The 57,671-nt window shown below is 35.7% G+C and carries 47 protein-coding genes (1 of these 47 running past the window's edge); 35 read left to right on the top strand and 12 right to left on the bottom strand.

Going from position 1 to position 57,671, the window contains the following annotated elements:
- The 3 genes in view from O9307_RS11945 to O9307_RS11935 are tightly spaced (at most 6 nt apart) and all read right to left on the bottom strand, a layout consistent with a single transcriptional unit that may run on beyond the window.
- Nucleotides 1–636, bottom strand: the 5' portion of a protein-coding gene (locus O9307_RS11945) for a phenylacetate--CoA ligase family protein (RefSeq protein ID WP_298299577.1). 684 nt of this gene lie to the left of the window's left edge; the window shows 636 of its 1,320 coding nt (coding positions 1–636); it begins with the start codon at nucleotides 634–636; the stop codon falls past the left edge of the window.
- Entirely contained in the window at nucleotides 637–1,041 is a 405-nt protein-coding gene (locus tag O9307_RS11940; RefSeq protein ID WP_298299575.1) for a putative toxin-antitoxin system toxin component, PIN family, read from the bottom strand. It abuts the gene before it with no gap.
- Nucleotides 1,042–1,047: 6 nt separating this feature from the next.
- Entirely contained in the window at nucleotides 1,048–1,272 is a 225-nt protein-coding gene (locus tag O9307_RS11935) for a hypothetical protein (protein WP_298299572.1), read from the bottom strand.
- Nucleotides 1,273–1,419: 147 nt separating this feature from the next.
- Here O9307_RS11935 and purD point away from each other — a divergent pair, with 147 nt between their 5' ends.
- Entirely contained in the window at nucleotides 1,420–2,694 is a 1,275-nt protein-coding gene (purD, locus tag O9307_RS11930; protein WP_298299567.1) for a phosphoribosylamine--glycine ligase, read from the top strand.
- 77 nt (nucleotides 2,695–2,771) lie between these two features.
- On the opposite strand, the gene O9307_RS11925 is transcribed toward purD, so the two are convergent.
- The gene (locus O9307_RS11925; RefSeq protein WP_298299564.1) at nucleotides 2,772–3,002 is read right to left on the bottom strand and encodes a uracil phosphoribosyltransferase; all 231 of its coding nucleotides are present in this window, start codon (nucleotides 3,000–3,002) and stop codon (nucleotides 2,772–2,774) included.
- Between the two features lie 147 nt (nucleotides 3,003–3,149).
- Here O9307_RS11925 and O9307_RS11920 point away from each other — a divergent pair, with 147 nt between their 5' ends.
- A complete protein-coding gene (locus tag O9307_RS11920) occupies nucleotides 3,150–4,079 on the top strand; it encodes a DUF6427 family protein (protein ID WP_298299561.1) in 930 nt (309 codons plus the stop codon).
- A 282-nt stretch (nucleotides 4,080–4,361) separates the two neighbouring features.
- On the opposite strand, the gene upp is transcribed toward O9307_RS11920, so the two are convergent.
- A complete protein-coding gene (gene upp / locus O9307_RS11915) occupies nucleotides 4,362–5,015 on the bottom strand; it encodes a uracil phosphoribosyltransferase (RefSeq protein WP_298299558.1) in 654 nt (217 codons plus the stop codon).
- An 88-nt stretch (nucleotides 5,016–5,103) separates the two neighbouring features.
- On the opposite strand from upp, the gene O9307_RS11910 reads away from it, so the two are divergent.
- From O9307_RS11910 to O9307_RS11900, 3 genes are all read left to right on the top strand, one after another.
- The gene (locus tag O9307_RS11910; RefSeq protein ID WP_298299555.1) at nucleotides 5,104–5,709 is read left to right on the top strand and encodes a DUF4254 domain-containing protein; all 606 of its coding nucleotides are present in this window, start codon (nucleotides 5,104–5,106) and stop codon (nucleotides 5,707–5,709) included.
- Between the two features lie 122 nt (nucleotides 5,710–5,831).
- Nucleotides 5,832–6,839: a glycosyltransferase family 9 protein gene (locus O9307_RS11905; RefSeq protein WP_298299594.1), complete on the top strand. Its 1,008-nt coding sequence runs from the start codon at nucleotides 5,832–5,834 to the stop codon at nucleotides 6,837–6,839.
- 355 nt (nucleotides 6,840–7,194) lie between these two features.
- Entirely contained in the window at nucleotides 7,195–7,536 is a 342-nt protein-coding gene (locus tag O9307_RS11900) for a hypothetical protein (RefSeq protein WP_298299552.1), read from the top strand.
- Between the two features lie 370 nt (nucleotides 7,537–7,906).
- On the opposite strand, the gene O9307_RS11895 is transcribed toward O9307_RS11900, so the two are convergent.
- Nucleotides 7,907–8,215 (bottom strand): hypothetical protein, encoded by a 309-nt coding sequence (locus tag O9307_RS11895; RefSeq protein WP_159688993.1) that lies wholly within the window; start codon nucleotides 8,213–8,215, stop codon nucleotides 7,907–7,909.
- Nucleotides 8,216–8,261: 46 nt separating this feature from the next.
- On the bottom strand, nucleotides 8,262–9,314 hold the full coding sequence (locus tag O9307_RS11890) for a ferredoxin--NADP reductase (RefSeq protein ID WP_298299547.1): 1,053 nt from the start codon (nucleotides 9,312–9,314) through the stop codon (nucleotides 8,262–8,264).
- Nucleotides 9,315–9,454: 140 nt separating this feature from the next.
- Between O9307_RS11890 and O9307_RS11885 the strand changes: the two genes are divergently transcribed.
- The 16 genes from O9307_RS11885 (at nucleotide 9,455) to atpG (ending at nucleotide 23,891) form a co-directional block, all read left to right on the top strand.
- Nucleotides 9,455–9,790, top strand: coding sequence for a PadR family transcriptional regulator (locus O9307_RS11885; RefSeq protein ID WP_064716081.1), 336 nt, complete (start codon nucleotides 9,455–9,457; stop codon nucleotides 9,788–9,790).
- 11 nt (nucleotides 9,791–9,801) lie between these two features.
- The gene (locus tag O9307_RS11880) at nucleotides 9,802–10,440 is read left to right on the top strand and encodes a hypothetical protein (RefSeq protein WP_298299543.1); all 639 of its coding nucleotides are present in this window, start codon (nucleotides 9,802–9,804) and stop codon (nucleotides 10,438–10,440) included.
- Nucleotides 10,437–11,105, top strand: a complete 669-nt coding sequence (locus O9307_RS11875; protein ID WP_298299540.1) for a hypothetical protein — start codon at nucleotides 10,437–10,439, stop codon at nucleotides 11,103–11,105. The genes O9307_RS11880 and O9307_RS11875 overlap by 4 nt, the downstream gene beginning before the upstream one ends.
- Before the next feature lie 7 nt (nucleotides 11,106–11,112).
- Nucleotides 11,113–11,775 carry a hypothetical protein gene (locus O9307_RS11870; RefSeq protein ID WP_298299538.1) on the top strand — a complete coding sequence of 221 codons (663 nt, stop codon included), beginning with the start codon at nucleotides 11,113–11,115 and terminating at the stop codon, nucleotides 11,773–11,775.
- 7 nt (nucleotides 11,776–11,782) lie between these two features.
- Nucleotides 11,783–12,490, top strand: coding sequence for a hypothetical protein (locus O9307_RS11865; protein WP_298299535.1), 708 nt, complete (start codon nucleotides 11,783–11,785; stop codon nucleotides 12,488–12,490).
- A gap of 216 nt (nucleotides 12,491–12,706) precedes the next feature.
- Complete coding sequence (locus O9307_RS11860) at nucleotides 12,707–14,164, top strand: DUF5687 family protein (protein WP_298299532.1); 1,458 nt, start codon at nucleotides 12,707–12,709, stop codon at nucleotides 14,162–14,164.
- 93 nt (nucleotides 14,165–14,257) lie between these two features.
- Complete coding sequence (locus tag O9307_RS11855) at nucleotides 14,258–14,953, top strand: ABC transporter ATP-binding protein (RefSeq protein ID WP_298299529.1); 696 nt, start codon at nucleotides 14,258–14,260, stop codon at nucleotides 14,951–14,953.
- 86 nt (nucleotides 14,954–15,039) lie between these two features.
- Nucleotides 15,040–17,649 (top strand): gliding motility protein, encoded by a 2,610-nt coding sequence (locus O9307_RS11850; RefSeq protein WP_298299526.1) that lies wholly within the window; start codon nucleotides 15,040–15,042, stop codon nucleotides 17,647–17,649.
- Between the two features lie 3 nt (nucleotides 17,650–17,652).
- Complete coding sequence (locus O9307_RS11845; RefSeq protein WP_298299523.1) at nucleotides 17,653–18,045, top strand: polymer-forming cytoskeletal protein; 393 nt, start codon at nucleotides 17,653–17,655, stop codon at nucleotides 18,043–18,045.
- Nucleotides 18,026–18,253 carry an AtpZ/AtpI family protein gene (locus O9307_RS11840; protein WP_298299520.1) on the top strand — a complete coding sequence of 76 codons (228 nt, stop codon included), beginning with the start codon at nucleotides 18,026–18,028 and terminating at the stop codon, nucleotides 18,251–18,253. The genes O9307_RS11845 and O9307_RS11840 overlap by 20 nt, the downstream gene beginning before the upstream one ends.
- Nucleotides 18,254–18,766: 513 nt before the next feature.
- Entirely contained in the window at nucleotides 18,767–19,918 is a 1,152-nt protein-coding gene (gene atpB / locus O9307_RS11835; RefSeq protein ID WP_298299517.1) for a F0F1 ATP synthase subunit A, read from the top strand.
- Nucleotides 19,919–20,024: 106 nt separating this feature from the next.
- Nucleotides 20,025–20,216: an ATP synthase F0 subunit C gene (gene atpE, locus O9307_RS11830; protein ID WP_078212011.1), complete on the top strand. Its 192-nt coding sequence runs from the start codon at nucleotides 20,025–20,027 to the stop codon at nucleotides 20,214–20,216.
- 87 nt (nucleotides 20,217–20,303) lie between these two features.
- Entirely contained in the window at nucleotides 20,304–20,804 is a 501-nt protein-coding gene (locus O9307_RS11825) for a F0F1 ATP synthase subunit B (protein WP_298299510.1), read from the top strand.
- 2 nt (nucleotides 20,805–20,806) lie between these two features.
- Nucleotides 20,807–21,340 carry an ATP synthase F1 subunit delta gene (gene atpH, locus O9307_RS11820; RefSeq protein ID WP_298299508.1) on the top strand — a complete coding sequence of 178 codons (534 nt, stop codon included), beginning with the start codon at nucleotides 20,807–20,809 and terminating at the stop codon, nucleotides 21,338–21,340.
- A gap of 38 nt (nucleotides 21,341–21,378) precedes the next feature.
- Complete coding sequence (gene atpA / locus O9307_RS11815; protein ID WP_298299505.1) at nucleotides 21,379–22,956, top strand: F0F1 ATP synthase subunit alpha; 1,578 nt, start codon at nucleotides 21,379–21,381, stop codon at nucleotides 22,954–22,956.
- 74 nt (nucleotides 22,957–23,030) lie between these two features.
- Entirely contained in the window at nucleotides 23,031–23,891 is an 861-nt protein-coding gene (gene atpG, locus O9307_RS11810) for an ATP synthase F1 subunit gamma (RefSeq protein WP_298299503.1), read from the top strand.
- 55 nt (nucleotides 23,892–23,946) lie between these two features.
- On the opposite strand, the gene O9307_RS11805 is transcribed toward atpG, so the two are convergent.
- On the bottom strand, nucleotides 23,947–24,216 hold the full coding sequence (locus O9307_RS11805; protein WP_298299500.1) for a hypothetical protein: 270 nt from the start codon (nucleotides 24,214–24,216) through the stop codon (nucleotides 23,947–23,949).
- A gap of 231 nt (nucleotides 24,217–24,447) precedes the next feature.
- Between O9307_RS11805 and O9307_RS11800 the strand changes: the two genes are divergently transcribed.
- The 9 genes from O9307_RS11800 to O9307_RS11760 all read left to right on the top strand — a co-directional run bounded on the left by O9307_RS11800 (nucleotide 24,448) and on the right by O9307_RS11760 (nucleotide 34,042).
- Nucleotides 24,448–24,891 (top strand): GNAT family N-acetyltransferase, encoded by a 444-nt coding sequence (locus O9307_RS11800; protein WP_298299498.1) that lies wholly within the window; start codon nucleotides 24,448–24,450, stop codon nucleotides 24,889–24,891.
- A 288-nt stretch (nucleotides 24,892–25,179) separates the two neighbouring features.
- On the top strand, nucleotides 25,180–26,643 hold the full coding sequence (locus tag O9307_RS11795; protein WP_298299495.1) for an oligosaccharide flippase family protein: 1,464 nt from the start codon (nucleotides 25,180–25,182) through the stop codon (nucleotides 26,641–26,643).
- A gap of 115 nt (nucleotides 26,644–26,758) precedes the next feature.
- Complete coding sequence (dut, locus tag O9307_RS11790; RefSeq protein WP_298299493.1) at nucleotides 26,759–27,193, top strand: dUTP diphosphatase; 435 nt, start codon at nucleotides 26,759–26,761, stop codon at nucleotides 27,191–27,193.
- Between the two features lie 136 nt (nucleotides 27,194–27,329).
- Entirely contained in the window at nucleotides 27,330–28,346 is a 1,017-nt protein-coding gene (locus O9307_RS11785; RefSeq protein WP_298299489.1) for a sugar phosphate nucleotidyltransferase, read from the top strand.
- Between the two features lie 13 nt (nucleotides 28,347–28,359).
- On the top strand, nucleotides 28,360–29,709 hold the full coding sequence (locus O9307_RS11780) for a tetratricopeptide repeat protein (RefSeq protein ID WP_298299486.1): 1,350 nt from the start codon (nucleotides 28,360–28,362) through the stop codon (nucleotides 29,707–29,709).
- Nucleotides 29,709–30,482 carry a DUF4292 domain-containing protein gene (locus O9307_RS11775; protein WP_298299484.1) on the top strand — a complete coding sequence of 258 codons (774 nt, stop codon included), beginning with the start codon at nucleotides 29,709–29,711 and terminating at the stop codon, nucleotides 30,480–30,482. Before O9307_RS11780 ends, O9307_RS11775 begins: the two co-directional genes overlap by 1 nt.
- A 23-nt stretch (nucleotides 30,483–30,505) precedes the next feature.
- Nucleotides 30,506–31,729: a peptidoglycan DD-metalloendopeptidase family protein gene (locus O9307_RS11770; protein WP_298299481.1), complete on the top strand. Its 1,224-nt coding sequence runs from the start codon at nucleotides 30,506–30,508 to the stop codon at nucleotides 31,727–31,729.
- Nucleotides 31,730–31,835: 106 nt separating this feature from the next.
- Nucleotides 31,836–33,224: a peptidoglycan DD-metalloendopeptidase family protein gene (locus O9307_RS11765; protein WP_298299479.1), complete on the top strand. Its 1,389-nt coding sequence runs from the start codon at nucleotides 31,836–31,838 to the stop codon at nucleotides 33,222–33,224.
- A 68-nt stretch (nucleotides 33,225–33,292) separates the two neighbouring features.
- A complete protein-coding gene (locus O9307_RS11760; protein WP_298299477.1) occupies nucleotides 33,293–34,042 on the top strand; it encodes a lysophospholipid acyltransferase family protein in 750 nt (249 codons plus the stop codon).
- 197 nt (nucleotides 34,043–34,239) lie between these two features.
- On the opposite strand, the gene recA is transcribed toward O9307_RS11760, so the two are convergent.
- The 4 genes from recA to O9307_RS11740 all read right to left on the bottom strand — a co-directional run bounded on the left by recA (nucleotide 34,240) and on the right by O9307_RS11740 (nucleotide 37,490).
- Nucleotides 34,240–35,247, bottom strand: coding sequence for a recombinase RecA (recA, locus tag O9307_RS11755; protein WP_064716079.1), 1,008 nt, complete (start codon nucleotides 35,245–35,247; stop codon nucleotides 34,240–34,242).
- Nucleotides 35,248–35,419: 172 nt separating this feature from the next.
- A complete protein-coding gene (locus tag O9307_RS11750) occupies nucleotides 35,420–35,929 on the bottom strand; it encodes an acyl-CoA thioesterase (protein ID WP_159689120.1) in 510 nt (169 codons plus the stop codon).
- Between the two features lie 23 nt (nucleotides 35,930–35,952).
- Nucleotides 35,953–36,336: a DoxX family membrane protein gene (locus O9307_RS11745; RefSeq protein ID WP_298299471.1), complete on the bottom strand. Its 384-nt coding sequence runs from the start codon at nucleotides 36,334–36,336 to the stop codon at nucleotides 35,953–35,955.
- Nucleotides 36,337–36,341: 5 nt separating this feature from the next.
- Nucleotides 36,342–37,490: a DNA polymerase III subunit delta' gene (locus O9307_RS11740; protein ID WP_298299469.1), complete on the bottom strand. Its 1,149-nt coding sequence runs from the start codon at nucleotides 37,488–37,490 to the stop codon at nucleotides 36,342–36,344.
- Between the two features lie 349 nt (nucleotides 37,491–37,839).
- Between O9307_RS11740 and O9307_RS11735 the strand changes: the two genes are divergently transcribed.
- The 5 genes from O9307_RS11735 to O9307_RS11715 all read left to right on the top strand — a co-directional run.
- A complete protein-coding gene (locus O9307_RS11735) occupies nucleotides 37,840–38,280 on the top strand; it encodes a hypothetical protein (RefSeq protein WP_298299467.1) in 441 nt (146 codons plus the stop codon).
- Nucleotides 38,281–38,387: 107 nt separating this feature from the next.
- Complete coding sequence (locus O9307_RS11730; protein ID WP_298299464.1) at nucleotides 38,388–39,680, top strand: hypothetical protein; 1,293 nt, start codon at nucleotides 38,388–38,390, stop codon at nucleotides 39,678–39,680.
- 95 nt (nucleotides 39,681–39,775) lie between these two features.
- Nucleotides 39,776–41,266, top strand: a complete 1,491-nt coding sequence (locus O9307_RS11725; protein ID WP_298299462.1) for a gliding motility-associated C-terminal domain-containing protein — start codon at nucleotides 39,776–39,778, stop codon at nucleotides 41,264–41,266.
- Nucleotide 41,267: 1 nt separating this feature from the next.
- Nucleotides 41,268–44,165 (top strand): PorP/SprF family type IX secretion system membrane protein, encoded by a 2,898-nt coding sequence (locus O9307_RS11720; RefSeq protein WP_298299459.1) that lies wholly within the window; start codon nucleotides 41,268–41,270, stop codon nucleotides 44,163–44,165.
- Between the two features lie 165 nt (nucleotides 44,166–44,330).
- Nucleotides 44,331–57,671, top strand: a 13,341-nt coding sequence (locus O9307_RS11715) for a SprB repeat-containing protein (protein WP_298299456.1), incomplete at its 3' end; no start/stop codon positions are given.

The following is a 57,671-nucleotide window of genomic DNA, read 5'->3' as shown; positions in this document are numbered from 1 at the left end:
GTTTTTTTGCTGTAAAAATTTGGCAAACAAAACAATCGAAGAGGTATAGCCATTGATATAATCGAATTTTTTGGTCTCGAATTCTTTCAAAAAACCTTCTAAAATGGTATCCGATAAATCAAAAATCGGAAAGCGATAGCGATGACTCAAAAAGTCTTTGAGTCGTTCTTTTCTATACCCCAAAAAATCCATCGGAATGCCATAAAATCTAGCTTGATAAGAGCTGTTAAAATCGATACCGTGCCAACCAAATCGTGTAATATTCGATGCCCAAGTTAGTGCATGGGCGTATTTGTCTTTGGCAAAAACAAAAGGAGTTCCACTTGAGCCAGAGGTTTTATTGAGATAAACATTTTGGGTTGTATAACCTTTCGACAAACGTTCCGCCAATGGTTTTTGAAGATGATGTTTGTTCAAAACAGGTAAATCTTTCCAGTTTTCAATGGTTGTTTTGCCAACCAATGTTTTATAAAAAGCATTGTTCTCTAAATGATACGCCACAATTTCCTTCTTTTTTTGGGCTAAAAAGGCCTGGTGTTCGGTATCGGATAATTTAAAAATGGCATCCAATTCAAATTTTGCTTTACGAATCGGGAAACCATTAAGTCGAAGGGTTAGATTAAAAAGGGGGATCATTTATTCAAAAAAGGCTTTAAACTCAAACGTGTTTATTATGGTTACTTTAGGGAACTCAATCTTCTTTAAAATTGAAAAATCTGCATCATGTGTTACAATAAAATCTGCATTTGATGATATGGCACAATCCACAAATTTATTATCATCTGGATCTTTTAATAAATTGAATTTATAATAATTGGTTATTAACTCAACATTTGGTAAATTTTCTAAAAGGCCTAGTGCACTCTCACTAGCTAAAGTTCCCATTTGTTGATCAATGATTTCAGCATATTCAGCTAAAATTTCAGTAGTTATACAGAGGATGTAATTTCCTTCTAATAAATTTTTAAAAATCCAATGCAATTTTGATTTGGTTGATATGGAAACTAAAAGAACATTTGTATCTAAGACTACTTTTTTCAAATGGATTTATTTAGATTTACGCATTTTGGTATGCAATTTTTTATCCATTAATTCATCATTCCAATTTAGTTCTTCCCAAACTTTATCTGCTTGAACAGTAAGTCTTTCTGCGAAAAATAAGGCTATAGTTTTTTTAAGTGCAATCAAATCACTTTCGGTCAATTGATGAGAGAAAGTTTTTAAAAGTTCTAGTTGAACATTTGTAAAGGGTTGTTTTAAAACGGATTGCATGGTCTAAAGTTGAAGGTGTTAAACGCTATTGTAAACCAAATTTTAAATTCAAAAGTAGTTAAAAAAATTATTATTTCAATTCAAAACAAGCTATTTTTGCACCACTTCTTCACTAGGAGAAAAATCAACACAATAAACCACTACAACATGAATATTTTACTATTAGGTTCAGGCGGAAGAGAACACGCTTTTGCTTGGAAAATGACTCAAAGTCCACTTTGTGACACGCTATTTGTAGCGCCTGGAAATGCAGGAACAGCAAAGATAGCAACCAATTTAGATTTTAGCGCTACAGATTTTGAAGCCATCAAAGCCGTGGTGCTCAAAGAAAACATAGAGATGGTAGTCGTAGGACCAGAAGACCCATTAGTAAAAGGTGTGTATGATTTCTTTTTGAATGATGCCGATTTAAAACACATCCCTGTTATTGGTCCATCAAAATTGGGAGCGCAACTTGAAGGAAGTAAGGAATTTGCCAAAGAATTCATGATGAAGCACCAAGTTCCTACTGCAGCTTACGATAGTTTTACAGCCGAAACCGTAGAAAAAGGATGCGAATTTCTGGCGATACTTCAACCGCCTTACGTTTTAAAAGCAGACGGACTAGCTGCTGGAAAAGGTGTTTTAATCATTCAGGATTTAGCCGAAGCCCAAACCGAATTACGCAACATGTTGGTAGGCCAAAAATTTGGCCCTGCGAGTTCAAAGGTAGTTATCGAGGAATTTTTGGATGGAATAGAATTGAGTTGTTTTGTATTAACCGATGGTAAAAGTTACAAAATTTTGCCTACTGCAAAAGATTACAAACGCATTGGTGAAGGAGACACAGGATTGAATACTGGCGGAATGGGAGCGGTTTCTCCTGTGCCTTACGTAGATGCTGTTTTGATGGAAAAAATCGAAACACGAATTGTACAACCTACTATTGCTGGTTTGCAAAAAGATGGCATTCCGTACAAAGGTTTTGTATTCATTGGTTTGATTAACGTGAATAACGAACCTATTGTAATTGAGTATAATGTTCGTATGGGTGACCCAGAAACAGAAGTAGTGGTACCACGTTTGAAATCGGATATAGTGGAGTTGTTTTTGGCAGTAGCCAATGAAAAATTAGACGAATTCAATTTAGAAGTTGATGAAAGAAGCGCTACTACCGTAATGATAGTTTCAGGAGGTTATCCAGAAGATTTCGAGAAAGGGAAAGTAATTTCAGGTTTAGAAAATGTAGAAAACGCTATTGTTTTCCACGCGGGTACCAAATTAGACAACGGAGCTGTTGTTACTAATGGTGGACGAGTGATGGCCATTACTTCTTACGGAAATAATTTTCAAGAAGCTTTGCAGCAATCTTATGACAATGTATCTAAAATTCAATTCGAGAAAATGAATTATAGAAAAGATATAGGATTTGACTTAGTGTAAAAGTCACCATAGAAAAGCCCAGTAGTAAAACAGTAACTACTGGGCTTTTTTTATTTTAGCCGTAAAATAGAAATAAACTATTTTAAGAAAGAGTGTGCAGTCGTGTCTTGGTTTTCAGTTCCTGCTTCGTCAAAAATTTGTAATTGTTTGATCCAATATACAATGGCAGCAGAACAAATAATCATAAAAATCCAGTTGATGAAATTGGCACCAAACCAAGAAATAAGTTCAAATTCACGTAACCAATCTAGTGGTTTGAATAAAATGTCTACAAATAAAAATTGAATTGCTTCGAAAAATGCTTTCATAATTTATATAAATTAAGGATGTGTTGTGTTTTTTTAGAGTAGCGAAAGAGTAAAAGCAATCAAAAAAATGAAGAATCTTTAGTCACTTGCGCCATTCCTTTTTAAACAAGTATTATATTTACAGTCACAAAAGTATAAAATATCCTTATGATTACAAGTGTTTTTAAAAAATCTACACCATTAAATTATTCGTTAGTAGTAATTTTAATGTTGTTTTTCTTTTTATTGTATCAATTTCAAGAAATAATTTGGCTCGAATCCCTGCTTTTGATTATACAAAAGGCATTTATTTTTTTGCTTTTAGTAGGGACACTTTTTATTACCAATTTTATATGTAAAAAAAACGGACTCACTAAAGACAGTACCTACACGGTTTTCTTTTTCTTTTTATACCTCCTTTTTTTTCCTTCTTTGTTTGATAATCTAAAAATTATAGTAGCAAATTCATTCTTGCTTTTAGCGTTGCGACGATTACTTTCTTTACAGTCTTTAAAAGAATCCAAGGAGAAAATATTTGATGCTTCCTTATGGATTTTGTTGGCTTCAATGATACAACCCTGGTGCGTTTTGTTTATGTTTTTGGTTTTTATGTCGGTGCTTTTTCATGTTTCTAACGACTACCGAAACTGGGTTTTACCCTTTATTGCATTGATGGTTGTAGTGATTGGTTTTATGGTTTATGCCACCTTTCAGGCGGTAACTGTCGAAGAATTTTGGTCGAATAAATTGTATGTAGATTTATCCTTAGCCTATTATACAAACAATTATCAAAATTGGGCTTTTGCAATCTTTATGACTGTAACGCTTTTCATGGTAATTATTATGCTATCGTCTTATTCTAGCAAACCTCAATTATTGCATAGTTCATATATAAAAATGATTACTTTTTTCGTAATTGCGATGACTGTCTTTTTTATTTCTCCTGATAAAAACAACGACCTATTGCTTTTTGCGTTTGCCCCTTTGGCCATGATGGGAACCAATACTTTAGAAGTATTTCAACAGCAATTAAAACAAGAATTAATTTTGGGTGTTCTGATTGTTTGTAGTTTATTTACTTTTTTCACACAACTATAATTGGCTCTACTCTGAATGGTGCGGGTTTTACTATTTTAAATTGTTTTATTCTAACACAAGCAACTTCTATTTTTGAACCATTTAAGGCATTTAAGGTCATATAAGTTTGATAAACATACCGCTCTATTTCTTACACAACTCTTACTATCCCTACTACAACGAATTAATAGACCTACATTTAAAATAGGTAATGGTACATTTTTTGTAATCTTATATGACCTTACATACCTCCTGTGTTCTTTTTTTTGCTTGAGTGTTTACCCTCACAGTTGAGGTAGAACCCTATAATTTAGGGCCGTAAGCCAAATCGCCTGCATCTCCTAGCCCCGGAACGATATAGCTTTTTTCGTTTAATTTTTCGTCGATTGCTCCAATCCATAAATGGCAAGTGCTGGGCAAATGTTCCTTTAAGTAAGCAATTCCTTCTGGTGCAGCAATAACTACGGCAATGTGAAGCGCCGCTGGTGATTTCTTTTCTACTAATTTTTTATAAACAGCAACGATAGATTGTCCCGTGGCAAGCATCGGATCTACAAGAAGGATGTTCTTTCCTTCAATATCGGCTACGGCTTGATATTCGACCAAAATGTCAAAGGAATCATCATTGTTCGGATGATGACGGTACGCAGAAATAAATCCATTTTCGGCTGCGTCAAAGTAGTTCAAAAAGCCCTGATGTAAGGTTAACCCAGCTCGAAGTATGGAACAAATAACAAGAGGATCTTTGATTTTTGTGGTCGCTTTTGTTCCCAAAGGTGTCGAAATGCTAACGTCTTCATAGGCGACCACTTTACTTACTTCATAAGCCATAATTTCGCCAATGCGTTCAATATTTCTTCGAAAACGAAGGCTATCATTTTGGACGGAAACATCGCGGATTTGTGCTAAAAAATGATTTAAAACACTATTGGATTCCGATAAATTATGGATTTGCATGATAAGCGAATTTAATAGTTAATTTTATGTATAATTTTCAATACAATAAATGTATAAAAAGTATCTTTGTCTTTATAAAATAAAACAAATGTTTTCAAAATTAGCGTATTCTGTATTTGAGCAAAGCATCAAAGATTATCATCAGTTTGATAGTGTTGATCAACCTATAAATAACCCTTTTCCAAAAGAAAAGTTCGAGCATTTATTATACTTGAAAAACTGGATAGATACTGTACAATGGCATTATGAAGACATCATCCGTGATCCGAATATTGATCCTGTGGCAGCTTTGACTTTGAAAAGAAAAATCGATGCTTCCAATCAAGAGCGCACTGATATGGTAGAATACATTGACAGCTATTTTCTTCAAAAATACAGTGGTGTAGTGGTAAAAGATTCCGCTAAAATCAATTCTGAAAGTCCAGCTTGGGCGTTTGATCGTTTATCAATTTTGGCGTTGAAAATCTATCACATGAACGAAGAAGCCACTCGTGCTGAAGCTTCTCAAGAACACAGAGACAAGTGTCAAACCAAGTTAAATATTCTTTTAGAACAAAGAACTGATTTATCTAAAGCCATCGATGATTTGTTGCAAGATATTGAAAACGGTGACAAATTTATGAAAGTGTACAAACAAATGAAAATGTACAACGACGATGAATTGAATCCTGTTTTGTATCAAAATAAAAAGTAAAACAAAATAATTGAACCATTAAGAAAGTAAGAAAATTTAGTAAGGCTTTATGAACTTATTTTCTTATTGGTTTTTTAATTCCGTAGATTTAATTGTCAAGAAAAATTCAACATATTGTCGTGATGAGGCTTTCGGCTATGGGAGACGTGGCGATGACCGTTCCTGTTATTCGCGCTTTTGCTCAGCAATATCCCAATGTGAAAATTACAATGGTTTCTCGACCTTTTTTTCAACCCTTTTTTGACGGTATTCCTAACCTAACTTTTTTTGCTTTTGATGAAAAAGTAAAACACAAAGGTTTTTTGGGACGATTTCGGCTTTTTCGAGAGTTGTATGCTTTGAAAATTGACGCTTTTGTGGATTTACATGATGTAATTCGTTCCCAAGGCATACGCACCCTTTTTGAGCTGTTTGGTAAACAAGTGCTAGCCGTAGATAAAGGCAGAGCAGCCAAAAAAGCCTTAACACGATCCAAAAATAAGGTTTTCAAACCCCTAGCGACGATGTTTGAAAGACATAGCCAAGTTTTTGAAGCACTGGGTTTTGCGATAGATTTATCAAATCCTATTTTTCCTGAAAAAGCAGTTTTGTCCGAAGAAATTTTGAAAATCATTGGTAATCCGACTCAAAAATTAATTGGTGTTGCTCCTTTTGCACAATATGAATCGAAAGTGTTTCCTTTGGATCTAATGCAGGAAGTCATTTCAAAATTAGCCAAGAATCCAGAGCAAACGATTTTACTTTTTGGTGGAGGAAAAAAGGAGATTGAAGTTTTGGATGCTTTGGCAAAGCCTTTTGGTAATGTAATCAACATTGCAGGGCAACTTAAGTTAACACAAGAACTGCAACTGATTAGCAACCTTGATATCATGTTGTCTATGGATTCTGGCAATGCACATATTGCTGCAATGTTAGGCATAAAAGTCATTACACTTTGGGGCGCAACCCATCCTTTTGCCGGTTTTTCGCCCTTTAATCAACCGTTAGAAAACGCCTTGGTTGCTGATCGAAATTTGTTTCCAAAGTTACCCACTTCGGTCTATGGAAATAAAAAAGTAAAAGGCTATGAGGATGCTATGCGAACGATTTTGCCTGATGATGTAGTATGGAATATTTTAAAATTGTTATAAGCAAGTAAATAGAATAATGTGCTTAGTTAAGACTCATTTTTCCTGAGCTTTTATTGAAAGAATAATTTTATCAATTTTTTAACTAAGTGCTTTTAATTAATTGGTGTTAAATATACTATCTTTAGAAACTATAAGTCAAATCTGACAAAAAAATTCAATTAAACCGAGTAGAGCATTTTTTAAGATGCTTTGTGCCTCGTGAAATTTAAATACAATTAAACAGAAACTATTTATGCAAAGAATTGCAGCTTTGTTCCTAATTTCATTTTCAGCTTTTGCTCAACAAACCAAATTTTAGTTGGCAGATATTTTAAACAAATAAGGAGAACATTTAACAACCTAATTTATAAATCTTATGAAAAACTATTTTTTAATTATTTTTTTTGCATTCAATTTTTGCTTCGGTCAACAAAATGAAAAATTTGAAGTATATATAATAAAAGGAACAAAATTAGAAAACGGAATCGAAGTGCGAAAGGATATTTTTATTGACACTTTAGGCGTAGTAAAAAATAACATAAATAGTGAAACTTTTAAAATTGACGCTGCAAAATTTAATGAATCTATTAATACCTTTTTATCAAATGAAAACTTTGAAAGACATGAAGCCGATACATACAATAATAGAATGATTTTCACATCAAGGCTACCAGGAGTAAATATAAATATCAGCATAACTAAATTATCAGATTTATAGAAGATTACTAAAACAGATAAAGCTTATTATTCATATTACAAATTTTACCCGAACGAAGAAAATAATAACAAAAGAGAGATTGAATACGATATAGAAAGATTTCTTAATTTACCTGAATTTATTAGGCTTAAAGAGCTACTACATTAAAAGGACACATGCTAACCGCTGTTGGAAATATGGCAGGTTTGGCTAAATTTAAAGTAGTTGTTATACTTGTAAAATTATTGATTAACAGAAAGTTTAGACATATATAAGTCTCCATATCTCCAAGAGGCTAAACGCTGTAAGTAATAATAAATTCCAAATTCCAACAGTATTTAGTTTGGAATTTGGAATTTTTTTATTGTGATTTTATGAATTTGGAATTTCATCAAAGATAAATCTTCTCGTCTCGACAGCGTTCTAGGATATAGCTTTTCAAATTCGAAATAGTGGCTTGATAATTAGGCGCTTCGTAGCCAAAGCGCTCGTGTTCCATTTGTTCTTTTTCGATTGCGTTGCAACCTTTGAGTACTTCTTTGAGCATGTCGAGCATCGCCAATTCCTTATTTTTGGCTTGTTGAAATTTGAATTCTACAATTTCATCTTGCAAGGCCTCGCAATAGTCCATTAATTCCACTACTTCAGGCTCGTCCAAAAGATAGTCTTTGTTTTTAAAAATTTCTCGTATGGATTTCATAAAACGCTGCTAATTTCAATTATTCACCTTTTGGGAGTTAGTGGGCTTACACATCATCAAAATCCACACGAAGTGTCGCCGAAGTCGGATAGGCTTGACAACTTAAAATTAAACCTTCGGCAATTTCATCATCAGAAAGAATAGAATTTTTCTTCATTTCGGCAGTACCTTCAGTCACACGGCATAAACAGCTGCTGCAAATTCCGCCTTGACAAGAATAAGGAGCATCGATGCCTTGTTTTAGAGCTGCTTCGAGTAGGGTTTGTTTGGCCGACATCTCAAAAGTGGTTGCTTCATCGTCTACCACAACAGTAATAGTTGTGTGGCCTTCTCCAGCTGTGGAAATCGTTTTTTCTTGGGTAGAAGAAGTAAATAATTCAAATTTGATGGCTGATTCTTTTACATTTTTCTCTTTTAAGATGGTAGAAACGGTTGTAATCATTTCTTCTGGACCACACAAAAAGTACTTGTCAAAATTCAAAGCCTCATGTTTTTGCGTAAGCACAGCATTGACAACCGATTTGTCAATTCGTCCAAAAAAGCCTTCTCCAGCGTGTACTTTGCTGTAAACGTAATGTACAAAAAGACGTCCTACATATTGCAATTGCAAGTCGTGTAATTCTTGATGAAAGATGGTTTCTTCCGGAGTTTTATTACCGTAAACCAGCACGAAGGAACTTTTGGGTTCACTTTTTAAGACCGATTTTAAGATAGAAAGTACAGGAGTGATTCCGCTACCTGCTACAAAAGCGGCGTAGTTTCTTTGACGCTCGGCATCAGGAGAGAAGGTGAATTTCCCTTCAGGTTCTCCTACTTCGAGTACGTCTCCCGCTTTTAATCGGCTATTGGCAAATTGGGAGAATAGTCCGTTTTTTACCGCTTTTACTGCAATGCGTAATTCACCACTTTCAGGAGCAGCACAAATAGAATAGGCCCTGCGAATCTCTTGATTGTCTAGGGTTAAACGCAAGTTAAGGTATTGTCCTGCGGTAAAAGTATAATTAGAGGTAAGTTCTTCTGGGACATTAAAAAGTATAGAAACCGCATCTTTGGTTTCGCGTTTTACTTCTTTGATGAGGAGTTTTAAAAAGGAAGGCATAAGTGTATTTTTTTTACAAAGATAGCAAAGACCATAACTTGGATAGCGCAACCGATTAAAATTTTTATACCTAATTGTATTATGTATAAGAATCTTATGTATATTTGGAATTTAAAATAGATTTTCTAATTCTTCAAAACATGAAAAACTCGCAGTTATACAAAGGCAGTCTCAACACTATTATTATGAAGTTGTTGGAAGAAAATGGCAAAATGTATGGATACGAAATTACCCAGAAAGTGAAGGCGTTAACCCAAGGAGAATTGACCATTACAGAAGGTGCCTTGTACCCAGCGTTGCACAAATTGGAAGCCGAAGGATTGCTTGATGTAGAAATAGAACGAGTAGACAACCGCTTGAGAAAGTATTATAAACTCACCGAAAAAGGAACGACAGAAACCGTTAATCGATTGGCGGAGTTGGAGGATTTTATCCGAAACATGCAAAGTTTAGTGAACCCAAAATTAGCCATTTAACTTTTTAAATCATGAATCTAACCACCGAACAAATCAACCAAATAGACACTTTTCTAGAAAGAAATGATGTTAAATACCTTGACATTAAGTTAGAATTACTGGATCACATTGCTTCGCAGATTGAAGCGTTAATAAGTGACCAAAATAGCTCTTTTGAAGAAGCCTTCACCATAATTACAACCCATTGGAAACCTAGATTCCGCTCAAGTTCTAGTTTTTTAATTGGTGTAGTTTATTCATTTCCTAAAATTGTACTAGACCGTTTGGTAGCAAGGGTGAAAAAATATACTTTGTTTCTATTTTGTTTTGGGGTTCTTTTTTGTATTCCAATGGTTTATTATAAGGATTATGGTCGTCTAATTCTAGCCCCATTTGATGGACTGTTTACGACATTGACTATTCTATTAAGTATGGTTTTTTATTTTTTATTGATTAAGATAAACATTCATTCCAAATCGACGAGTTATCGTTTTTTGGTCAATCAATCTGCTCCAGTTATTATTCTTATAATGTTTTTCAATATAGTGCTAGATCAAGAGGTGATAGAATTAAAGCTTTTTTATACACTATTAATTTTATTTCAAGCCACTATAGCTTTTCAAAATTATAGATTGCACACTAGTTTTATAAAAAAATTGACAAAAGCATGAAACTAACCGCCGAACAAATTAACTACATCGAGAATTACATTCAATCCTTTGATATTAAATGGTTCGAAATTCAAGTGGAATTAACCGACCACATGGTTGCTATTATGGAAGAAATCTGGGAGCAAGACCCCGAATTGACTTTTCATCAGGTCAAACACCAAGCAGAACAGCGTTTTGGTAGCGGCTATTTTAAAACAATAGTGGCAGAGCGAAAAACGATTTTGCATAAAGAATACAACAGGCAACAACGTAAAAGGGTAGTCGAGTTTCTAAGATTTCCCAAAATCATAACAAGTATACTTTTAGGAGTTGTAGCGTATCAAGTTTCTTTTTATTTTGAAAGTCCTGCTAAATACGTTTCGGGACTTTTTGGGTTGTTATTCTTGTCTGCAGTACCGATGTCTTATTCTTGGTTTAAGAATCGAAAAATAGATGGAAAGCGTTTTTTAGCAGTAGAGTTTTCTGTTTTCTATTTAGGATCACTTACTTTTCCAGAACTAGGATTAAATATTGCAATCAACTTTAAGGAGGAATTACAACAGAATCATTTATTTCTACTGCCATTCATCTGTTTTTGGGTCTTAGGATTTTTGTTTTGTATTACTGCTGTTCATTTGCAAAACAATATTATTAATACCATCAAAAAGCAATACCAACTTTCCTAAATTTACTATGATACTCACCACCGAACAAATTAATTACATCGAGAATTACATTCAATCCTTTGATATTAAATGGTACGAAATTCAAGTGGAACTAACCGACCACATGGTTGCTATAATGGAAGAAATTTGGGAGCAAGACCCCGAATTGACTTTTCATCAGGTCAAGTACCAAGCAGAACAGCGTTTTGGTAGCGGCTATTTTAAAACAATAGTGGCAGAGCGAAAAACGATTTTGCATAAAGAATACAACAGGCAACAACGAAAAATGGTAGGTGAGTTTTTAAGATTTCCCAAAATTATTGCAAGTATTTTATTAGGAGTTGTAGCGTATCAAGTTTCTTTTTATTTCGAAAATCCTGCTAAATACGTTTCGGGACTTTTTGGAGGCTTGTTTATTTTCACTTTAGCAACGTTTTATTCTTGGTTTAAGAATCGTAAAATGGATGGAAAACGTTTTTTAGGTGTGGAGATTTCTTCGAGTTTGGTTTCAACAGGACCTCTTTTGGGTATTAGTTTGGCTAATGTCATAAAGGACGAGATTATCTACAACTCCAAATTAGTAATTCCTTTTATTGGTCTTTGGGTACTGCTTTTTTTGTTTTGTATCACGGGAATTCATATTCAAACAACTATCTTAAAAACCATCAAAAAGCAATACCAACTTTCCTAAATTTATTATGAAACTAACCACCGAACAAATCGACCAATTATATAGGTTCACACGCCAACATTATGTAGAATGGTATGATCTCCAAACTGAATTGGTGGATCATTTGGCGAATGCAATTGAGGAACAATGGCAAGAAAACCCAAAACTTTCATTTGATCAAGCCTTACAAAACGAATTCAAAAAATTTGGCGTTTTTGGCTTTATGGATGTCGTTGAAGGCAAACAACGATTTTTGCAAAAGAAATACAATCAGATCGTTTGGTCGATAGTGAAGACTTTTTTTACGCTACCCAAAATTATGGGAACAATTGGCGCCACTGGCTTACTGTTTTTATTGTTTCGCGAGAGTCAGTACAACGGCGATTGGATGTTGCTTTTCTATGGTTTATTGGTAATATTTGCTTTGTATGGTATGATCTCGAATCGGTTGAAACGAAAAAAACAAATTCATAATCAAGAAAAACGATGGTTGTTTGAAGATATTTTAAACCAATACGGGGGTTTTGCGGGCGCAATTGTTTTGCCGCTAAATATCTTTTTACAACTCTTTAATCGGGCGGAACATTATATAAGCAATACCTATGTTATGGGTTTCGCCAGTTTCTTTTTGGTACTGATGACTATTTTGATGTACGTTATCTTTTTTGAAATTCCTTCAAAGTCTAAAAAATACCTTTTACAGACCTATCCAGAATATTCTTTGGCTAATTTTTGAAGGCTATTGCCATGAATGTTTAAAAAAAGAACCAAAATTTTTCACCATTAAGAAATGAAGAAAAAATAAGTTTTCTTAGACTTTATGAACCTTATTAGCTTAATGGTTCAAAAAATAAATAAATTTTAATTTATTAAAAGTTACATGATCGATTGTGAAACCTTGTAACGTTTTACATCTTTTGTTTACTTACTCTTCAACTAAACCCAAATAACTATGTTTTTACGTTTTATTTACCTCGAGTGGAAAGCCTTTTTGCGTTCAGCTTCCTTTGGAACGAGCTTGGCGATGCGAATTTTAATGGGCTTTTTGATTGCTTATTTTACTTTATTGTTTTTGGCACTAGGCATTGGCGGCTTTTACGGTCTTAAAGAAATGCATTTAGACCCATTAGTAACCATCAATAAATTTTTGGTCTACTATTTTCTGTTTGATTTGGCCTTTCGATTACTACTTCAAAAAATCCCGGTGCTCAACATTCGTCCTTTGCTGGTGTTACCGATTAAGAGACCTACGATTGTGCATTTTTCTTTAGGAAAGACTGTCTTATCTTTTTTCAATATTTTACACGCTTTTCTTTTTATTCCTTTAAGTATCGTTTTGATCTATGAAGGGTATGATGTGGCGTCGGTAGTGTTTTGGCATTTGGGCATTTTTGCCTTGGTGTACATCAATAATTTTTTGAATATTATATTGAGTAATAAAGATCAATTATTTGGTGTTTTTCTAGCCATAGTTGCGGCACTTGGTGGATTACAATATTACGGATATTTTGATGTAACGGTATATAGCGCTCCATTTTTCGAGGCTTTATTTCATTCAATGGGAATATTTCTTGTACCATTACTAATTTTAGGAGTGTTGTATTACTTCACCTTTATCTATTTCAAAAACGAATTATACCTCGACGCAGGTTTGGCCGTAAAAGGGGAAATCGCCAAAACCGAAGACCTTACTTGGTTGAATCAATTTGGTACTTTGGGAACGTTCTTGAAGAATGATATTAAATTGATCAAAAGAAACAAACGTTCCAAAACAACGGTCCTTATGAGTGTACTCTTTTTGTTTTATGGATTGATTTTCTTTGGCAATCCTACACAGCCTGAAGTAATGCACATTTTTGCAGGAATTTTTGTTTCGGGTGGCTTTTTATTCACCTTTGGGCAATTTGTACCCAGTTGGGATAGCTCGTATTATCAATTAATGATGACGCAAAATATTCCGTATCGTGGTTATTTGAATTCCAAATGGTGGTTAATTGTTATTGCCACTTTTGCGTCTACGATTTTGGCTAGTTTCTATCTTTACTTTGGATGGCAAATATATTTGACCATTGTAGCTGGTGCGATTTACAACATCGGAATCAATTCTCATTTGGTACTTTTGGGAGGGGCTTTTACCAAAACGCCTATCGATTTGGCACAAAGTCAAGGCGCCTTTGGCGACAAAAAAGCATTCAACATAAACACCATGTTGCTCTCTATTCCAAAATTAGTTTTGCCTTTGCTTTTGTATGCCTTGGGGAAATATTTTGGCGGACAAGCATTCGGTTTGGCCGCAGTAGCCCTTGCTGGAGTCATTGGTTTTGCTATGAGAAACTGGGTGTTCCTTCAAATTGAAAAAATTTACAAAAGAGAAAAATACAAAACCATTGCGGCTTACAAACAAAAATAGCCCCCCAACCCCCGAAGGGGGAGTTTAAAAATAATTAACAATTAAAACCCAGCTTACCCCAGCTGTTCCCCTTTTGGGGGTTAGGGGGCATATATGATACAAGTACAAAAACTTTCAAAATCATACAACGGAACTACCGTTTTAAAAATAGACCAATTAGAAATTCCAAAAGGAGAAAGTTTTGGTTTGGTCGGAAATAATGGCGCTGGAAAAACTACTTTTTTCAGCCTAGTACTAGATTTAATTCACCCAACAACTGGTGCTGTTATCAACAATGGTGTTCAAGTAAATACTAGCGAAAGTTGGAAACCTTTTACAGGTTCTTTTTTGGACGAAAGCTTTTTGATTGGGTATTTAACACCCGAAGAATACTTTTATTTTATTGGCGATTTACGCGGACAAAACAAAGCCGATATAGATGCCTTATTAGCCAAGCACGAAGAGTTTTTCAATGGCGAAATCTTGAAAAACAAAAAATACCTTAGAGATTTGTCTAAAGGAAACCAAAAGAAAGTTGGGATCATTGCAACTTTAATAGGCAATCCCGAAGTCGTTATTTTAGATGAACCTTTTGCCAACTTAGACCCAACGACCGTAAACCGATTGAAAAAAATTATCAAAGAATTGGCTCAAAATCCTGAAGTAACTGTTTTAGTTTCTAGCCACGATTTGTTGCATACTGTGGAGGTTTGTAACCGAATTGTCGCTTTGAACAAAGGAGAAGTTGTCAAAGATATTCAAACATCGACAGAGACTTTGGCTGAGTTAGAAGCGTTTTTTGCGGTTTAAATTCGAATATTTCAAAAAGAAACGTATTTTTACCAGTCATTATACTAAAATAATGTTTTTCAAGTTAAAAGATAAAACGTTTCCTATTGAAGACTACCAGTTATAAGCCCTTTTATGCTCTACTTTTTTTCGTTTTCTTGATAGCTTGCTCTACCAAGAAGAATACTTTTTTGGCCAGAAATTCGCATGCGTTGAGTACGCGGTATAATATTTTGTACAACGGACAAATAGGCTTAGACAAAGGGGTAAATGGGCTGGTAACAGGTGATAAAGATAATTTTTGGGAGTTGTTGCCAATTGAAAGAATGCAATTTTCAGAAAGTGTCGCTCCTGACGATAAAACCAAAAATGCCGACTTTGAATTGGCAGAAACCAAAGCCACCAAAGCCATTCAAAAGCACTCGATGAATATTGGTGGGCGCGAGGTCAATTATCAAATGGACGAAGCCTATCTTTTGCTAGGAAAAGCAAGGTATTACGATCAGCGTTTTGTGCCAGCTTTAGATGCTTTCAATTATATTTTATACAAATATCCAGAAAGTGATAAAATATACGAAGCCAAAGTTTGGCGCGAAAAAGCCAATATGCGTTTGGGCAATGATGCATTAGTGTTAAAAAACATCAATAAATTACTTAAAGACAAGGAGTTCAAAGACCAACCTTTTGCGGATGCCAATGCACTTTTGGCTGAGGCATTTTTGAATTTAGAACAAAAAGATAGCGCGGTCGCCAAACTTAAAATAGCGGTAGATTTTACTAAAAGTAACGAAGAAAAAGCCCGTTATCGTTTTATTTTGGGGCAATTGTATCAAGAATTAGGAAAAAAAGACAGTGCGCTTTTTTGTTATGATGCAGTAATAGCTATGAATCGCAGTGCCAAGAGAGAGTACATTATTCAGTCTTATGCCAGAAAAGCGCAACTATTTGATTACAAGACAGGCAATCCCGACGCTTTTGTTGCCATTTATAAAGAACTAATTAAGGATCGTGAAAATCGTATTTTTTTAGATTTGATTTACCACAATATGGCGTTGTTTTATGACCATTATAATAAACCAGATTCGGCTACCATTTTCTATAAAACTTCATTAAAAGCTCAACCCAAAGACCCTTATTTAGTAGCGTCCAATTATAGAAACATTGGAACTATTTATTTCAAAGCCACCAATTATCCTTTGGCGGCCAAATATTATGATAGTACGTTAGTAAAACTCAATCCAAAAACAAGAGAGTTTTATAAAATTCAAAAAAAGCGTAAAGATTTAGACCAAGCGATTTTATTAGAAACTAGTACCAAAAGAAACGATAGTATTTTAAAAGTAGTCGCGCTGTCTCCTTCAGAGCGCAACGCCTATTATGAAAAACATATCGTTGCCATTAAAAAGCAAGATTCTATAAAACGAGTCTTGGAGGAAAAACAAAAACAAAAATTAGCCAACATCGAAAGCAATTTGACAGGTTCTGATCCAGGTGCAGTGCCATCGGGTCCAGGTTTGGTAACTACAAAAGCATTTTTGCCTCCGAGTGATAATCAACAAGCAGAATCGGCAAATACCTTTTATTTTTACAATCCAAAAACGGTGGCCTTCGGGAAATTAGAATTTAGAAAAGCGTATGGAAATCGCGCTTTGGTTGAAAATTGGTTGTTCTCGAATGTAAAAAAAGGAGACAATGAAACCTCAAACGATACAATAAATGATGATAGTGCAGCCGCTGAGAAAACAGTTGAAGATCCTCGTTATACAGTACCGTTTTATCTAAAGCAATTACCTACTCAAGCTTCGGCGATTGACAGTATTACTAAAGAAAGAAATACGGGATATTATCAATTAGGTGTGGTTTACAAAGAAAAATTCAAAGAATACGACTTGGCCAGTACTAAGTTGGAACAATTACTCAGCTTTCATCCTGATGTAAAATTGATTCCACCTACTCAGTACAATTTGTATAAGATTTATGAAATCACCAATAAAGAAAAAGCTGCATCGGTTAAAAACGCTATCAGTACCCAGTTCCCGGATTCCAGATATGCTAGAATAATAATGAATCCTACTTTTGATGGCTCGAAAGACAAAGATTCTCCAGAGAATAAATATAAAGAGTGTTACGAATGGTTTAAGAATGAAAAATTTACGTCGGTAATTGCGCGTTGTAATACGATGATTGCTCAGTTGACAGGAGAAGAAATTGTGGCCAAGTTTGAGTTACTCAAGGCGAATGCTTTGGCTAAAACAAAAGGGTTGTCCGCCTACAAAGAAGCCATGCAATATGTAGCCGATACCTATGCAAATACCGAAGAAGGAAAAAAAGCAGAAGAGATTATCACCACACAAATTCCCATTTTGGAACGAATGGCTTTTAGTACGGTAGATACTAAAAAGTGGAAGATTATCTTTAGAATTCCTATCGAAGATTATAAGCAAGAACGAGCCATCGAAAAGCAAGTTTTAGAATTTATGGCTAAAGAAAACTTGGAAAACCTATATTATACTTGTGATAATTATACCGATAGCGAACGTATTTTATGCGTACACGGATTTAGATCAGAAGTGTATGCTAATGATGTATCGGTTATCTTTAATAAAAAAGGCTTGCCTGCCGTAAAAAAAATAGCCATTCCAATTACTGATGAGAATTACAAGATCGTCCAAATGAAAAAGAATTTAGACGCCTATTTAACCACAAAAACGCCCTAAGTGATGTTCGACAAAAAAAACAAACCACCCTACACCGATTTATTAGGTAAAACCAATAGAATTGTAGAAGCTACTCAAATTAAAGGAGATGTTTTTTCTCATGCTGATTTTAGATTAGATGGAGAATTGATTGGGAATTTTACTTCCAATGGCAAATTAGTGATTGGCCCTTCTGGAAAAGTAATTGGTGAAATTGTTTGTAAAAATGTCGACATCGAAGGTATTTTTAACGGGAAAATAACGGCGCATGAATTACTGAATATAAAAGCGACAGCTACAGTTGAAGGCGATGTATGTGTTGGAAAGTTAGCTATAGAACCAGGCGCTCTTTTTACGGCAACCTGTGTTATGAAAAATCCTGAAATTAACCATCCTGATGGAACCCAATCCAAATAAACGAAAACCCAATAAATGGTTAACTTTAATCAATATCCCTATTCAAATGGGAATATTGATTTTTTTATTTGCTTACTTAGGGCATTGGTTAGATGAAAATCATCCGAGTCCAAAAGTGTATTACGTCAAAATTTTTGTAATTGTTGGAGTTTTCTTAGCAATGTACAATGTGTACCGACAAGTAAATGAAATCAATAAAAATCAATAAATGAATACCTCTTTTTTTAAAAAAATCATTCCCCTTTTGTTAGCAATACTAATTGCCTTTGCAGTTCATCAAGGTTTGTTTTTTGTATTAAAAATTAACACACAAAACTTTATCTATTCCTTGCCAGAACTTTATGCTTGGTTTACTTTGTTTACACTACTAGTGGTTTTTGTTTTGTTATTGGTTAAGAGGAAAAGTTTAGATAATGTAGGAATGAGTTTTCTGTTGGTAACGAGTATAAAAATGGTCTTTTGTTACCTAATTTTACGTCCTATATTAAAAGTAGCAACTCTTCAAAATTCCGTTGAGAAAATTAACTTTTTTGCACTTTTTATTCTCTTTTTATTACTAGAAACACTGTTCACTATTCACTTAGTAAATGAAAAACAAAAATAGGGTATTGAAAAAGCCAAATCCGCAAAAAATTATTTTTTATATTCTTTTGCATATTAATAAAAAATGTACCTTTGCACCAAATTTCAGAAACGTAATAAATTAAGATAATTAACTGTTATGGTGATTTCAAACAAACCACTTCGATTTTTAGTAGCAATTTTAGTAGCATTTCTTCCTTTACTATCTACAGCAAACCCTGTTGTTGATAGTACTAAAGTAGAAGTAGTAGCAGAGGGTCATGAAGGAGCTGTAGCGCATGAAGGAGCTCAGGCTGAACCAAAAGATGTCAAAACCGAAATCAAAGAATTCATCAATCACCACTTATTAGATTCACATTCTTTTAATTTTAATGCTAATAAAGAAACAGGAGAACACTACGGTTTCTCATTACCAATTATTCTTTGGGATAATGGTTTGCAAGTATTTTCTTCAGCTGCATTTCACCACGGTCCTGTAGCAGATGTTGCAGAGCACAACGGAAACTTCTACAAATTACACCACGAAAAAATTTATAAAACCGATGCTAAAGGTACACTTACTGAAGCGCACGGTCATCCAACAAATGTTCAGCCATTAGATTTGTCAATTACTAAAAGTGTAGTTGGTATTTTATTTGTAGCTATTTTGATGTTGGTATTGTTCTCAAGTTTAGCAAAATCGTATGCTAAAAATGGAGGAATTGCAAAAGGAGCAGGTCGTTTCTTTGAACCATTAGTAATCTATGTAAGAGACGAGATTGCTATCCCGAACATTGGAGAGAAAGGGTATAAAAAGTATATGAGTTATTTATTGACTATTTTCTTCTTCATCTTTTTCTTGAACATTTTAGGATTAACTCCGTTTGGATTCAATGTAACAGGTAATATTGCAATTACTTTTTCATTAGCTATCTTGACGTATTTAATTACAACATTTACCGCTAACAAAAATTATTGGGCACATATTTTCTGGATGCCAGGAGTACCTACCCCAATGAAATTTATCTTAGCGCCTATCGAATTATTAGGAACAATCATTAAACCATTTTCATTGATGATACGTTTGTATGCTAACATTTTAGCAGGTCACGTAGTATTGATGAGTATCATTGGGTTGATGTTTATTTTCAAAAGCTGGATTGGAAGCACTTTGTCATTCGGATTGGCATTTGCACTTTCTATTCTAGAAATATTAGTAGCGTTTCTTCAAGCGTATATCTTCACTATGTTGTCTGCTCTTTATTTTGGAGCTGGTAACGAAGAACACCACCACGAAGAAGCACACCACTAAAATGTTCTTTGTTTATCGTTTAGTGTTTGTTGTTTCCAAACAATAAACAATTAACCATAAACTATGAACTTAAAATTGAATGTTTAATTTTTAATATATATATATTATGCAAATTCCAACTATTGTAGGAGCAGGATTAATTGTAATCGGAGCAGGTTTAGGTATTGGTAAAATTGGTGGTTCAGCAATGGACGCTATTGCTCGTCAACCAGAAGCTTCTGGAAAAATCCAAACAGCTATGCTTATTGCAGCTGCACTTATTGAAGGTATTGGTTTCGCTGCGTTATTCGCATCTTAATTAAAGACTAAAAAGCAATAGTTACAACGGTTGGTTGTGACTATTGTTTTAAAATTAAAACATTAAAATTAAATAATAGAGATAAAAATGGATAAGTTAATAAATGATTTTTCGTTTGGTTTGTTTATTTGGCAAATAGTAATTTTTGTTGGATTAATCCTTTTGTTGAAAAAATTTGCTTGGAAACCAATTCTTGATGCGGTAAACGAAAGAGAAGAAGGAATCAAAAATGCTTTAGAATCTGCAGAAAATGCAAAAAAAGAAATGCAAGATTTGCAAGCAGACAACCAACGTATTTTACAAGAAGCGAGAGTAGAGCGTGACAGTATGCTTAAAGAAGCTCGTGAAATGAAAGAAAAAATCGTTGCTGATGCCAAAAATGAAGCTCAAGCTCAAGGTCAAAAAATGATTGAGCAAGCAAAAGCGGCAATCGAAAGTGAAAAAAATGCAGCTATGAATGAGTTGAAATTACAAGTTTCTACTTTGTCATTGAGTATTGCAGAAAAAGTATTAAAAGACGAATTATCTAACAAAGAAGCTCAAACTAAATTGGTTGAGAAAATGTTAGGAGACGTTAAATTGAACTAATTATGGCAGGTACAAGAGCAGCAATTCGATATTCGAAAGCAATTCTAGACATTGCCAATGCAAAGCAAGTAGCTGAAGCAGTAAACAATGATATGAAGTTGATAGGTGATACTATTGCTTCTAATTTGGAATTAAGCACTTTCATTCAAAACCCAACTTTAAAAGTTGAGGTTAAAGAGCAAGCGCTTTTAGAAGTTTTTAGTTCTGTTAATGGTGTTACTAAAAGTTTGTTTCATCTATTATTTGAAAATAAAAGGTTCGAAATTCTAGAAGGTATTACTTCAGAATACAATAAATTATTTGATAGTATGAATGGGGTAGAAGTTGCGAATGTAACAACTGCTATCGCTATGGATGCTGCTTTAGAAGCTAAAGTATTGGCTAAAATTGCAACCCTTTCAGATAAAAAAATTCAAATTGAAAATACAATAGATCCTTCTATTATTGGAGGTTTTGTTTTAAGAATAGGTGACAAGCAATACAATGCTTCTGTTGCTAACAAATTGCAAGTTTTAAAAAGAGAATTAAGTAACTAGTTTTATCACACATTTAAGTGTCTAAATTATAAAGTAAGATGGCGGAAATCAAACCTGCTGAAATTTCAGCAATATTAAAGAAGCAAGTTGAAAGTTTTGAATCTGGTGCTACACTAGAAGAAGTAGGAACAGTACTTAATGTTGGAGATGGTATTGCTCGTGTTTACGGGCTATCTAATGTTCAATATGGTGAGTTAGTTGAATTTGAAAATGGGTTAGAAGCAATCGTTTTGAACCTAGAAGAAGACAACGTAGGGGTGGTACTTTTAGGACCATCAACTGGAATCAAAGAAGGTTCTACTGCCAAAAGAACACAACGTATTGCTTCTCTTAAAACAGGAGAAGGAATGGTAGGACGTGTAGTAAACACTTTAGGTCAGCCAATTGATGGTAAAGGACCAATTACAGGTGAATTATACGAAATGCCATTAGAAAGAAAAGCTCCTGGAGTTATCTTCCGTCAGCCAGTAACTGAACCATTACAAACAGGTGTAAAAGCAGTTGATGCTATGATTCCTGTAGGACGTGGACAACGTGAGTTAGTTATTGGTGACCGTCAAACTGGTAAATCAACAGTTTGTATTGATACTATCTTAAATCAAAAGGAATTTTACGATGCAGGTCAACCTGTATTCTGTATCTATGTAGCTATTGGTCAAAAAGCTTCTACTGTTGCTGGAATTGCAAAAATGTTAGAAGAAAAAGGAGCAATGGCTTATACAGTGATTGTTGCAGCTAATGCTTCTGACCCAGCGCCAATGCAAGTTTATGCCCCTTTCGCAGGTGCTGCAATTGGTGAATACTTTAGAGATTCAGGTCGTCCAGCTTTAATTGTTTATGATGACTTATCTAAACAAGCGGTAGCTTACCGTGAGGTATCTCTTTTGTTAAGAAGACCTCCAGGACGTGAGGCTTACCCTGGTGACGTATTCTACTTACACTCTCGTTTATTAGAAAGAGCTTGTAAAGTAATTGCTGATGACTCTATCGCTAAAAACATGAATGACTTACCAGATTCTTTAAAAGGAATCGTTAAAGGTGGTGGTTCATTAACAGCTTTACCAATTATCGAAACACAAGCGGGTGACGTATCTGCGTATATCCCAACAAACGTAATTTCGATTACAGATGGTCAAATTTTCTTGGATGGAGATTTGTTCAACTCTGGGGTTCGTCCAGCGATTAACGTAGGTATTTCTGTATCTCGTGTGGGTGGTAACGCTCAAATTAAATCAATGAAAAAAGTAGCAGGTACTTTGAAATTAGACCAAGCCCAATTCCGCGAATTGGAAGCGTTTGCTAAATTCGGTTCTGATTTGGATGCTGTTACTTTAAACGTAATTGAAAAAGGAAAAAGAAACGTTGAAATCTTGAAACAAGGTTTGAACGACCCTTATACTGTTGAAGACCAAGTAGCAATTATCTACGCAGGTTCTAAAAACTTGTTGAGAAATGTTCCTGTTGATAAAGTAAAAGAATTCGAAAAAGATTTCTTAGAATATATGAACAACAAAAACAGAGCAACTTTGGATGCTTTGAAAGCAGGAAAATTGACAGACGAAATTACAGATGTAATCGAAGCTGCAGCAAAAGAAATTTCAGCAAAATATAATTAAAAAGTATTAAGTATTGAGTATCAAGAATTAAGATCTCTTGATACTTAATACTTAAATCTTAATACTCAAAAAAAATGGCTAATTTAAAGGAAATCCGTAATAGAATTGTTTCCATCTCATCTACGATGCAAATTACATCGGCGATGAAAATGGTTTCTGCTGCAAAGTTGAAAAAAGCACAAGATGCCATCACTGCGATGCGTCCTTATGCTGAAAAACAAACGGAATTACTACAAAACCTTTCTGCTACCTTAGACGGTGATGTAGGAGGTGAGTATACTACACAAAGAGAAATCAAAAAAGTGTTATTGGTAGCTATTACTTCTAACCGTGGTTTGTGTGGTGCTTTTAATTCTAACGTAATCAAGGAAGTTAAAGTACGTGCAGACTATTATGCAGGAAAACAAGTGGATGTTTTTGCTATTGGTAAAAAAGGAAATGATGTTTTGGGTAAAAGTTTTGCAGTAGTTGGTAACGAGAGTAAAGTTTTTGATGCCTTAAGTTTTGAGAACGTTGCTACAATTGCTGATAATTTAACACAACAATTTATTGGAGGTAATTATGACAGAATTGAATTGGTTTACAACCAATTTAAAAACGCTGCTACTCAAATTGTTCAAACGGAACAATTTTTGCCTTTAGCACCAATTAAAGCTGATAAAGCGGTTACTCCAGGAGATTATATTTTTGAGCCTTCAAAAGAAGAAATCGTGTTGACTTTGATTCCTAAATCATTGAAAACGCAATTATATAAAGGAATTAGAGATTCATTCGCTTCAGAACATGGCGCTCGTATGACCGCAATGCACAAAGCAACTGATAATGCTACAGAATTACGTGACCAATTGAAGTTAACGTATAACAAAGCCCGTCAAGCTGCCATTACTAGCGAGATTTTAGAGATCGTAGGTGGAGCAGAAGCTTTGAATGGATAGAAATTTCATTATTGAAAAAACAAAAAGAGCTAACTTATGTTGGCTCTTTTTGTTTTTAATATTTCTTATGATTCCACTTTAATACTTGTTGTTTTTGCTTTGGTTTTTCATTTGTCGTAACCAAGCTTTTTACTGCTAAAATAGAATCTATTTTTTTCTGATTATAAATGACTAACCAAGAATAAGACTTTGTTTTTTTATTTTCCCATAGAGAAGTTGCTATTTCTTCTTCTATGATGGGTAAGGCCATTTTTCCTTTTTTTTGTGAATAAGCTAAAGTAGAAAGTATAGAAAATAGTAGTAAAGAAAGTAATTTTTTATTCATGGTTTAATTTTGGGTTTGTTTGTCTGTACTGTAACTAAAATTGTGCCAATGGCATTTTTTAGTTAAAAACCGTAAGAATTAGATTTAAAATAGTTTTGATGTTATTCAAATAGCTTGCAAACATATTGTAGAATGAACTACTTTAATGTTTTATTGATTTCCAAAAATTCCTCCTCCCAAATCTTTCCAACTCATCTCTTTTTCTCTAATTTTACATTTTTAAAATTACCTATGGAAATCAAAATTAGAGAATTGCACACTAAAGAAGAGATGCTTGCTCGTATTGACATGATGCGTCACTTGTACCCCACTTTTACTATTGAAAAATACGATAGTTATCTTACCGAAATGATTCCGCATAACTATAAACAGCTTGCTGTTTTTGAAGGCGAAGTTTGTTTAGGTATTACGGGTTTTTGGCAAGGGTATAAATTATGGTCTGGGAAGTATATCGAAATCGATAATTTTGTAGTGCATCCCGACCATCGTGCCAAAGGTATTGGAAAAATGATGACCGATTATATTGATGCTAAAGCCAAAGCTACGAACTGCACTATGATAGTTTTGGATGCATTTACAGGAAACTTCAATGCGCATCGTTTTTATTACAACCAAGGGTACGTGCCCAAAGGCTTTCATTTTTTGAAAATCATCAACGAAGAGGGGCTTTCGTAAAATTTTAAACCATTTAAGGCATATAAGGTCATTTAAGTTTTTTCTTTGTGAACCTTGTGTAAGTCTTTGTGCTCTTTGTGGTTAAATTTAACACCAAAGCAAACGGCTAGTATTTTTATATGACCTTAAATGCCCTTATATGGTTCAAATAACAGTTGCTATCCCAAAAAGACTTCAATGGCTTCAATGTTTAAATAAAACCGTAATCTATGCGGTTAAATTTTTTTATTAAGTCAACCTTGAATTCGCTATTTTTGTTTTCTTAAGTCAAATCAAAACCAAACTACTTTGGGATTATATAAAAGTCTATTCAAACAAACTGCGATATACGGACTAGCAACCGTTTTGCCTCGTATGCTCAGTTTTTTATTGGTGCGCTTGTACACCGGAATTTTACCAACAGCAGAGTATGGCGAAGTTTCTATCGTTCTCTCTTGGATGGTTTTTTTCAACGTAATTTTATCCTACGGTATGGAAACCGCTTTTTTCCGTTTCTACAGTTCCGAAACCGATAAAGAAAACGTCATTGCTACCAGTACCATTTCTATTTTTTGGTCTTCCATTTTGTTTTTGTTTGGCGCCTTAATTTTTAGAAACACCTTAGCTTCCTGGGCGCATGTAGATGTGCAGTACATTACTTTTACCATTTGGATTTTGGTTTTAGATGCCTTGGTGATTATCCCTTTTTCAAAATTAAGGGCTAACAAACGCCCAATGATGTATGCTATTATCAAAATAGGGAATGTAGTCGTAAACTTGGCACTCAACCTGTATTTTTTATTGGTTTTACCTAAAATTTATGCCGATAGTCCCGACTCTTTTTTAGGGAATATGTATATCGATAATTTCGAAATTGGATATATTTTCGTTTCTAATTTGTTGGCGAGTTTACTCACTTTTGTGGTACTTTCACCTAATTATGTATCCTTGAAACGCAATTTTGATGTTGCACTTTGGAAAAAAATGATGCGTTATGGTTTGCCTATTTTAATTGCAGGCATTGCTTTTGCCGTAAATGAACATTTCGATAAAATTTTATTGGAAAATTTATTGCCTGCTAACATTGCCAAATCCGAAGTAGGTGTGTATTCTGCGTGTTATAAATTAGGGCTTTTTATGGTGCTTTTTGCTACCGCGTTCCGACTGGGTATTGAGCCGTTTTTCTTTAGCCATGCTAGTAACGAGAATGCCCCACAAACCTATGCGATGATTACCAAGTATTTTGTCATTTTTGGTTCGTTGATTCTTTTGGGAGTTATAGTTTTTGCAGATATTTTAAAACTTTTATTACTAAAGGACGAATCGTATTGGGAGGCAATGAAAGTGGTTCCGTTGATTATCTTGGCCAACTTCTTTTTGGGGATTTACAACAATCTTTCGGTTTGGTATAAGTTAACAGATAAAACGATTATTGGAGCCTACATTTCTATTGTTGGCGCCATTTTAACACTGATTTTAAACTATATTTTAATTCCAAAATACAGCTATTATGGCTCGGCCATTGCTACGATTTCAGCATACGGAAGCATGATGTTAATTTCCTATATTTTAGGCAATAAATACTATCCTATTCCTTATGATATGGAAAAAATTGGAGCTTATTTGGGTATTTCAATTTTGTTTTCGGTGATTTCTTTTTATGGATTTAGAGAGAATTATTTCGTAGGAATCCCGTTATTGCTGGCGTTTCTTTATTTCATTTATCACAATGAGAAAACCACAATTTTAAATATTATTAAACGAAAAAAATAAGAAGGAGCTATTTCCTGCTGTACGCTATATCTGTGGTCCTGAACCCCAGGACCACAGGATGCCGCTTCCATCAGGGCTAGGGCCAAGTAGTAATCAAGACTTTTAGATTTAAAAAATGAACATCAACATCATCAATACATCCGCACACGAATTGCCTCATTACGAAACCATCGCTTCGGCGGGAATGGATTTGCGTGCGAATATAACCGAACCCATTACCTTGCTACCTTTAGAAAGAGCTATCGTAAAAACAGGATTGTTTATTGAATTACCCATAGGTTACGAAGCACAAGTAAGACCTCGTAGTGGCTTGGCGGCCAAAAACGGAATCACCGTTCTCAATGCCCCAGGAACAATTGATGCTGATTATAGAGGGGAAATTGGTGTGATTTTAGTAAATTTATCCAATGAGACTTTCGTAATCCAAAACGGAGAACGTATTGCTCAATTGGTAATCGCCAAACACGAACGCGCCGAGTGGGTTGTAGTCAATGAATTATCAGAGACATCTAGAGGCGCTGGAGGCTTTGGTAGCACAGGAGTAAAATAGTAAACAGTGTTCAGCTTTTAGTGTTCAGTTCGCAGTCTTCAAAGACAGTGTTTGAACAAAAGTTGGTATATAATAATCAGAAGAGTATTTTGTTTTATCTTAATACTTAATTCTAAAATCTTAATACAAATTTATAATGAAAATAATAGTACCAATGGCCGGGCGTGGGTCTCGTTTACGACCACACTCTTTAATTGTTCCAAAACCATTAATCCCTGTTGCAGGCAAACCAATCGTTCATCGATTAGTAGAAGATATTGCCAAAATTTTAAAACAACCGATAGAAGAAATTGCTTTTATTTTAGGAGACGAAGCTTTTTTTGGAGATGATGTCGTGTCGAGTTTACAAGAATTAGCACAAGGATTAGGTGCCAAAGCTTCCATCTATCGTCAGGATTTACCGCTGGGAACTGGCCACGCCATCATGTGTGCCAAAGAATCGCTATCCGGCCCAGCTGTGATTGCTTACGCAGACACTTTGATTCGTGCTGATTTTGATTTGGATCCTGAGGCTGATGCTGTAATTTGGGTAAAACAAGTTGATCAACCAGAAGCCTATGGAGTAGTTAAACTTAATGAGCAACAGGAGATTATTGAATTGGTCGAAAAGCCAAAAGAGTTCGTTAGTGATCTTGCAGTTATCGGAATTTATTATTTCAAAGAAGTTGGAATTTTAAAACAAGAATTACAAAACGTATTGGATAACAACATCCAAAATGGTGGTGAATATCAAATCAATGATGGGATCAAAGGAATGATGGCCAAGGGGAAAGTATTCAAAACTGGCAGCGTAGACGAATGGATGGATTGCGGAAACAAAAACGTTACTGTAGAGACTAACGGACGTATGCTTGGATTTTTGCATCAAGATGGTGTTAATTTGATTGATCCTTCAGTAAAAGTAGAGAATGCTACTATTATTCCTCCTTGTTTTGTAGGGGAGAATGTTGTTTTGTCAAACGTAACGATTGGACCTAATGTATCGCTAGGAAAAGGCTGTCATATAAGTAACTCTACCATCAAAAACAGTTTGATTCAAACGCATGCACACATCCAAAATGCAACTTTAGATAATGCAATGATTGGAAATCACGTTACCTTTGATGGAAATTTTACCAGCATTAGTATTGGAGATTATTCGGTTTTAGAATAAAAAAACAACAAAAATGAATCGTCGAATTGTAGTATTCTTGGTTTTGGTATTCTTTGCAATTCCTACTTGGGTTCAGGCACAAACTGAACCAGAAGAGATTGCTATGGTCAATAACGAGTACCAAGACGCGTTCTATGAAGCTTTGTTGCAAAAAGGAATTGAGAATTATGATAAAGCCATCGTAGCTCTTGAAAAATGTTTGAAATCACAACCCGATGATGCCGCAGTACATTATGAATTGGGCAAAAATTATTTAGCGTTAAAAAATTATGATAGAGCCTATGCTTCTTTTGAAAAAGCAACTGCCATCGACCCAAAAAATAAATGGTTTTGGGTAGGAATGTACGACGTGACGTATGCCACAAAAAACTATACTAACGGAATTATAGTTTTAAACCAACTCATTGTTTTGGATCCAAAGTTCAAAGAAGATTTGGTGACTTTGTATATGGCGACTACCCAATACGACAAAGCTTTGGCATTAATCCACCAATTGAATGAAACCGTTGGAAAAACGGATCAGCGAGAAGGATATAAAGTCCGAATTTTATCGCAAGGAAAATATCAAAATACTGAGATTGACAATTTGATTGGACAAATTGAGAAATTTCCAAAGGAAGAATCCAATTATATCGATTTGATTTATCGCTACTCCAAAAATAATGAAGTTGAGAAAATGCTTGAAGTAGCCAAGAAGTTAGAACGAGAAATTCCAACTTCGGAGTGGGCGCAAGTAAGTTTGTTTAAATTTCATATCGAAAAAAATGACGGACCGAAAGCGGTTCAATCCATGAATGTAGTGTTGTCGAGTAAAAAAATCGATACTAAAATTAAGCATCGGGTACTGAATGAGTTTTTACTCTTCGCTGGAAAAAATCCACAATACGATGCTGACTTAGAAAAAGCTATTGCAACGTTGGAGGCTGATCCAACGGTTCCTGTTGCCAAAGAAGTCGGTAATTTTTATTACAACAAAAAACAATGGGAAAAAGCCGCAAAATATTATGAAAAGGCATTAGTCGCAGATCCTAATTTGCCACTAGAAACGCCTATCTTGTTGCTACAATCTTACACCGAAATGAAACAATTTGAGGTATTGTCCAAAAAGGCACAATCCTTGTTAGAGCGTTATCCATCGCAACCTCATTTTTATTATTATGCTGGTTTGGGATACAACCAATTAAAACAATTTAAAAAAGCAAAAGATGTTTTAGAAACTGGAATAGATTATGTGATTGAGAATCCAGTTTTAGAAGCTAATTTTTATATTCAATTAGGCGAAACATTCAACGGACTTGGAGATATGGCTAAAAAAGACTTCTTTTTTTCCAAAGCCAATCAATTAGTAAAAGAAAAGAAATAATGAAGAAATACGGATTGTTTTTTGTACTCATCGCACTGATTTCATGTAAATCTAAATCGGGATTGGTAGTGAGTGCGCCCAAAGAAATTAAGAACACCAACAGTTCTGTTATCGAAAAATTATACCAAAATAAAAATGATTTTTCGACCTTGTACATCAAATCAAGCGCAAATTATGCTGATGAAAAGATGTCACAAAATGTTACGGCTGAGATTAAGATAAAAAAAGATGAACAAATATTAGTGAGTGTTCGTTTTTTGGGAATTACTATGGCAAAAGCCTTAATTACGCCGTCTGGAGTAAACTATTACGAAAAAATTAATGGAAGTTATTTTGAAGGTGATTTTAAAGGGTTAAGCCAATGGCTGGGAACCGATTTGGATTATTCGAAAATTCAAAATTTGTTAGTAGGACAGGCCATAGACGATTTGACGAAAGGCAAATATAAAGAAACGCTTGAGGCAAATCAAAAGTATAAATTAGAAGATTTGTCTAATGAGAATACCCAAAAATCTTTTTTTATTGATGCCATACAATTCGTTCTTCAAAAGCAAGAAATTGCGCAAGCCAAAGAGGGGAGAAGTATAGAAGTTGCTTATGGTAATTTTGAACAGCATACAAATGTAGCCTTGCCTTCTAATGTTCAAATAGTAGCCCTTCAACCCAAAGGGAAAACCGAAATTAAACTCAATTATAACACCATAACTGTAAACGAAGCACTTTCTTTTCCATATAGTGTCCCAAGTGGGTATAAAAGAATTTTAATTAAGTAAATTTGAATCAAAACATTTTTGACATGCCAAAATTTCTCCTAAGTATATTTTTCTTGTGTTTGACTTCATTGGTTTGGGGACAGGAATCGCAGCAAGAAAAGTTAGAACAACGCAAAGCACAGATTCTTCAAGAAATTAGAGAAAATGAAAGTCAATTGCGGTCTGTTAAGAAAAAAGAAAAATCGGCAGTAACAGTTGTCATCTTGCAAGCCAACAAAATCAAATTACAAGAAAAGTTAATCAAAACCACTGAAAAGCAAGCCAAGGTCTTAGGTAATGACATGTACATTAACCAAGTTAAGATCAATAAACTTAAAAAAGAATTAGAAATACTCAAAGAAGATTATGCTCGAATGATTGTCAAATCCTATAAAAGCAGATCCGAAGAGAGTAGAGCAATGTTTTTGTTGTCCTCTGAAAATTTCTTGCAAGCCTACAAGCGTGCGCAATATATGAAGCAGTATTCGAGTTTTCGAAAAATGCAAGGAGAAGAAATCAAATCCAAATCACTCGAACTACAAGACTACAACGGCCGTTTAGCAGTTCAGAAAAAGGAAAAGCAAAAGATTATTGCCGAAAGAGAAAAAGAGCGCTTAGCATTAGAAAAACAGAAGAAAGAACAATTACGTTTGGTTAATGCCATCAAGAAAGACAAAAACAAAATCATGGCTGCGATTCGTAAAAAACAATCCGAAACCAAAGCCATCGATCGTCAGATTGATCGTTTGATTAGAGAAGCCATTGCCGAGGCTAATAGAAAAGCAGCCAAAGACGGAACAGCAACAGGTGGCTCGTCCTCAAGAATTGCATTAACAGCTGAGGCTAAAATTTTGGCCGATAATTTTAGAGCCAATAAAGGCAAATTGCCTTGGCCAGTAGAAAAAGGATTTGTCTCCTTAGGGTATGGTAAACAGCCACATCCTGTGTACCCAACTCTTGTAATCAACAATAGTGGAGTAGAAATTACTACAGATGCTGGATCTTATGCACGTTCAGTCTTTGCTGGAGAAGTAACGAATATTATGGTACTTTCTCCTGTAAATAAAGCGGTAATGATTCAGCATGGAGATTGTTTTACGGTTTATCAAAACTTGAGTTCTGTATCGGTTTCTAAAGGAGATAAAGTAGGAATTAAACAAAATCTAGGTAAAATTAGAACCAATAGCGAAGGGAAAACCGTACTTAAATTTACGATCTCTCAAAATGCTACGTATAATAATCCTGCGAGTTGGTTGTACAATATGTAATCATTTTTTAAGTTATACTAAATGCACTATTTTCTCTTAAGATTAGATAGTGCTTTTTTTAATTGCTACTTTAGAAATAACTATTTTTGCAAAAAAATAAAGCTTCATGCCTAAGTCTCTTTTTAGTATAGTATTATTTGGTTTTACCACTTTTATATTTGCCCAAAAATCCCAGCAAGAAAATCTAGAACTCCGAAAAGCTAAGATTCAAAAAGAAATTATTGCTAATGAAAAAAAACTATTGACTGTTAAAAAGAAAGAAAAAACGGCAGTAGAAGTTATGGATTTGCAAACGCAAAAAATAAAACTCAAAGAAACTTTAATTCAAACCACGGAAAAACAAACCCATTTGTTAAGCAATGACATGCAGATCAGTGAGTTAAAAATTGATCGTTTGGACAATGAACTGAGTTTACTAAAGACAGATTATGCAGAAATGATTCTCAAATCGTATAAGAGTCGTTCAGAGGAGAGTAGAGCTATGTTTGTTTTATCGTCTTCTAGTTTTTTGCAGGCCTATAAACGGTTGCAATACATGAAACAATATGCCAATTTTCGAAAAGTACAAGGGCAAGAAATACAACTGAAATCCAAAGAATTAATGGGGTATTATGAACAATTAAAATCTCAAAAAATTCAGAAAGAGCGTCTTATTGCCGAGAATGAAAAAGAAAAAAAATCATTAGAAGAAGCCAAGAATGAACAACAGAAAATTGTGAGTTTACTTCAAAAAGACAAAAAGAAGATTGCGGCTGATATCAAAAAGAAGCAGCAAGAAGCTCGAAATATCGACAGAGAAATAGATCGATTAATTCGAAAAGCTATAGCCGAGGCCAATAGAAAAGCAGCTTTGGCTAGAGCCGCAAAAGAAAAAGCACTCAAAGAAAAAGTTGCCAAAGAGAAGGCACTAGCCGATAAATTGGCGAAGGAAAAAGCTTTGGCGGAGAAAATTAAAAATGGCAACACAAAAGACACTAAAACCAAAGAAATAGTGGTTCCTGTTAAAGATAGTCCAAGCAAAGTGGTTGCTATTGCTCCAGTTTCATCAACCAAAATGGAACTGACCTCAGAAAGCAAATTGGTTTCAGATAATTTTAAGGCCAACAAAGGAAGATTGCCCTGGCCAGTAGATCGTGGAGATGTATTTATTGGTTTTGGCACCCAGCCTCACCCAGTATATAAAACCTTAACGATCCAAAATAGCGGATTGTCAATTTCGACATATAATGGTGCACATGCGAGAGCTGTTTTTGCTGGAGAAGTATTCTCGGTAATTGCTATTTCAAATAATAAAGCAGTTATGATTCAACATGGTGATTATTTTACAGTATATCAAAACTTAAGTACGATTAATGTTAGTAAAGGAGACAAAGTGAGTACCAAGCAAAGTTTGGGAACCATACGCACCAATTCTGATGGGAAGACCATTCTAAAATTCACTTTGTGTCAGAATGTTGTTTATGTGAATCCAAGACCTTGGTTATCTCCTAAATAATATTTGATGTAACTTTTCTTGCTTGTTTTTTTTACAATTGGTATTCAAAATTCCTTACTTTTGAGACCATGAGAATGTTGAAAGTATTTTTTTGGATAATTTGGAGGATTTGGTTTTACATTTTGATGGCCATTCCTATACTGGTGATGTTTCCTTTTTTGGTGATCTCGATTCTGACAGAGAGTGGCTATCCCTATTTTTTTAAGATGGCTCGGATTTGGGCAAAGGTTATTTTGTTTGGAATGGGTTTTAGTTACAAAGTAAATCAAGAACCTGTTTTAGAAGCAAAGACGAGTTATATGATTGTAGCGAATCACACCTCGATGGTTGATATCATGTTGATGTTGGCTATCATAAAAAATCCATTTGTTTTTGTTGGAAAGCAGGAATTATCTAAAATTCCTTTATTTGGATTTTTCTACAAAAGAACTTGTATACTTGTAGATAGAGGTTCAGCTAAAAGTAGGAGGGATGTTTTTGAAGCTGCCCAACAAAGGATTAAAAGAGGATTGAGTGTCTGTATTTTTCCTGAAGGTGGTGTTCCAGATGATGAATCAATAGTATTAGACGAGTTTAAAGATGGTGCATTTCGATTAGCTATCGAACACCAAATTCCTATCTTACCTATAACTTTCCCCGATAATAAAAAGCGTTTTTCTTATACTTTTTTTAGTGGTAGTCCTGGATTGATGAGGGCACATATCCATTCTATTGTTGAAACGAATGGATTGACAGGTGAAGCTAGAAAAGAAATAAAAGAAAAAGTTCGTACAATTATTTTAAATAAACTTAAGAATTTTGATAAAGCAGAAAGGTAAATATTAAGTTTTTTCTTGTTTTCATTCTTCTTTATTTTTAAATATTTCGATACAGTATCTAAATTTTTTTAAATATCCGATTCTCAGCGATTTTAAAAATAAGTTTTTTCTTTCTTTTGTGAAAAGATACTATCAAAAAAGCTATCTATTCCTGTAAAAAAGAGGAATAGATAGCTTTTTAGTTTTTTTTGAATGGATTATTCGTTAGCCAATTCTTTGATATGTGCTTTTATTTTCACTTCCAATTCGTCAGCTAATTCAGGATTGTCTTTGATTAAAGTTTTTACAGCATCACGGCCTTGCCCTAATTTGGTTTCACCATAACTAAACCAAGAACCCGCTTTTTTAATAATTTCGAATTCTACAGCTAGATCTAAAATTTCTCCAGTTTTTGAAATTCCTTCTCCATACATAATATCAAATTCAGCTACTTTAAATGGTGGAGCGACTTTGTTTTTTACAATTTTGACTTTGGTACGGTTTCCTAAAACATTTTCTCCGTCTTTAATTTGAGTAGAACGACGAATGTCCAAACGAACGGAAGCATAAAATTTCAAAGCATTACCACCAGTTGTTGTTTCTGGGTTACCAAACATTACACCAATTTTCTCTCTTAATTGGTTGATGAAAAACACAGTACAATGTGTTTTGCTAATAGTTCCTGTTAACTTTCTTAAGGCTTGAGACATCAAACGAGCGTGTAAACCCATTTTTGAATCTCCCATTTCACCTTCAATCTCACTTTTTGGAGTCAAGGCAGCTACCGAGTCAATTACTACAATATCAATTGCTCCAGAACGGATTAGATTTTCCGCAATTTCTAAAGCTTGTTCTCCGTTATCAGGTTGAGAAATAATTAGGTTTTCAATATCTACTCCTAGTTTTTCAGCATAATTTCTGTCAAAGGCATGTTCAGCATCAATAAATGCAGCAATTCCTCCCGCTTTTTGAGCTTCGGCTATGGCGTGAAGGGTTAGCGTAGTTTTACCTGAAGATTCAGGACCATAAATTTCGATGATTCTCCCTTTTGGGTATCCATTAACTCCTAATGCTAAATCTATTCCTAACGAACCGGAAGAGATTGTTTCTACTTCTACAATGGCTTTATCGCCCATTTTCATTACCGTTCCTTTTCCGTAGGTTTTGTCTAATTTGTCAAGCGTAAGTTGTAACGCTTTTAATTTGGCTTCTTTGTCTGAACTCATCTTTTCTTTCATCTAATTTTTTGGGTTATAACTAATTTTTGGCGTATATGATTTTTTATTTATGGAAATAACGAAATATTTTTAAAATAGTTAAGGTAAAAATACATTTTTTTTTAATGCTAATCGCGCACTCTTTTAGTATTCAAAATAAAAAATAGCACGACATGATTTCTTAACTAAATAGTGCCTTCAATTCTGTAGCATCATGAGGATTCATTTTTCCAGCAAGTACCAAACTTAATTGTTTTCTTCGTAAAGCAGCATCAAATCGTTGTTTTTCTAATTCGGTTTCCGGAATAATTGGAGCCACTTCTACAGGTCTTCCAGTATCATCTACGGCCACAAAGGTATAAATTCCTTCGTTTGCCTTATTTCTTTGGCCAGATTCGCGATCTTCAATCCATACATCAATATAGATTTCCATTGAGCTTTTGAATGATCTAGAGATTTTCGCTTCTACAGTAACTACGCTTCCGATAGGTACGGCTCTATTGAAGGCTACATGATTTACAGAAGCAGTTACAACTATTCTTCTAGAATGTCTTCTTGCAGCAATGCTGGCAGCGCGATCCATTCGTGCTAGAAGTTCTCCGCCAAAAAGATTATTTAATGGATTGGTTTCACTTGGTAAAACCAAATCTGTTAAAATGGTTAAAGATTCTGAAGGATGTTTTGGAATCATATAGTATAGGTAAAATATTAAAATTAGTTGAGCAAAAAAACCGCTAGTACTGCTGGAACAAAATAGATTACTATGGTTCTTGCGCCATCATAATCCTTGGCCAAACGTTGTCCAAACAAAAGCATTAATAAGGTAAGACAAGAAAATACAGCGCCATAATATCCGTAAAGTTTTTCGTTAGTTAGATATAATTCGATACTTCCAACAATGCATAAAATTCCTGAGAGTAGTTCTAAAATAAGAACGTTTGCTAAGGCCAAAGGAACTTGTTTTTTTAATGGTGTTTTGGCAAAATGATCTTTAAGCCAAGCTACATTATCCTTCCAGTAGAATATTTTGTCATATCCAGATTGTAGGAATGTGATGGCCAAAAATACAAGTAATAAAAGTGAGGCAGTATTGTGCATGAGCGTTATTTTTTATGAATTAATCGAGTTAATTGGATGGATAAGTCGGTTAAGATTATTTTTGCATTTCCATTTCTTTCAATATGATACAAAGCCTCTGATAGCTGCGTAAAAATAGCATTAATGTTATCGCCATGTATGAAAGGGGCAAAGTTTTCTAATTTAAATTTTTCAACTTTCGGGCTAAGATAGACCAATTCCTGAGCTTGATAATTAAGCAATAAAGCTTGACGAAACATTTCGATACAGAATTCTAAGAATTTTTTTTGTCTTTCTCTTCCTAATTGAGCGATTTGTTCGCTCCACTGAATCAAATCCTGAATTGCAGAAGGATTGCCTTTGGCTTTAAAAGCAGCTCTAACCCAAACCACAAACCATTCTTCAAAGGCTAAATCATCAGCATCTTGATGTAATAGGTGTAGGGCTTTATTGTAATTTCCTTGTGCTTGATGGGCTATATTTTGAGCCAATTTTACATCCAACTTTTGTAAATCAACCAAAGCCTGGGTGATGTCATGCTCTGGAATTCCATTAAAATGAATAGCTTGGCATCTTGAACGGATAGTAGAAATTATGGATTCTTCATTTTCGGTTACCAATAAAAAAATCGTTTTCTCTGGTGGTTCTTCTAACAGTTTTAGTAATTTGTTAGCTGCTGCCGTATTGAGTTTGTCAGCCATCCAAACAATCATTATTTTATGTCCCCCTTCGTAAGCTTTTAATGCTAATGATTTTAGTATTTCTTGCGCATCATCTACTCGTATTTCACCTTGTTTATTTTGGACCCCAAGGAAAGAATACCAATCTAATAAACTTCCATATGGGTTTTGAAGTACGAATGCTCGCCAATCCGTTATAAAATCAATACTTTTTGGCTTACTTTTTACTTCTTCTGTACTAACGGTTGGATAGACAAAATGGAGGTCTGGATGTGCTAAATTTTGAAACTTCAAATGGCAACTTTCATTTCCATTTTGGTTCTCACAATTGGTAGTATTGCAAAGAATATATTGTGCATAGGCTATCGCCATGGAAAGTGTTCCACATCCTTCTGGCCCTACAAACAATTGTGCATGGGGAATTCTTCCGGATTCGGCACTTTTAATTAAATGATTTTTAATGTGTTGTTGACCTAGAATAGATGAAAATAGCATAAAGCAAAGATAATAGAAATTGATTGAGACGAAAATTTTATGGATTAAACTTTATGCGGATTACTTAGGTCGCTTTTATCATTTCCTTTTGTAAATAATTACTGTTTATTAACAATTTGAAATTGTTAAAATTGGGCTTTTTTCATCTATATTCTTGTTAATATTAAGTTAATAAATTACGTATAAATACCTATTAAACAATTTGTTAAGTGCTTTGTTTTATCGACAAAAAACCACTTTTTTTAATTTATGTACTATTTTTTATTCATAAAATTATTGTGAAAAGTTGTGAGTTAAGTAAATTTGTTTATTTTTGTTATTAACATTTTAATTAACAAAAAAGAAAAGCATGAAAGGGAAAATTATTTTTTTTGGGTTAGTATTTTTATTAACTGTAGGAATAGCTTCTGCACAAACTAAAGTTCCTCAGAGTATTATTAGTAGAACAGCTTTAGTAAAAAAATACTATACGAAGCCAGAATTGGAGCAGTTGCAAAAAGGGCCTCTTTTGGAGTTGTACATCGAAAGAATTAAAGTTTTAGTTAAAACGTTGCCATACATTGCATTAGTAAGTAAGCCTGGGGTAACCTTAACTGATTTAGGTATTCCAGAAGATGCTAACAATACTAAAGCATTGACAGTACAGTCAGAAAGTATGAATTCTTTCTTAGACGTTACAGTTGAATTTCAAAGAAAAATGGTACCATACGCAGATAAAGGAAATTTAATTTCTGCTATTTTGTTTTATGAAGAAACTTTAAAATCGTTGAATTCTCTAGGTGAAAACTAGAAGTTGTCTTTAGACTTAACTTCCATTAATTTAACCAAATTGTTTTCAACATTTGTCACTCTTTAAATAGATGTGAAAGATATATCCCCCCCCTAAATCTTAACCTTATGAAAAAAAGTATTCAAGTTTTAGCTTTATTGCTATTGGTTGTTTGTAGTGCAAATGCACAACAAGAGAAAGGCATCATAGGTTCTACAAATTGGTTGAGCAATTGGACAGAATTTAAGCCGGCTAAAGTGGATTATGGTGAAGCCAATCAAATATTGGCCGGTACTATTTCTTCTAACACTAAATTGTTAAAAAAGAATATCTACCTATTGCAAGGTGCAGTTTATGTTACTAATAATGCGGTCTTAACTATTGAACCGGGTACAGTAATTATTGGTGATTTTGATTCAGGAGCCGCTTTAGTAATAACAAAAGGCGCTTCAATCATTGCTGAAGGTTTAGAAACCGATCCTATTGTTTTCACCTCTAATCGTAGTGTTAAAAAAGCTGGTGATTGGGGAGGATTAATAATTTTAGGCGATGCGCCAATAAATAAATTTGGCGGAGTAGCCTCTGTAAATTATGATTTAGATAATGCAATGACTGTTTACGGTGGTAGTAATCCTGCTGCAAATTCTGGAGTTTTACGTTACGTTCGCATTGAATATGCAGGGAAAAAAGTAAAAGGAAGTGGTAACTTTAATGGATTGTTTTTAGGTGGAGTAGGCAACAAAACCACTGTTGAAAATGTTATGGTAAGTTATTGTGCAGGAGATTCTTTTGAAGTATATGGTGGTGATGTTGTAATGAGTAAAATGATTTCATTAAAATCTAACGGAATTGACTATAAGTTTAATTATGGTGTTCAATGTAAAATAGATAATTCCTTAGCGATACGATCTTCTTATATATCTAGTAATACTTCAGCATCAAGATGTTTTGAATTAGCTTCTTATGATCAAAAAAGCGAAGTTGATTTTAATAAAAAACAGACCAACATCGTAGCAAGTAATATGACATTTGTTAACGATAGTGATGATTTAGCAGCTGACATGCAAAATGGTTTGATTAAAGATGCCGTGCGTGTTGCAGAAAACACCTTTTTAGAATTAAAGAAAAGTGTGATTTCAGGCTTTAACCCTGCTGTAGTTTTAGATGCCAAAATGGAAGTTACAGCGCCGAATTTGAAAAAAATTAAATTAGAACAATTATACATTAACTTCTGTAAAGGAAATATTTTTACCGAGTTTAACCCTGAGAATGAGGAGTTAGAAAATTGGTATGGCAATAGTGCCTTTTTTAATGTATATGATAAAAAGAACAACGCTGAGGCATTTATTGATTTCTCAAATGAAAAAAGACCTGATTTCAGATTAAGAATTTCAAAAATTACAGCATCAAACAACAACTAGACTGTTTTTAAAAAAATAAAAACTTTGGTTGCACCCCAACAATCGAAGTTTTTATTTTTTTATTCAAAAACCTTGTAAAACCACAGATTTAAAACATGAAAAGGTACAATAAGGTCTTTTTTTTGGTACAATTTTTTTTTTATTTTTCAATTGGTTTTTTCCCATTTGTAAATAAAATTCAGGCACAAATCGCAATTGGAAAACCTACTTTCCCGTTTACTCAGATCTGTGCCAATCCATCATTCAATACTTTTGATGTTACTTTTAGTTTCACTCCAACTAGTGGAATTACAGCTTCAAACCAATTTATTGTCGAGCTTTCTGACGGTAATGGAAGTTTCGTCACACCTACGGTATTGCACACTTCTGTGGCGGGTGCGATAACGACTTCGCCAGCCAAAATAACTTTTGCTGTTCCTGTGACCACAAGTGGAGAAGGCTATAGATTGCGTATTCGAAGTACTTCACCAGCTGCAACTAGTCAGCTCTCCAATTCTTTTCCTGCCTACTATAAGCCACAAGATAGTCAATTTACCATTAATAATAATTCCTCTAATGTGGTAATTTGCTCTGGAGGATCCTATGTGCTTTCAATCGACAACCCTGGAGCTGTAACCAATGATTCTCCTTTAAAATATCCAGGACTTACCTTTAATTGGTTTAGAGACAACGGGCCAACAGTTTTGCCAACTAAAGTTGCTTCTGCAGCAGCAGCTAATTATACCGTAACTTCTCCTGGGGTTTATTATGCCGAGACCAATTATGGGACTTGTACTTCTGACTCATATTCTAATCGTGTTACCGTTACTTCATCTAATTCTGGCGCTACAGCTGCCATTACTTCAAGTTTGGGTAATCCTTTTTGTACTAGTCAAGGGCCAACCATTTTGTCAGCTACCAAAGGAAACACTTATCAATGGTATAAAGATAACGTGGCGATTCCCAATGCTACAAATCAAACGTATTCGGCTACCACAGCTGGACAATACAGTGTAAAAGTAGGTTTTGGTTCTTGTGATGCTAATGCGAGCATAGATTTGAAAGAAGTTTCTTTTACCAGTAGTTTAAATATAGCGGCTACTTATGCTATTGTTCCTGGTGAAAGTTTGGCTGTAGCGGTTACCACTAATGCTACAAATCCAACGTATAAGTGGTTTTTAAATGGCGTTCAAATACCCAACGTAACTTCAAACACGTATAGTGCTACTGTTAAAGGAATTTACAAAGTGACCATTACGCAACCTGGAAGTTGTTCTGTAGCCAAAGATTTAACCTTTGAGGTAACCTATTCAACGGATCCGAATCCTTTTCCAGATGTTGCTGAGATCCCTAATGTGATTAGTCCAAACGGAGATTTTATCAATGATACTTGGATCCTTCCTTTAGCCTATGTAAGTGGTACCAATACCGAAGTTTTAATTGTAAGCGCTTTGGGTGAAGTCGTGGTTCAAACCAATGATTATAAAAACGATTGGCCTAGCGTAACCAGCCCTGCCGATTTTAAAAACGTGAATCCCATTTATTATTATATTATCACTACTCCAGATAAAAAGGTAAAAAAAGGATCAATAACTGTGATAAAATAATATGAAGAAAATTTTACTATTCATTGCTTTTTTTTATGGTATGCACCACGAACTCTATGCTCAAGCTGTTCCGGCTGAGGATGGAGTTGTTTCGTTTTCCCTTCCGATACGAAATTCTTTAAAATACAATCGATTTGTAATCAATCCTACCTTTAGTTTTGTCCGTGAACAAAATACTGTAGCGACTTTATATAGTAAAAGACAATGGGTTCAATTTGATAATGCTCCCACTACTTATTTTGCCAGTTATTCAGGACGTTTTTTAGAAAATCAAGGAGTAGGTTTAGGTGTTTTTAAACAAAATTATGGTGTACTTGCGACTTTTGGTGCGGTAGCCAACTTTACACATAATGTCATTTTAGAACAAGATAGTAACCTTACTTTTGGGTTAAATTTAGGTGCATATAAGAGTGGTTTGGACGCTGGAAAAGTCATCACAAACGGCATTGCGGATCCTTCTTTAAACAATATTCCTTCCAATTTTTTACTTACGGTTAGTCCAGGGATTAATTATGGAACTACTTTTTTAGATTTTGGTTTAGCATTAAATAATATCGTTAGTTACAATTTTGGTACTTCCAATATGCTTAAGGATGATCCAGAAAAAGCGATCCAAGCCCATATTATGTATACGGGATATTTGGATTCCTATGGTTTTTTCGACAAAAGTAAATTCTCTGCTCTAGTACGTTCTGAGTTCAAAAAAGATAAAACGGTTGTTTCTGGATTGGCCATGTTTTCAATTCCTATGGGTGTTTGGGCACAAGCTGGATACAATAGCTTATATGGAGTCTCTGGAGGTATTGGTTTAAATATTACTTCTACTATTTCAATTGAATATAATTTTGAAAAGGCGATGGGTGCTTTCGATAATTTTGGTGCCTCACATGATATTGTTTTGGCCTACAAATTCAAAAACAAAACGTATTATTATGGAGATGATGAAGAAGAAGGTGCTTTAATTAAGCCAAATGAAGCTCCAACGAAACCTTCAGCAAAACCTATAAGTACCCAACCGAAACAAAGTACTTTGCTTTCTCCAGTCGATAAAGCTAATCTAGAAGCTGCTCGATTAGAAGCACAAGCGGCTAGAGAAGCCATGCGTCAAGCTAAATTAAAGGAAATAGCGGATGCTAAAGCGAAAGCTGATGCGGAAGCGCAACAAAAAGCTGCAGCCGATGCTAAAGCCAAAGCCGATGCAGAAGCCGAGCGTCTTCGTCAAGAAAAAATAGCAGAGGATGCTAAGGCAAAAGCCGAAGCAGTGGCAAAACAAAAATTAACCGCGGATGCTAAAGCCAAAGCTGACGCTGAAGCTGTGCGTCTTCGTCAAGCAAAATTAGCAGCGGATGCTAAAGCTAAAGCAGATGCAGAAGCCGAGCGTCTTCGTCAAGAAAAAATAGCTGCGGATGCTAAGGCAAAAGCCGATGCCGAAGCACAACAAAAAGCAGCAGCCGATGCTAAAGCCAAAGCCGATGCAGAAGCCGAGCGTGTACGTCAAGCCAAATTAGCTTCGGATGCTAAGGCAAAAGCGGATGCTGAAGCGCAACAAAAAGCAGCAGCCGATGCTAAAGCCAAAGCAGATGCAGAAGCCGAGCGTGTTCGTCAAGAAAAAATAGCTTCGGATGCTAAGGCAAAAGCCGATGCGGAAGCACAACAAAAAGCAGCAGCCGATGCTAAAGCCAAAGCGGATGCAGAAGCCGAGCGTGTACGTCAAGCCAAATTAGCTTCGGATGCTAAGGCAAAAGCGGATGCTGAAGCGCAACAAAAAGCAGCAGCCGATGCGAAAGCTAAAGCCGATGCAGAAGCCGAGCGTCTTCGTCAAGAAAAAATGGCTTCGGAGGCTAAGGCAAAAGCCGATGCGGAAGCGCAACAAAAAGCAGCAGCCGATGCTAAAGCCAAAGCGGATGCAGAAGCCGAGCGTGTTCGTCAAGAAAAAATAGCTGTGGATGCTAAGGCAAAAGCTGATGCAGAAGCAGAAAAAATTCGTTTAGCGAAAGTAGCCGCCGCCGCTGCGATAGTTCCTGTGGTTAAAGACGAAAGTGCTAAAGCAATTGATAATTTGGCTAAACAAGCTGAAGAATCGGGCAAAATGCAGAAATCTCTGATTGCGCAATTGGATCAAAAAGTAGCCAATAAAGCGAAGGAGTTAAGAGAGATGAAAGAAGAAAATGATTTAAGCGAGCAAGGTATTGTTAAAGAGCCTCAGGAAATTAAGAGTTCTTCTAATGATAATGCCGCTATTGAATCGTTGAAATCTCAAATCGCAGCATTGAATAAAATGCAAGAGGATAACCTCAGTAGAATTAAAAGCTTGTATGATGAACGCATCAAAAAAGGAGCAAGTCCTACAGATGCTTTAAGTGTAAGCTATTTAAAATCTATAGATCAATTAAAAGCAGAGCAAGTAACTAGTATACAAAGTAATAATAAATTGTTACAAACGTTAGATAATATTAAAGTTGCGGTAGAGATAGAGAAAAAACGTAGAATCAAACGAGCGAATTCATTGAATGACACGGATCGTTATGCTCAAGATCAAGCCACGTTGAAACGCATTAAGGAAACGACTAAAGTTAGTTCGACTCCGCTTAAAGAAAGTGATTTTGATTTTGGTGAAGAACAATCGAACATGCAAATTATGAAACGTGTAGCCAATACAGAAAGTGCTTTCTATGTGGTGTTAGCGGTTCATAAAGATATAGCCAAACGCGATAAATTCTTAGCACAAATGGTAGCTTCGGGTCAACGTAATGTTTCGTTTTTCTACGACGCTAGCACTAGTAGCTATTATATTTATGCGACTAAGTTCGAGACCATTCAAGAAGCTCAAGGAGAAATGGTGAACAAAGGCAAACAACCGTTTACAAGTAAAATGGCCATTATTAAAGTAGAAAATTAAAATGATAGAATGAGCTTGAATCCTACTAGCTAGTAGATTTTAAGTCATGAAGAGACAGTGATGAAAAAATTAAATTTAAGAACGAAATTATAAATACCATATTCTTTTATGCTGATTTCTGCCCCAAAGAAATCAGTATGAAGACCTTAATACAATGCCAAAACCATGAAAAAACCTACTATTTTACAAATGTTATCTTTGGAAAATTTATGCCCTTTTTCCAAAAACTTATCGTTGCTTCTTGCCAAATTTGTTATCACAAATCCGATGACTAACAAACTGAAAAATCGATTCCTATCCCATGCTTTTGCTTTGGTAGGAATTTTGTTTTTTATGACTCAATCATCTAATGGACAAAATTTAAAATCGTTCGATATTCGATTTGACAGGAATGTAAAAGGAGATCAATTGTTGATTGGGAATAATATCCTGAGTGTGAACAATAATGATTTCAATGATAATGGAGTGTTTAATTCAGATGTTGATATGCAATATGTGGATATTGATGGTGATACTGGTACGTTTAGTTCTAGTAGTGCTGTACTGACCATTCCTAATTCTAATGCTCCTGGGACTCCTTGTTATAAGATAGCCTATGCAGCTTTATATTGGTCGGCGATTATTAGAGATGGTGATAACTCGTTGGATAGAACTAAATTTACTACTATCAAATTCAAAACGCCAGTAGGGGGATATAATACCGTAACAGGGCAATTAATTTATGATGCGATTAATCAGACCGATGGAATTGGAGCAAGTAAAAACAGACCTTATGCCTGTTATGCAGATGTTTCTTCTTTAGTACAACCTTTAGCCAATGCTAATGGAACGTATACTGTTGCTAATGTTTTGTCGAGTGTTGGTAAAAATGGAAGCACGGGATTATCTGCTGGTTGGTCGTTGTATATTGTTTATGAAGATCCTAATTTGCCTGCACGTTCTATTACTTCTTATGATGGTTTTAGTGGGATTGGAGGAGCAACTACTTTGGACATCAATGTTACCGGTTTCAGAACCATTCCTGTAGGCCCTGTAAATGCAAGTTTTGCATTTGCAGCCTTAGAAGGGGATAAACCCATAAAAGGGGACTATTTGGAAATTAATGGGGTGAGGCAAAGTGCAGCGACAGCCTCAGGAACTACTTTGAGAGCAACAGACAATTTTTTCAATAGCTCGATCACTTATATTGATCCAATTACTAAAAACACAGCCGATTTTTCCTCACCCAATCGTATTCCTGCGAGTAGCAATACTTTGGGTTATGATACGGGAATTATTACTATAAAAAATGACAATAATTCCGCAATAGGTAACAACGTAACTTCCGCCAAAATAACTTTGGGAAGTACGCAAGACGTTTACTTTTATTATTTTAATGCTATTGCTGTTGAAATTATTGAACCTAAAATCATCTTAACTAAAACAACTTTAAAAGGCGTAGCTCCTCTTCCAAATAATGCTCCAGTAGGATTAGGCGAACAATTGACATATCAACTTCAATTTCAAAATGTAGGCAACGACAATGCCAAAAACTTTACCATTACCGATCAATTACCGGCTAATACTATCTTTAATTATCCAGTTGATATTGATCCATTATTACCAGCAGGAGTGACGCATACCTACAATGCAACTACAAGAACCATTACATTTACCGTCCCGGATAATTTAGTGTTAAAAAATGGTAGTAAAAGTGTACCGATACTTTTTAAAGTGCAAGTTGTTCCTACTTGTGCCAATTTAACAGAGCCATGTAACAACATTATAAAGAACACTGCCAGATCCAAGTATACAGGTCAAATCAACACCAATGGAGGATTGGGCTTTGGAGAGGACAGTTATGCTTCCTTTTCAGCTTGTACTATTAGTGTGCCCGAATCGACTAACTTTTTAGTAGGAGTAGACGATTGTAAAAAAAGGAATGATGTCTTGTGTGGTGACAATGTAACCATTTCAGCTACTGGGGGATATGCTTCTTATTCTTGGTCGACGAGTCCAACGGGGACTCCGGTAATCGGGACTTCTCAAACGCTTACGGTTACAAAACCGGGTACGTACTATGTAAAAAATACAGCAACACCCCCGTGTGTCGATTTAGAGGAAATAATTACTGTAGCAGACTATGCCGCGAAACCTGCAAATCCTTTAATTCAGTATGCCGATAACAAAAATCCAGCTACAGGTTTAATTGATCAGTGTGTTAATGATGGTAGTATATTGCCTAAAATTTTCTTGTGTGGGCAATCAGCCAGTAAACTGCTTGATTTATCTAGTTTAGGAGCTACAAAAATAACTTGGGAAACTACTACTTGTGTACCAGATCCTAATTTATCAGACTTATGTGCCAATGTAAGTCCGACCTGTACTTGGACAACGGCTGCTCCTGATGGTAACACTTTTACAGCCAATGCTTCGGGACAATATAGGGTGTCTATTTATTTTGGGGGATGTTTTAGTCGTTTTTACTTTAATGTATATAAAAACCCACTAAACCCTACTGCTACCAAAAAAGATATGATTTGTGGGAATAATGGAAACATTACCATCAATGGTGTTGGAGCAGGATACGAATATAGTTTGACTAAAACGTCAGGCTATCAATCAAGTAATACTTTTAGCATTGCTACTGCTGGTACGTACACAGTTTACATTAGACAAGTGGGCGTAGTTACTAATCCTTGTATTTTTGAAGTAAGTGGCATCCAGATTTATAAAATTGACTTCAATCCTATAGCGCCCTTCATCACACAACCGTTGTGTCATGATTCCAAAGGAAGTATAAAGGTTTATGGAACAGGTTATAACGGCGCACAATACACATACGAATTGTTTAAAGGCGGAGTTTCTATTGAAAAGGTAATTAATAGCACGGCTTCAGAATATGAATTTACGAATAAAGATGCCGGAGATTATACCTTCAGGGTAAGTACTTTAGACGGATGTAGCTACAATGGAGTGGCTAAAATTATTGCCCCAGCTGCCTTAACAGCATCCCCAGCAATCACCAAACCCTTAACTTGTACTAATGGTGAAATTACGGTTACACCAAGCAATGGTACAGCTCCTTTTTATTATTATGTTAACGGATCCACAATTGGCCAAACCGATCCTAAAATTGTCATTACCACTGCAGGTACTTACGCTATCAAAGTCGTGGATAAAAACAATTGTGAATTTAATATTCCACCCATAACCATCAATGCGAATCCTAAACCGGATTTCTCATTGACAAGCACTAACATTTTATGTTATGGTGCCAATACGGGAGAAATTAAATTTAATGTAACCAATGCGAATGGCTACACCCTGGCTTACAGTATCAACAATGGGGTGACTTATGTGGCTAACGGTACTTTTTCTAGTCTACCACCAGGCACCTATACTCCTGTGTTAAAATACAGCTTGAGTGGTGTGGATTGTTTTGAAACAAGACCCAACATTAGTATTACCCAGCCAGCAGAAGCGGTAACGGCTTCGATGGGGGTGTCTGAATTGGCTGGTTGTGGAGATGTTTCATTGGGAATTCCAAAAAATTACGGTAGAGTTCGTATCACCAATCCTCAAGGAGGAGTCGCGCCTTACCAATACAGTTTCGACAATCAGGCGACTTGGACCACGGTAAATGATGCTTATAAAGCTCCAGGGACATACACTTTGTATGTAAAAGATACTAATGGCTGTATTTTTAGCGCTTCGGTGACCATTGATCCAGAACCGGCGGCTCCACAGATAGATGTAAATACACCAGTAGATTTTAATTGTGATGGTACGGCAACGAGTACCGTTACCGTGACTAACCCAGGCGGTTCCACCTATACTTATGATTATTATTTGGATGGTACAAAAAACACGAATGTTCCAAGTAATGTATTCCTGAATGTATCTCCTGGCCCACACAATATCAAAGTAGAATACAAATTAAATACAGTACCTACTTTTAGTAATTTGTTGTATGAAAACTTCGGATATGGAGATGACACCACTTCTCCAGGAATGAATGCTACGTATTACTGCTTCGAAAGGCAAGTACTAGCTACACAATGTAGAGGTAGTATTGCTATAAATGACGGAGATTATTCTGTAACCGCAAGAATTGTTGCGCCTTTTGGACCTTGGCTGCAACCGGGAGATCACACACCGCCTACAGTACCTCCAACACCAAAAGGAAGGTGTTTGGTAGTAAATATTGGTAGTCAAATACCAGAAACCGAGATTTTATACGAAAAAATTATTAATAATATCATTCCAAATCAGCCCATTACGTTTGAGTTCTTTGCGATGAATTTGTTGAATAAAAATAACTTTCAGTTTGATCCCGATTTGAGAGTGGCTTTAGTTGATGCTTCAGGAACCGAAATTTCGTGGTACAATACAGGAAATATCCCAAAATCAGAAAAATGGGAAAATTATCCTAAAACCGCTTTTACTTTAGATCCTAAAACGAATACAACACTTAAGTTTATTGTACGTTCCAATGTCAGACAAACCAGTGGTAACGATGTAGCTATTGATGACATCAAAGTATTTCAACTCCCAAAAACGTGTACTACAACAAAAGACTTTACTATTGTAGTGCCTACAGGTAAAGCTTTTACTTCACAAATTTCAGGCAACAAAAGCGTGACCTGTAATGGCGAAAGCAATGGAGAAATTACCATTGCTGCTCAAAATTTTGACCCGATCAAAGGATTTGAATATTCTAAAGATAACGGTGTTACCTGGCAAACTTCTACTACTTCTCCTGTAAAGCTTACCTCTTTGGGCGCAGCTTTATACAAAGTTGTAGTACGCCCTGTAGGTGCTACAGTGACGACTTGTTCTAAACCATTTGATGTTACGATTAGTGCGCCTCCAACTTTGACGCTAAGTGCTTCAGAAACAAAGAAAGCGACTTGTACTACCGGTGCTACCATCACGGCTGTTGCTGGTGGGGGAACCCCAGCGTATGAGTATGAGTTGCGTCAGACTGACGGACTAACTGTTGTATCTGGTTTTGCGTTCAGCAATAATGGAGGCATATTCAACAATGTTCCTGTAGGTACTTATACTGTTTTTGTAAGAGATGCGAACAGCTGTTCAAACCCTGTGGGAGTGGGCGTAGCTGTAACTGCTGTACCAGCGATATCCGCAGTCTTAGATAGCACAACAGATTATTGTTATACTACCGCCAATCCTGCTAAATTAGATGTAAAAGTTACGGGTGGTACTGGACGTTTTACTTATCAACTCAATGCTAATGCAGCGGTAAGCTCAGCCGCTACAACGTATTCCTTTACTAATGTAGCGCCAGGTACCCATACTATTGTTGTAACGGATAGCAACAATTGTTCAGCGACCATTTCAAATATAGTTATTGCCCCACAACAAGGGTTTGCAGTGTCTTTAATCGATGATTTAACTTGTATAGCTGATGCAAAGATTGATAATCCAGTAGTTACCGGAGGAAATGGTGGACCTTATACCTATACCAGAAGTTTTAATGGTGTAGGAGCAATTGCAACTACTTTCCCATTTACTACTAATACTGCGGGTACTTATGTGTTTACCGTAACGGATAGCAAAGGCTGTCCTGCCACTAGTAACACCATTATAGTTACTGCCAAAACTACCCCAACGATTGCCACGAGCAAAACAGACATTACGTGTAACAATGCGAACGACGGAACCATTACCGTAATGGCAGCTGGAGGTTTTACAAGTGCTTATATTTATATACTAACAGGCCCTAAAAATGTTACCCAAGCAACTAATAAATTTACAGCATTACCAGCTGGAACTTATACTGTAAGTGTTACCGATAGCAAAGGATGTCCTTCGGCAACACAATCGGTAATAATTGCAAATCCTGCACTAATAACTGCTAATGCCACCCTAACGACTTCATTTACATGTAGTCCTACCAATACAAAACAAGCCGCATTAATAACAGTTACTCCAACAGGAGGAACAGGAGGGTACACCTATAGTTATAACAATGGAGCTTCTTTTGGATCTAGTAATACTTTGACAGTTAATGACAACGGAACCACACAATCCATTAAAATTATTGTTAAAGATGCTAATGGTTGTTTGTCTGCTATGGAACTAATTGATTTAGCACCGTTGAATCCACCAACGATTGCTACCATTAGCAATACGCCAATTTATTGTGCACCTCCTACAAGTACGACTAGTATAGTAACTGTGCCTGTAACTGCTGGTACTGGAGTAGCACCATTGGCCTATACAATTATTTCGGGACCTGTAACAAACACAACAGGAGCAACAACTGGAATCTTTTCAGGATTGACTGCTGGTACTTATGTGTTTAGAGTAACAGATGCCAATGGTTGTTATGCGACCAAATCTCATAATGTACCTGCACTAACCCCAATTGCAGTTACTGCGACTAAATTGACCGATGTAGATTGTTTCGGAAATACTACGGGTTCTGCAATATTCACGGTTTCTAGTTTTAGTAGTACAGGAAATTATAACATTACTGTATCTTCTACTCCAGCAAGTTTGCCTTACACTTTGAGTCCATCGGGAGATGTGCGTACTTTGACAGGTTTAGTTGCAGGTACCTATACTTTTAGTGTTACTGATATTTTAACAGGTTGTACGGATAGTAAATCTGTTACTATTACGCAGCCAACTGCAGCTTTAACAATTACTAATGCAACTGCAACTAACGTATTCTGTAGTAATGACAATTCACAAATTACAGTAACAGCTACAGGCGGAACTACTAATTATGGTTATGCTGCGGTTATTTCTGGTGCTTCAGCCCCTACTGTTTTTGGAACTTCTAATGTTATTACTGTAGATACCAATTCTGGAGCAAATCTAGTTTGGGATGTATATGTAAGAGATGCGAAAGGTTGTACCACGCTACCGTTTCCCGTTACTATAATTAATAATGGTTCTCCAATAGTAACTGCATCAGTCACTAATCAATGTTCTGCTAGTGGAAGTACATTCCAAATTGTGGCTGTTGGATCAAGTGGTTTAGCTCCTTATACTTATACTATCAATACAGGTTTGGCGCCAAGTCCAGCGAATACGTTTACAGTAGCAGCAGGAACTTATACCATCACAGTAAGAGATGCTAATGGTTGTCCAGCGACTACAACCGTTATCGTTAACCAAGCATTATCGGCAACTGCATTGGTAACAAAAGATATTACTTGTTCATTACCTCAAGAGGCTACGATAAAAGTTGATGTTTTAGGCGGACTCGCTCCTTTTAGTTATAAAGTAGATATTGATGGTGCTGGTTTTGGTGCAGCTACTTCTTTTGGAGGAACAACATTTAATTACACCGATACAGGTATTACCACTGGAAAATCATATCGTTTTGAAATTACAGATGCGAACGGTTGTCCTAGAATCACAAATGTTGTGAACACTATTACACCAACACCAGTTGCAGCTACAACATCGATAACAAATTTGACATGTTATCAATCAGGAAATGGTGTGGTAACCATAAATCCTACGGCAGGTGTAGCACCATTTCAATATAGTTTTAACGGTTCTGGTTTTTCTACAGTTTCTACTTATTCTAATCTTGCAGCTTCTACAGGTCTTGGTTATCCTTATGTTGTAAGAGATAGTAAAGGATGTTTATACCCAGGATATGCAGTTGTGAATCAACCTACCGAGATAACTTATACGGTTACCCCGGTTAATATGACCTGTACTGCCGCAATTGTAGCTGGTTCAATTACAGTTAACGCAATTACAAATGGTGTTGCACCTTTCAATTATACTCTGAGAAACCTTACAACAGGTGTAGTTTTAACACATTCAGATCTTACAGGTTCCAGTTATACTTTTCCTAACTTAGGATTTGGTAATTATGAAGTAATTGTATCGGATAATACAGGCTGTTCTAAGTCAACGACTGGTATACAAGTGCTTTCTCCACCAGACGATTTATTCATAGATCTTTATACAACTGCTGATTGTACAAATGGAGCTACAATCATTGTAAGTGTTAATCCTACTCCAATTCCTTCTTCTCCAGATTATGAATTTGGTATATACGATTTAGCCGTATTTCCGTATAGTAGTAGTTTTTTAGCGCCAGATGGTGCAGCTTTACCAGATAATTTGAAAAAAACATTTACAAACTTAACCCCAGGTGTTGTTTATACATTTGTCGTAAGAGATAATATAACAGGTTGTTATTATTTTGAAAAAGCTTCTGGGCCTATACCTCCTTTAACTGGATTAACATCTAATCCAATTGTGGCTAACAATGTTACATGTACAGGAACAGCTACGGGTAGTGTTACCTTTACTCTAGATAATTACACAGCCACAAGTGTTAATTGGGAGATATTTTCTGATCAAACCAATGTTTCAACTGGAATTTCTGGGACTATATCGACATCAGCCCCTTCAACGATTACTTCTCCTTCTGGTCTTGTTCCAGGTACTTACTATGTTAAGTTTACAGAAGTTGGTGGGTCATATAATGGTTGTACAAGTGCGTCTGCTACTTTTTCAATTATTGAATCTCCAGTACTTTTAGATTTAAATGCTTCTGCAACTAAAAATGACAATTGTAATACTAATGCAGGTCAAGTTGTTGGAGTAGCGAATGGTGGTACCGCGCCGTATCGCTTTATCCTTAACACCTCTAATACAGCACCAGCTCTAAGTGATCCCTTATGGAATGCACCAAGTACATTTAATGTAGAGTCAGGAAATTATTATGTATGGGTTAAAGATAGTAGAGGTTGTATTGTTGGAAAACCAGTTTCAGTTTTACTTGACCCAACCCCAGTTATTGCTTTATCAATAGTAAACAAATGTGCGCCACAAGGTACTTTTGGTATTACCGTGACAGCTACGACAGCAGGAACAGGTGCTTATACTATCAGTGTAGACGGAGGTACTTTTGCTAGTATTCCTGGTTTACCACATACCGTTACAGGATTAAATTCTGGTTTACATACAATCATTATCAAAGACGCTAATGGTTGTACTGATACTGAAACAATAACTATTGATGAGCCATTAGTAGCTACACCTGCTATTACTGCATTACCAACTTGTGCTAATAATGATGGTGTAATTACAATGTCTGGAGCTGGTGGTCCTGTTGCGGGTACTTATATCTATACGATTGCGCCAACCTTTCCAAGCGTTGTGATAAATAGTACAACAGGAGTTATTTCTGGTTTACCAGCAGGAACATACACGGTGACAATGACTGATACCGCGACACCAACTAATTGTACTACAACTGCTGTAGTTACTTTAGGAGCTCCAACTCCAGTTACATTTACCACGGCTACTACTCCAGCATTATGTGTAGGAGATAATAATGGAACTATAACTGTGACTTTAGGAGCGGGTAATAACAACCCAAGTTATACGTATGAAATTATTGCAGGGCCTCAATTGGCAGTTGCTCAATCTTCAAATATATTCACAGGTTTACTACCAGGAACTTATACCGTTAGAGTAAATTCTGGAAGAGGTTGTAGACTTGACGATACGAATGTAATTGTTGCTCCAGCTACTCCATTAACTGCTACTGCTACTTTCCCAGCCAATACTACTTGTAGCACAGTTACTGTAATTACAGTTTCAGCTGGTGGAGGTACAAGCTCAGGCTATTTATATAATTTTAATGGATTAGGCTACACTTCTGATCCTACTTATAAGGTAAATGATAATGGAAGTATTCAAACTATAAGTTATAGAGTAAAAGATGCGAATGGTTGCGAAACTTTACTTCAAACTATAGATGTTAATCCATTAAACAAACCAACTGACTTGAATTTTGTAGTTTCTACTGCGCCAACTTGTCCAGCACCAACATCAGGTGTTACAGTAACCGCTACCAATGGAGTGGGTGCATTGACATTCGAAATTGTTCAGTTTAATGGTGCTCCAACAACGCTTTATCCAGCACAAATTACCGCAGGGTTTGCTGTTCCAGCAGTATTTAACAATTTACCAGTTGGAGATTATTTGTTTCAAGTAACCGATGCAAATGGGTGTACGTACCAAGAATCACACACTGTAGCTCCAGTGACTAACATTACTGTTGCGGCTTCGGCTAGTACTGATGTGACTTGTTTTGGTTTAGCCAATGGTACTGCTACTTTCAAAGTAACGGATTTCACAAGCTACACTGCGGTTTTAACAGTTGGAACAGGAACACCTTTCATTGCAGGTGATATAATAACTTTGACTGGTTTAGTACCTGGTAATTATACCTTGCAAGTAACGGATGCCACAACGGGTTGTACAGACGATGTGTCTTTTGTTATTGCTGAACCAATCGCTTTAGGTTTAAGTTTAATTAGTAATGTAAATGCAAATTGTAATTCAGGAGCCATAGTTACGGTTCAAGGAACAAATGGAACGCCAAATTACACCTATGCATTTGTTGCAAACAACGTAACACCTATACCGACAGATTATACAGTAAGCAACAATGCTACATTAGCTGTTACTTTACCTAGTCCTAATGAATATGATGTATGGGTAAAAGATGCTAACGGTTGTACATTTAAATTAGATGTTACCGTAGTTATGGATGCTAATCCAACTAACATTACCTTAGATACAACTACATTCAGTGAATGTCCAGATCCAATCAATGGAACGTACACCTTTACTGTTAAACCACCAACCGGAGTTGGTCCGTTTCAATATAGCATTGGTGGTGGTTTCCAAAATAGCCCAACGTTTGTAGTTAATGCTCCAGGAAGTTATGATGTAACAGTAAAAGATAAAAATGGTTGTCCAACAACAGCTACAGCATTAGTGGTGATTCGTCAACCGCTTGTTTTAACGCCGACAGTTACGACTCCTGTTTCTTGTGCGAATGGTGATGGTGTAATATCTGTAAGTACGACAGGTGGTTCAGGAACTTATCAATACAAAATCGATACTGGTGCGTATCCTATGACTACTCCATTTACTGGCTTAGCATTTGGCACGCACAGAGTATTTGTTCGTGATATAGCTACAGGTTGTGAAGTGTTTGCTGATATTGATTTACAACAAGCAACTCCAATCACAGGTTTTGACTTAGCTAAAACTGAAGTGACGTGCAACGGAGGATCGGATGGTACGATTACAGCAACTATGTTTACACCAGCACCTGGCGTAAATGATAATCCAGTGTATACGTATACTTTGACGGGAACTACAACTGTAGGTAATCTACCTGTAGCGCGACCTGCTCAGGATTCTCCATTATTCAGTGGTTTGAGAGCGGGCACGTATACCGTAGTGGTTTCTTCGGCTAGGGCTTGTACGGATACTAAAACGATCACTATAGTCGAACCAGCACTAATTGTCGTACCAACGATTACCCCTGTTCCATTCGGTTGTACATCAGGCAATGCACGTAACTTAGCTACGATTACGGTTGCAGGAGTTACTGGTGGTTCAAGCACGTACTTGAATTATGAATTTATTAAGAATGGTACTCCAGTGCAATTTGGCGCTAGTAACGTATACACCGAAGGGGATCTTTCAGGAGGTTCTTATATTGTGAATGTGTATGACAATAAAGGATGTAAGGGAACGTCTACCACTCCAATTATCATTGCTCCTTATGTACAATTGGATAAAATAAATGTGAATGTTACGCGCCCGATTACTTGTCTTTTATCTGAAAACATTACCGTTTCGGCAACAACAATAGGTACAGGAACAACGGATTTAGAATTTAGTTTGGTAGATATTGATGCCTCAACAGGAACACAAGGAACATTATATACTAAACAAACCAATAAAACAGGTAATTTTTCTAACTTACCAGTAGGTAATTATTTTATTACGGTTAAAAACCTATTGACCAATTGCGAAATCATTGGCGTACACTACGTAAACGAACCGAACACCTTTGACTTAACCATTGACAATGTAGTAGACGTAACTTGTCTTGGAGGAACTAACGGAAGTGCGAGAGTGACTTTAATCGATAGAGTTCCTACTCCAATAGATAATGCAGGACCATTTGATTATACTGTAGAAGATGCTCTTGGAAATTTAATACAAAATGCTTCTTCAACAGCAACAGGCACGGTGAACTTGACCAACTTAGCTAAGGGAACCTATACGATTACTGCGACTTTGACAGGTCCACCAAACTGTACCGTAAGTAAAAACTTTACGATTACAGGGCCGAATGTTGCTTTAGCGATAGATAAATCGTTTACAGAAATTACTTGTGTAGCAGGTAATAATGATGGTTCAATATCGGCTACTGCTACTGGTGGATGGCCAGGAGGTTATGAATTCCGTTTGGAAAAAATTGGGACTGTAATTCCTATTGCTGATTGGAGTACGACTAGTACTTTTGAAGGCTTAACCGCTGGAAATTATGTAGTGAAAGTGAGAGATTCAAGAGGATGTGAAGTGTTCACTACAGTTGATTTGAATAACCCAACGCCAATTGCTTTTACGACCACTACTACCAATGCCGCACTTTTATGTAAAGGCGATAGAACTGCTAGTATTTCCGTAAACCAACCTGTAACAGGCGGTCAAGGAACGAATTACTTGTACACCTTGAATACGACTTCGGTAACGCCAATGATTAGTTCAGGCCCACAAGCGGATCCCGTGTTTACGAATTTGGGAGCAGGAACCTATACCGTAACAGTAACCGATGGCTGGGGTTGTGGTACGACTTCTACCACTCCGATTGGGATTACTGAGCCAACAGAGGTTGTGCCTACTTTGGTATTGGCTTCGACGCAAACGTGTACCATTTTATCAACGCTTACCTTGAGTGCTACAGGTGGCACAGGTACATATACCTATAGTGCAGATGGTAGTTTTAATCCAACGGGTTCTTTACTTACGTATGGCACTTTTGCGACAACAACAACCATACTGAATGTACCAGTAGGCACTTACCGTTACTATGTGCGTGATGGGAACCAATGTATTAGTGTCGTTTCGAATGATATTAAAATAGAACCGCTACCTGTTTTGAAAGTAGATCTTGATGTACAAAATGCGAAAATCAATTGTAAAGGTGATGCCAATGGAGTGATTGTAGCTACCGCAACCGGTGGTTTAGGTAATTATGTCTATACATTATTAAATGGTGTTGGTGGTGCATTAGGCTTCACTCCAGTACAAACCACGCCTGGTAATTTCACCCAATTGCGTGCAGGAACCTATAAAGTTCGAGTAGATAGCGAGGATTGTAATGTGGTTTCTACAGGTATTGTAACTATTACAGAACCTTTAGTGCCAGTTACTGCAACAGCTGTACCAACACCAGTAACTTGTAACGGAGCAGCCAATGGTATCATCACCGTAACCGCTTCTGGTGGAACGGGAACAATGAAATATGCGATTGAGCCACGTTTGGATCAGTTCTTTGATACAGGCGTTTTTGATGAATTAGCACCGGGAACCTACCAAGTTATTGCACAAGATGAAAACGGTTGTTTTGTTCTTTTATCAGCAACCATTACCGAGCCTCAAGCTATTTTCGTAAATACGGTAGCCGGTTCAGAAGTGCAAGAACTT

The organism is Flavobacterium sp., assembly GCF_027531905.1.
Taxonomy (GTDB): Bacteria; Bacteroidota; Bacteroidia; order Flavobacteriales; family Flavobacteriaceae; genus Flavobacterium.
The sequence above is the reverse complement of the archived record's forward strand: the minus strand, read 5'-3'. Positions and strand labels throughout refer to the sequence as shown.

Bases quoted from the DNA above. Each gene is read 5' to 3' on its own strand.
- O9307_RS11935 (WP_298299572.1), bottom strand. From the start codon at position 1,272: ATGCAATCCGTTTTAAAACAACCCTTTACAAATGTTCAACTAGAACTT.
- purD (WP_298299567.1), top strand. From the start codon at position 1,420: ATGAATATTTTACTATTAGGTTCAGGCGGAAGAGAACACGCTTTTGCT.
- O9307_RS11925 (WP_298299564.1), bottom strand. From the start codon at position 3,002: ATGAAAGCATTTTTCGAAGCAATTCAATTTTTATTTGTAGACATTTTA.
- O9307_RS11920 (WP_298299561.1), top strand. From the start codon at position 3,150: ATGATTACAAGTGTTTTTAAAAAATCTACACCATTAAATTATTCGTTA.
- upp (WP_298299558.1), bottom strand. From the start codon at position 5,015: ATGCAAATCCATAATTTATCGGAATCCAATAGTGTTTTAAATCATTTT.
- O9307_RS11910 (WP_298299555.1), top strand. From the start codon at position 5,104: ATGTTTTCAAAATTAGCGTATTCTGTATTTGAGCAAAGCATCAAAGAT.
- O9307_RS11905 (WP_298299594.1), top strand. From the start codon at position 5,832: ATGAGGCTTTCGGCTATGGGAGACGTGGCGATGACCGTTCCTGTTATT.
- O9307_RS11900 (WP_298299552.1), top strand. From the start codon at position 7,195: ATGAAAAACTATTTTTTAATTATTTTTTTTGCATTCAATTTTTGCTTC.
- O9307_RS11895 (WP_159688993.1), bottom strand. From the start codon at position 8,215: ATGAAATCCATACGAGAAATTTTTAAAAACAAAGACTATCTTTTGGAC.
- O9307_RS11890 (WP_298299547.1), bottom strand. From the start codon at position 9,314: ATGCCTTCCTTTTTAAAACTCCTCATCAAAGAAGTAAAACGCGAAACC.
- O9307_RS11885 (WP_064716081.1), top strand. From the start codon at position 9,455: ATGAAAAACTCGCAGTTATACAAAGGCAGTCTCAACACTATTATTATG.
- O9307_RS11880 (WP_298299543.1), top strand. From the start codon at position 9,802: ATGAATCTAACCACCGAACAAATCAACCAAATAGACACTTTTCTAGAA.
- O9307_RS11875 (WP_298299540.1), top strand. From the start codon at position 10,437: ATGAAACTAACCGCCGAACAAATTAACTACATCGAGAATTACATTCAA.
- O9307_RS11870 (WP_298299538.1), top strand. From the start codon at position 11,113: ATGATACTCACCACCGAACAAATTAATTACATCGAGAATTACATTCAA.
- O9307_RS11865 (WP_298299535.1), top strand. From the start codon at position 11,783: ATGAAACTAACCACCGAACAAATCGACCAATTATATAGGTTCACACGC.
- O9307_RS11860 (WP_298299532.1), top strand. From the start codon at position 12,707: ATGTTTTTACGTTTTATTTACCTCGAGTGGAAAGCCTTTTTGCGTTCA.
- O9307_RS11855 (WP_298299529.1), top strand. From the start codon at position 14,258: ATGATACAAGTACAAAAACTTTCAAAATCATACAACGGAACTACCGTT.
- O9307_RS11845 (WP_298299523.1), top strand. From the start codon at position 17,653: ATGTTCGACAAAAAAAACAAACCACCCTACACCGATTTATTAGGTAAA.
- O9307_RS11840 (WP_298299520.1), top strand. From the start codon at position 18,026: ATGGAACCCAATCCAAATAAACGAAAACCCAATAAATGGTTAACTTTA.
- atpB (WP_298299517.1), top strand. From the start codon at position 18,767: ATGGTGATTTCAAACAAACCACTTCGATTTTTAGTAGCAATTTTAGTA.
- atpE (WP_078212011.1), top strand. From the start codon at position 20,025: ATGCAAATTCCAACTATTGTAGGAGCAGGATTAATTGTAATCGGAGCA.
- O9307_RS11825 (WP_298299510.1), top strand. From the start codon at position 20,304: ATGGATAAGTTAATAAATGATTTTTCGTTTGGTTTGTTTATTTGGCAA.
- atpH (WP_298299508.1), top strand. From the start codon at position 20,807: ATGGCAGGTACAAGAGCAGCAATTCGATATTCGAAAGCAATTCTAGAC.
- atpA (WP_298299505.1), top strand. From the start codon at position 21,379: ATGGCGGAAATCAAACCTGCTGAAATTTCAGCAATATTAAAGAAGCAA.
- atpG (WP_298299503.1), top strand. From the start codon at position 23,031: ATGGCTAATTTAAAGGAAATCCGTAATAGAATTGTTTCCATCTCATCT.
- O9307_RS11805 (WP_298299500.1), bottom strand. From the start codon at position 24,216: ATGAATAAAAAATTACTTTCTTTACTACTATTTTCTATACTTTCTACT.
- O9307_RS11800 (WP_298299498.1), top strand. From the start codon at position 24,448: ATGGAAATCAAAATTAGAGAATTGCACACTAAAGAAGAGATGCTTGCT.
- dut (WP_298299493.1), top strand. From the start codon at position 26,759: ATGAACATCAACATCATCAATACATCCGCACACGAATTGCCTCATTAC.
- O9307_RS11785 (WP_298299489.1), top strand. From the start codon at position 27,330: ATGAAAATAATAGTACCAATGGCCGGGCGTGGGTCTCGTTTACGACCA.
- O9307_RS11780 (WP_298299486.1), top strand. From the start codon at position 28,360: ATGAATCGTCGAATTGTAGTATTCTTGGTTTTGGTATTCTTTGCAATT.
- O9307_RS11775 (WP_298299484.1), top strand. From the start codon at position 29,709: ATGAAGAAATACGGATTGTTTTTTGTACTCATCGCACTGATTTCATGT.
- O9307_RS11770 (WP_298299481.1), top strand. From the start codon at position 30,506: ATGCCAAAATTTCTCCTAAGTATATTTTTCTTGTGTTTGACTTCATTG.
- O9307_RS11765 (WP_298299479.1), top strand. From the start codon at position 31,836: ATGCCTAAGTCTCTTTTTAGTATAGTATTATTTGGTTTTACCACTTTT.
- O9307_RS11760 (WP_298299477.1), top strand. From the start codon at position 33,293: ATGAGAATGTTGAAAGTATTTTTTTGGATAATTTGGAGGATTTGGTTT.
- recA (WP_064716079.1), bottom strand. From the start codon at position 35,247: ATGAGTTCAGACAAAGAAGCCAAATTAAAAGCGTTACAACTTACGCTT.
- O9307_RS11750 (WP_159689120.1), bottom strand. From the start codon at position 35,929: ATGATTCCAAAACATCCTTCAGAATCTTTAACCATTTTAACAGATTTG.
- O9307_RS11745 (WP_298299471.1), bottom strand. From the start codon at position 36,336: ATGCACAATACTGCCTCACTTTTATTACTTGTATTTTTGGCCATCACA.
- O9307_RS11740 (WP_298299469.1), bottom strand. From the start codon at position 37,490: ATGCTATTTTCATCTATTCTAGGTCAACAACACATTAAAAATCATTTA.
- O9307_RS11735 (WP_298299467.1), top strand. From the start codon at position 37,840: ATGAAAGGGAAAATTATTTTTTTTGGGTTAGTATTTTTATTAACTGTA.
- O9307_RS11730 (WP_298299464.1), top strand. From the start codon at position 38,388: ATGAAAAAAAGTATTCAAGTTTTAGCTTTATTGCTATTGGTTGTTTGT.
- O9307_RS11725 (WP_298299462.1), top strand. From the start codon at position 39,776: ATGAAAAGGTACAATAAGGTCTTTTTTTTGGTACAATTTTTTTTTTAT.
- O9307_RS11720 (WP_298299459.1), top strand. From the start codon at position 41,268: ATGAAGAAAATTTTACTATTCATTGCTTTTTTTTATGGTATGCACCAC.